The sequence below is a fragment of the Burkholderia sp. BCC1996 genome, from assembly GCF_905339955.1.
Taxonomy (GTDB): domain Bacteria; phylum Pseudomonadota; class Gammaproteobacteria; order Burkholderiales; family Burkholderiaceae; genus Burkholderia.
In genome coordinates this window covers 1-56,483 of sequence record NZ_CAJPHM010000018.1, presented here as the reverse complement: position 1 = coordinate 56,483, position 56,483 = coordinate 1, and the positions used below count along the sequence as shown (strand labels likewise).

The window sequence follows — 56,483 nt, the reverse complement described above, 5'->3', positions numbered from 1 at the left end:
CGCCCGCGCTCGCGGCTGCGGCGGCGCCGAGCTGCATCGCGTGATCGAGCGCAGCGGCGGCTACCTGCTCGTCGTCAAGTGGGACAGCGTCGACGATCACATGGTGCATTTCCGGCAGTCGGACGACTTCCAGGCGTGGCGGCAGCTGGCGGGCCCGTTCTTCAAGAGCCCGCCGCAGGTCGTGCATACGGAAGTTGCGGTGAAGTAAGCGCCACCATCAAAACGGGTCGGGCAAACGCCCGACCCGTGTCACCCGCGCGCTGCCGCAACCCGGGCCTGCACGCGCCGCTCCAGCCGCCGCTCCGTTCAGAACCGGTGACGCAACCCGATCCGCAATGAAACCTGCCTGTCGGTCGCGGACGGTGTCAATCCGGTGATCTGCGCAACCGCCGGCTGTCCGAGCGAATCCGTCCCGCTCGCCTTCTCGAACACGGCCACCGTATAAACGTCCGTGCGCTTCGACAGGAAATAATCGACACCCGCGCTGAACAGGTGGTAGTTCGCGCCGCCCTTGCCGCCGGCACCGCCGTTCCTCGTATAGTCGTAGGCGACACCGGCCAGCAGCGACGGCGTGAACTGATATTTCGCGTTGATCTCGACGTTGTTGAACGCCGCGGTGCCCGCGTAGCGCAGCGCATTCGGCCCCGACGCAGAGCCCAGCCCCGCGAAGCGCGTATTCGAATACGCGAGATTGACGCTGAGTGCGGCCAGCGTCACACCGGCGCCCACGCCGGCGATTTGGAGCCGGTTCGCGGACGCATAGCCGGCGAACACGGGATTGCTCTCCGGCGCGGTCGCGCTGCCTGCGCTGCCGAGGTTGTTGCTCGTCGCCGGGCCGGCATTCGGATTCGCGCCGAAGAACGACGTGTTCGGGTTCCGGACGTTCAGGTAGCCCGCACCGATCGAAAACGGCCCCGCCGCATACGACGCGCCGGCGCCCCAGATCCAGTTGGTCGAGAACGATCCGGCCGTGCCGCCGAGATTCATCAACGCTTCGACCGTCAGCCCGCGATAGCTTGCGCTGCGAAACTTGATCGAATTGTTGATGCGCCGCGTGTTCAATGCATTGTCGAGGTCGCCCGGATGCGAGGTCATGTAGCCGCCCCACTGCGGCGCAGCGAGAAACGGCCCGTAAAAGTCGACGACGGGATCGTACTGGCGCCCGAGCGTGACCGTGCCGACCGGATGGCTCAAGCCGACATACGCCTGCCGGCCGAACATCGCGCCGCCCTGGTTCAGCACGCCGTTGTTGCTGTAGAAACCGCTCTCCAGCACGAACAGCGCCTTGAGACCGCCGCCAAGATCCTCGCTGCCCTTGAGCCCCCAGCGGCTCCCCTGCAGGCCGGCCGACCCGCCTTCGATCATCGCGATCTGACGGCTGCCGACCGGGCCAGCCGCCGTCCGCGCCGTCTGCACGTTGCTGGTGTAATTGATGCCGCTGTCTACGATCCCGTACAGCGTCACGCTGCTTTGCGCCAGTGCGATCGCCGGCACTGAATTCAGTACAACCAAGCAAACTGAAAACTTCTTCATCAATCGATCTCCTTCATTTGTTATATGCCCCGGCTCGCCGCCGGAATGCGCGTCATCGTTTCAATGGGTCTGGTTCACCACATCCGACGGTGTGTCGGTGGCCGGTTCTTCGCGAACCCGAATGAAGAACGTCATCAGGAACGACACGACGAGCAGCGCCGCGAGAAACAGCAGCCCCGGCGTCGTCCTCTGCCCCGCGCCCTTGACGAAGCCGATCATGAACGGCCCGACGAAACCGCCGAGGTTGCCGATCGAGTTGATCACCGCGATCGACACGGCCGCCGTAGAGCGGCTGAGAAACAGCGTCGGCAGCGCCCAGAACGGCGACTTGAACGCATAGAGCCCTGCGAGGCTCACGCAGATCATCGCGATCGACACGTACGGGTTCGTCGACAGCCCCGCGCCGAGCAGCGCCGCGGCGGCCACCGCAAGCGGGATCGCCGAATGCAGGCGCCGCTCGCGGCGCCGGTCCGAGCGGCGCGACCACATCACCATCGCGATCGTCGCGACCACGTACGGCACCGTCGCGATGAGTCCGATCTCGGTATGCGTGAGCGTCGACGCGAAACCCTTGATGATCTGCGGCATCCAGTAGCCGACGCCGAGGCTGCCGCACTGGTACACGAAGTAGATGAACGACAGGTACAGCACCTTCGGGTTCGTCATCGTCTTCAGCGAGCTCAGGTGCTGCGCAAGCGGCCGCGCCTTGCGGTCGTTGTCGAGCTCGTTCAGCAGCCACGCGCGCTCGGCCGGCGTGAGCCACTTCGCGTCGCCGGGGCGGTCGGTCAGGTACAGGAAGCACAGGACGCCGCCGATCAGCGCGGGCGCGCCTTCGAGCACCAGCATCCAGCGCCAGCCGCTCCACTGGAACCAGTGGACGTGATCCATGATCCACGTCGACAGCGGCGCGCCGATGATGTACGACACCGGAATCGCGGCCGTGAACAGCGCGACGGTTGTCGCGAGCTCCTTCGCGCGGAACCAGTAGGTCAGGTACACGATGATGCCGGGGAAGAAGCCCGCTTCGGCCACGCCGAGCAGGAACCGCAGCACGTAGAGCTGCGTCGCGTCCTGCACGAACGCGGAGACCACCGACACGACGCCCCACGTCACGAGGATCCGCGCGATCCACACGCGGGCGCCGAACTTGTTGAGCATCACGTTGCTGGGCACTTCGAACAGGAAGTAGCCGATGAAGAAGATGCCCGACGCGAAGCCGAACGCCTCGCTCGACAGCGCGAGTTCCTTGTTCATCTGCAATGCCGCGTAGCCGATGTTCGCGCGGTCGAGATACGACACGATGTAGAGGACGAACACGAACGGGATGATGCGCCGCGCGATCTTGCGCACCAGCGCGCGTTCGTCGATAGGGGTGTGTTGATTCATGAATGTGCGCCGGCGGACCTGCCGCCGGCTGTCTCCTGATGGGGCGGGAAGGATTACGCGCGATGTGCCGAGAACACCATGCAGACCGGGCTGCCCGACGCGACCGAAAAGCCGGTCGGCTTGAGGCGCCCCGTCGCGGCATCGATCGCGAACGCGACGATGCTGTCGCTGTCCTCGTTCAGCGCGTACATGAAGCGGCCGTCCGGCGTGCCCGTCATGAAGCGCGGCGTGCGGCCGCCAGCCGGCTCGGCCGCGACGAACGCGAGATGGCCGCTGGCCGGATCGATGCGGAACACGGCGATGCTGTCGTCGCCGCGATTCGACGCATAGACGAAACGCCCCGCCGGATCGACTTCGATTTCCGATGCGCGGCTGTTGCCGGTGTACGTATCGGGCAGCGACGACACGATCTGCACCGGCGTCAGCGCGCCGTTCGACGACGTGTATCGATAGGTCGTGACGGTCGAGTCGAGTTCGTTGACGACATACGCGAGCGCGCCGTTCGGATGGAACGCGACGTGCCGCGGGCCGGCCGTCTCGCGCGTGACGACGAACGCCGGCTCGGCCGGCGTGAGCCGCCCGTCCCGGAAGCGGAACGTGAACACGCGGTCGAGGCCCTTGTCCGGCACGATCACGAATTGCCCGCTCGGGTCGAACGGATTGAAGTGCGGCTTCGCCTGCTTCTGCTCGACGCGGTGCGGGCCGATCGGGCCGTCGAGCGCGACAAGCTGCGTGACTGCCTGCAGCGTGCCGTCCGCAGCGATCGGCAGCACCGCGACGCTCGCGCCGATGTGATTCGACACGACCACGTAGCGGCCGGTCGGGTCGATCGCGAGATGCACGGGGTTCTTGCCCTGCGTGCTCTGCCGGTTCAGGAACGTGAGCTTGCCGGTGGCCCGGTCGACCCTGAATGCGCTGATGTCGCTGAGGTCGCCGTGCACGGTGTACAGGTGTTCGCCGTTCGCGCTCAGCGCGAGGAACGACGGATTCACCAGATCCTTCACGAGCTGCACGAACTCGAGCGCGCCCGTCCCGGCGTCGACGTGATAGACGCTGATCCCGTCGCCGCGGGCGTTTCGTTCGCGCGTGGTGCGCGATCCGACGTAAGCAAACATGGGTGTTCTTCCTTTCAAAGCCTGCAGTGATTCGTCTGCAAAAACCGGCCGGGCGGCCGCGCCGAGGATCGCGAGCGCGCCGAGCGCCGCCGTGTGCCCGATCACGCGGCGGCGCAGCGGATCCGGTCCTGTTCCATCCGGGTCGTGGCCCGTTTTCGTCACGGTCGTCTCCTTGATGTTGGTATGTCGGGTTAGCACTAGATTGCATTTTTACTTGTTAAAGTGCAAAAATACAGTCATGGAAAACACCAACTCCCCCTCGCAAGCCGGGTTGACGGTCGATGGCGCGACGTACCGCTTCGTCGATCTCCCCGGCCAGTTCGGCGCCGCGCTGCGCGCCTTGCCCGTGGTGCTGCGCCTGCTGCTCGAAAACGTGATCCGCAACACCGACGGCGACGAGCGGCGGCAAGCGGTCGACGCGATCGTCGGCTGGACGCGCCGCGCCACGAGCGAAGCCGAAATCGCGTTCCAGCCGAACCGCGTGCTGATGCACGACACGACCAGCACGCCCGCGCTCGTCGATATCGCCGGCATGCGCGACGCGCTCGCCGAAGCGGGCGCGGACCCGGCGTCGCTGAACCCGGTCCTGCCCGTCGATTCGTCGGTCGACCATTCGCTGGCCGTCGAATACTTCGCGCGGCCGGACGCGGCGCCCGAGAACCTGAAGCTCGAACTGCGCCGCAACGCCGAGCGCTACCGATTCCTGCGCTGGGCGTCGAAGTCGCTGACGGGCGTGCGCATTCATCCGCCCGGCACGGGGATCATGCATACGATCAACCTCGAGCAGCTGGCGACGGTGGTCACGACGCTCGAGCGCGACGGCGAGCGCTGGGCCGTGCCCGACACGCTGATCGGCACCGACAGCCACACGCCGATGATCAACGGCATCGGCGTGCTCGGCTGGGGCGTCGGCGGCCTGGAGGCGCAGACGGTGATGTTCGGGATGCCGGTGATGCAGCGCATTCCCGACGTGATCGGCGTGCGGCTGACCGGCGCGTTGCGCGCGGGCGTGCTCGCGACCGATCTCGCGCTGACCGTCACGCAGCGGCTGCGCGCGATCGGCGTGTCGGGGGAATTCGTCGAGTTCTTCGGGCCGGGCGTGGCGACGCTGCGTGCCGGCGAGCGCGCGGTCGTCGCGAACATGGCGCCCGAATACGGCGCGACGACCGGCTTCTTCCCGGTCGACGGCAACACGCTCGACTACCTGCGCGCGACCGGTCGCAGCGCAGCGGCGGTCCGGCTCGTCGAAGCGTTCACGCGGCACGCGGGCCTGTGGTTCGACCCGGCGGCCGAGCCGCGCTACACGCGCACGATCGACATCGATCTCGCGACGATCGGCATGCACATTGCCGGGCCGCGCCGCCCGCAGGATCTGCTCGATCATGCGCAGACGGCCGCCGCGCTCGCGCCGCTCGGGTTCCAACCGGCGCATCCGCATCCGACGATGCCGAAGCATCCGGTCGCGATCGCCGCGATCACGAGCTGCACGAACACGTCCGATCCCGCGCTGCTGATCGCGGCCGGCCTCGTCGCGCGCAACGCGCGTGCGCTCGGGCTGAAGGTACCCGCCTGGGTGAAGACGTCGCTCGGCCCCGGCTCGCCGGCGGCGGCCGCGTATCTCGAACGGGCCGGACTGGTCGACGACCTGTCGGCGGTCGGCTTCGACATCGTCGGGTACGGCTGCACGACCTGCATCGGCAACTCGGGGCCGCTGACCGCGCCGATCCGCGCGGCGCTCGCCGACGCGGCGATCCGGCCGGTCGCGATGCTGTCCGGGAACCGCAATTTCCCGGGGCGCATCCACCCGGATCTCGACCTCGGCTTCATCATGTCGCCGCCGCTCGTGATCGCGTTCGCACTGGCCGGCGATGCGGAGATCGACGTGAGCCGCGATCCGCTGCAGCACACGGCCGACGGCCGCCCCGTGTATCTGCATGATCTGTGGCCCACGCGCGAAGCGGTCGACGAACTGACCGCCGCGGCCGCCGATCCGCACGACTATCCGCGCGCGTTCGCGCATGCGAGCGCAAATCCGGCCTGGCACGACCTCGACGCGCCCGACGGCGCGCGATTCCCGTGGGATCCGGCGTCGACCGCGCTGCGCCGGCCGCCGTTCGCGGCGGCGTCGCAGGGCAGCCAGCTCGGCTCGTACCGCGCGTATCCGCTGCTCGTGCTCGGCGACGACGTGACGACCGATCACATCTCGCCCGCGAGCGCGATTCCGAAGGACAGCTTCGTCGCCGATTTCCTGGTCTCGCGCGGCGACGATCGCGACGACCTGAACGTGTTCGCGTCACGGCGCGGCAACTGGGAAGTGATGGTGCGCGCCGCTTTCTATAACCGCACGCTCGTGAACCGGCTGCGCGACGGCATGCCGGTAGCGCATACGCTGCACGTGCCGAGCGGCGCCGTGCTGCCGATCTTCGAGGCGGCCGCGCGCTACGCACGGGACGGCGATCCGGTCGTGCTCGTCGCGGGCGAGCGCTACGGCACCGGTTCGTCGCGCGACTGGGCCGCGAAGGGCCAGCGGCTGCTCGGCATCCGCGCGGTGCTGGCGGCCAGCTTCGAGCGCATCCACCGTTCGAACCTGATCGGGATGGGCATCCTGCCGCTGCGCTTCGCCGCGGGCACGCATCCCGACACGCTCGCCCTCCGGCCAGGTGATAAGCTCGAGGTCGACGCGCCGGCCGATGCCCTGACGCCGCGCTGCGCGGTGCCCGTGCGGATCGTGCGTGCCGACGGGCGCGTCGAGCCCGTCGCCGCGACGGCCGCGGTCGAGACCCGTCTCGAATGCGAGCTGCTGCGCTCGGGCGGCGTGATCCCGCTGATATTGCAGAAGAACCTCGCGCCGCCGGCGGCTTGACACCGAAGCCGCCGGCGGCGCCCCGAATGCTCAATCCCATGATCGACCGCTCCATTGCGACCCAGATTGTCGAACTGATCAAGACGGAAGGACTCGACGCAGGCACGCACCTGCCCGCGCAGATGCTCGCCGATCGCCTGCGCGTGTCCCGTTCGCCCGTCAACGAGGCGCTCGCGCTGCTGCACGAAAAAGGCATCCTGACACGCGAGCGCAATCGCGGGTTCTTCGTCGCGAAGCCGGTGATCGAGCCGCTGTCGGACGTCGTCGACGAACTTGGGCTCGCCGAAGCGGACGTGGTGACGAGCGTGTATTTCCGGATCGCGGACGATCGCCTGAAGGGCGAACTGCCCGATGAATTTTCCGAACAGCTGATCCGCACGCGCTACGGGCTGACGAATGCGCAGCTCACTGCCGTGCTCGGCCGCATCGCGCAGGAAGGCTGGGCCGAGCGCAAGCCCGGCTACGGCTGGCAGTTCTCGCCGATGCTGACGACGCCGGACAGCCTGCTGAAATCGTACCGGCTACGCCTCGCGCTCGAACCGGCCGCGCTGCTGGAGCCCGGCTATCGGCTCGAACCGAAGGTGCTGGAGCGGTGTCGCGACGTCGAAAGGCATCTGCTCGCCGGCGGCATCGAGACCGACACCGCCGATCAGATGCACGAGCGCGGCGTGCGGTTCCACGAATCGCTCGTCGAAGCGTCGGGCAACAGCTTCTTCATCGACACGATCCGGCGCGTGAATCGCGTGCGCCGGCTGCTGTCGTATCGCTCGATGCAGGATCGCGAACGTTACGTCGAACATGCGAAGCAGCATCTGCACGTGCTCGAACTGCTCGAGCGCGAGCGCAACGAAGAAGCGTCGGAAGCATTGCGTCAACACCTGTTGCATACGCTCGATGCGCTGTCGCGCATCAGCGCCATTCTCAAACCCTGAGCGCCGGTGCAGCCGGCGCATCCGATTCCTCGCGAGCCCTTTCATGACCATCGACCCTTCCGTCCTCTCCGCGTTCACGCCGACCGGCAAGCTGCGCGCGTCGATCAATCTCGGCAACCCGATCCTCGCGAACCGCGACCCGGCGACGGGCGAGCCGTTCGGCGTGTCGATCGACCTCGCGCGCGCGTTCGCCGAGCGGCTGTCGGCCGAGCTCGAACTCGTCGTGTTCGATACGGCCGCCAAGTCGGTGCAGGCGCTGACCGAGGAGCGCGCCGATTTCGGCTTCTTCGCGGTCGATCCGCTGCGCGGCGAAACGGTCGCGTTCACCGAGCCCTATGTGCTGATCGAAGGCTTCTATCTCGTGCGCGACGCTTCGCCGATCCGCGGCAACGCGGACGTCGACCAGCCGCACAACCGCGTTGCGGTCGGCAAGGGCAGCGCGTACGACCTGTTCCTCACGCGTGAGCTGAAGGCCGCGCAGATCGTGCGTGCGCCGACGTCGCAGGCCGTCGTGCCGACTTTCGTCGAGCAGCAGCTCGAAGTCGCGGCCGGCGTGAAGCAGCAGCTTGAAGCCGATGCGGCGAAGACGCCGGGCCTGCGCCTGCTCGGCGAGCGCTTCATGGTGATCCGCCAGGCGATGGGCGTGCCGAAGAGCCGCGGCGAAGCGGCCGCGGCGGTGCTCGGCGAATTCGTCGAGGCAATGAAGGCGTCGGGCTTCGTTGCGGAGTCGCTGCGGCGGCATGGCATCGTCGGGGCGTCGGTCGCACCGCTGGCGTGATTCGCACACCCGTCAAGTGTTTCCGACGACGCCGTCGCGTCAGGTCCGCGCGGCCTGTCGACCACCCGGCGCCAGCTGGCACTCGACACTTCGCTCGCGTGGCTGAAAGTCGTCATCGGCAGGATTCGGCGCGGCACGGCGTTTTGCGAACGGCTGCCGGTGCGGATGTTCATGATGCGGCGCGATGTCCCCCTGCTGTTGCGCCGGCGGGCGATCGCGGTGCTGCCGTCGCGGGGTGCGCGGGCGACGGGGAGGCCGCGGCGCCCGATCCGGCGGGCGGCTCCGGCGCGGAAGCGGAAACAGGCGCCGGATTCGGCGGCGACGAGGCGGGTTGGCTCGTGTGGGCACTCCCCGCCGAGCCTGACGCCGCTGATCCCGAAGCTGCTGATCCCGAAGCTGCTGATCCCGAACCCGCCGACCCCGAACCCGCTGACCCCGAACCCGTCGATCCCGAACCCGTCGATCCCGAACCCGTCGATCCCGAACCCGTCGACGCCGAGCCCGCTGACCCCGAACCCGCCGATCCCGAACCCACCGATCCCGAACCCGCTGACCCCGAACCCGCCGATCCCGAACGCGCCGCCCCCGAACCCGCCGCTCCCGAACCCGCCGCTCCCGAACCCGCCGCCCCCGAACCCGCGGGACCAACAGCCGGCGGCGCGCGCAGCCCACCGTCCAGCGCGGTCCTACGAGCGGCCATGTCGGCCTGTTCGGCACTGCGCTGGGCGGCGCGATCGGCAGACAAGCGCGCCGCTTCGGCATCCGGATTGATCGTGTTGACGCGGATGCGTTCGACGTCGCCCACACCCGCCAGCCGGTTCAACGGCACGTAATCCGTCCGAAACACCAATTCGACGCCGCTGCTCAGGTTGAGGTCGGCGTGCGAACTCTCGGTCGTCTGGGTCCGGTCGGTCGACACGTAGCCGATCGTGCTCTGCACATTGGCCTCCGCACCCCAGGGCCCGAAGCGCGCGCCCCCGCTCACGCCCACCGTGTTGCGCGTGTCGAACTGCGAGCCGCGGTCGTTGGCGGCGACGCTGCTCGCGTCGATATGGAAATTCATCGCGGCGTTGAGCCGCCCGCTCTCGATGACGATGCGCTGCAAACCCATCTGCACCATCGTCGCGAGCAACTGCTGGCGGTTGCGGGCCAGCACCTGCTGGGCGAGCGGCACCAGGCGCTCGGGATCGGCGGCCGTCACCGCGTCGCCCGGCCCCAATCCCAGCGCGGTGCGCAGCGCCGCTTCCGCCGGCGGGGTCGCGCCCGCGCGCAACGCCAGCCGGGTCGACGCATCGCGCTCGGCCTGCAGTTCCTGCTGGCGCTGGCGGCGCTCGTCCGGCGGCAGGCCCGCCAGTTCGTCGGCGTCGTCGGCGGCCTCGTCGTCGCCGGTGACCTCGTAGGCGGTGGGGAAATGCTCGGCCAGCCACTGCCGCGCGCCGGCGATACCGACGTTGCTGTCCGCGAAGCCTTCGGTGGTCTGCGCGACATTGCGGATCAGGTCGACGAACGCGGTCAGCTGCTGCTGGTTCGAATCGTTCATCGCCTTGAAGACGCCCGTGATCAGCTCGGTCACGAAGCGCGGGAACGACACCGCGTTGAGCACGGCCCGGGTGGTGCCGGCCATCCGGTCGATGGCGGTGCCCGAATACGCCGAGCCCGCGTCCTGCGCGACGGCCAGTGCGGTGCCGGGACGCGCCGCGAGCTCGTCATGATCGACCGCGAGCGAGCCGATCCGTGCCAGTCCGGACGCGAGATCGCGGCGCATGGCCGGATCGAGTGCGCCGAAGCCCTGCTGCGCCGACAGCAGTTCACGGAGACGGTGGCGAACGTCGGGCCGCGGCACCGCCGAACGCGCAAGGTGGGCGGTTGCCGTCATTTCGGCGGCTCCGCCGCGCATCGCGCGTCCCGCGTCCGGCGACACGTGACACGCGGCCGGACGGGCAACGGCACGTCCGCCGCCGTCGGCACCCGGGTTCTGCCGCCCGTCTCGCGACGGCCTGAGCGACGCGGTTCCATGTCAGCTTCCGAGCGCCGCCCACGGGTTCGACGGCGCGGCCGGGCGCGCGGCCGGCGGCACGGCGCGGCCGTCGTCCGGGACGGAAGACACCGGGCCGTCGGGTTTCTCGCCGAGGCTGAGCGTCGCCTCGAGCCAGTCGGCGGCGGAGGCGATCACCGGATTGTCGGTGCGCAGCAGCGGCGACGCGCCGTCCAGCGCATCCGCGACGTCCGCCAGCCATGCGATCACGGTCATCCCGGCTTTGCCGCGCCGGACATAGGCGGCAGGCTGGGCCGGCGGCTGCCGCGAAAGCCGGCCGATGCCGGCCACCACGCCCCAGATGTCGCGCGCGGCGAAGCCGTGACGCAGGTCGGCATGGCCGAGGATCGCGAACGCGTCCCGGAGCATGCCGACGATCTCGCCGGCCATGAATGCGGTCACGCCGGTACAGGCGGCGCCAAGATTCTGCGCGAGCGCGCGCGCGGCGTTGCGGACTCGCGCCTGGCGCCCGGGATCCCCGCCCGGGTCGGCACCGGGCGTCTCGTCGAGCTTGTAGAGCGCCTCGCAAAGCACGAGCATGCATTCCTCGAACTGGACGTTGCGCTCGGCATCCGCGGCGGCCGGGCCGTACGCGGTGCCGAACAACCGCGCATAGAACGCCGCGCGCTCGCCGGCCGCGAGCTTCTCGGCGCGGTGACGCCACCAGTTGGCGACCAGCGGCTCCGCGCCGCCGAGATCGACGCCGACGGCGCCGCTCGCCGACAGGCCGGCGAGCGCCTCGACGGCGGGGATCACGCCCGCGGGCTCGAGGTCGGCCGCCAGATAGAGCGACGCGAGCGCCCGCAGCTGCGCCTTGTCGACGCGCGCGGCAACGGGATCGGGAATCGCGATGTCGCCGAGCTCGTCGAGCGCGAACGCGAGGCCGTGCGCGGTCGCGCGCTCGACGAGCCGCTCCCCCGACCGGATGGCCGCCGCGAGCCCGGCATCCGCCGGCGGGACGATGAGCATGCGCGCCATGATTCAGTGCTGCCCGGCCGGCACGCCGGCGGCGGGGGCCGGCTTGTTGGGGTTATACGGCGTCGAGTTGCCCTGGATCACCGACATCATCTCGGGCGTCGCCATCTTGTCGAGCGGCAGGTAGTCGCTCTTGAAGTTGACGCGGACCTCGCCCGACAGCTTCGCCTTCACCTCGGCCTTCGATTCGCTCGTGTCGTCGAGCGCCGACCCGACCGTGGCCACGTGTTCCTGCTGCCCCTCGAACGCGGCGTCGGCCGAATACGGCGTGTACCAGCTGCCGTAATGGGCGTTGAGCGACTCCTTGTATTTCTGGCTCTCGCGGTCGTGCATCGACGCGGTGTAGGTGCGTTTCGCCGTGTCGCTGGCGCGCATGTCGAACACCACCTTGGCGTTGATCGACCCGTCGGTGACGACGATGCGGTTGATGCCGAGCATGACCATCGACGACAGCAGCTGCTGGCGCTGCTTCGCCATCTGCAGGCGCGCGGCGGTGACGAGGCGCAGTTCCGACTTGTCGTCGGACAGGTCGGTCACGGGCGGCTCGAGGTTGTAGTTCCGGCTGATCTCGGCAAGCCGCTGCTGCGCGTTGTCGCCCTGCGCGACCAGCCGCGTCGGGGCCGCCGCCGCGGCCGCGCCGGCGCTGTCCGCGTCGAACGCGTCGGCGCCGTCCTGCGCCTGCACCGACAGCACGTCGGGGAACGAATCGGCGAGATAGTCGCGGCCGGCGCCCTCGCTGATGTTGTCGCTCATGAACTGGGCGGTGGTCTTGGCGACATTGGCGATCAGCTCGCCATACGCGCGCATCTGCTCGATCGAGCTTTCGACGATCGCCTGGAACACGTTCTTGATCAGGCCTCCTACGAATTTCGGGAAATCGACCTTCTGCACCATCTGGCCGAACTGCTCGACGCCCTGCTTCACCGCGCCGGCCTGGAAGTCCTTGCCGGCGAAGCCGGGATCCTGCGCGAGCTGGCGCTTGGTCGCGGTGACGGGATCGTCGGCCAGCGCCGCGGCGGCCGGCGCCGGACGCGGCTGCGCGAGCGGGTGCGCGAGGCCGGTGGGCGGCAGTTCGCCGTTCGCCTCGCGCTCGGCGATCTCGGCGTGCACGCCGTTCGGGTCGGCCAGGTAGGCGAGCACCCGCACCGTATCGGCGGCGATGCGGCGGCGCTCGTCGTCGGGCAGGTCGAGGAATGACGGAATCGCGGTCAGCAGGCGGCGCACCTCGGGCCGCGTCGCGTCGAACGCGGCGGCGCTCGTGGGCGGCCGCACCGGGTGGAGCGCGTCGGGGGGAGCGGGCAGGCGCATGGCTCAGTTTCCCCTGGCCGCAGCCGGTGCCGGCGCCGCGGCCGGCGCCGCCGCCGGGGCTGGAGCCGCAGCGGGGGCGGACGCGGCCGGCGGCGTTTTCGGGCTGGGCAGCACGTTCGGATCGGCGGGCGTCGCGTTGCCGGTGATGGTGGCGATCATCTGCGGCGTCGCCATCTTGTCGAGCGGCAGGTAGTCGCTCTTGAAATTGACGTCGACCGCGCCGGACAGCTGGATCTTGGTCTGCATCGCGGCGTTGCTGGTTTCCGACGCGGCCGTCGACGCGGTGATGATCGGCTTGTTCTCGTATTCGTAGTCGCCCTTCGCGTAGTAGTCGGCGCTGTACTGGCGGCCGTTGTCCTTGTCGTTGCTGGAGTCGTACTTGCCGCCGCGATCGTAGGTGCCCTTGCCGGCGTAGGTCGACTGGACGTTGCCGTCCTTGTCGCGGGCGAGGTCGACCGCGGTGGCGCTGCGTTGCTTTGAAAGCGTGTCCTGCGCGCGCACGTCGTAGATGATCTTCGCGGAGATCTTGCCGTCGGTGACGACGATGCGGTTGATGCCCATCAGCACGATCGACGCCAGCATCTGCTGGCGCTGCTTGGCGAGCTGCATCTTGAAGCGGTTGACGATCGCCAGCTCGGAGGCCTCGTCCGACAGGTCGAAGGTATCGCCGTCGCCCATCTGCAGGCGCGCGCGCACGGTCTTCGACGCTTCGTCCGGGTCGACCCCGTCGCGCACCTCCACGCGCGGGCTCGGCGTGTCGCCGCTGTCGTCCATGCCGATCTCGAACAGGTCGGGAAACTGGCCGACCATATGATCGCGCGCCTGGTTCTCGGTCACGTGTTCGTCGGCGAACTGGCCGAGCGATTTCGCCACCTGCGCGATCATTTCCTGATACGCCTTCATCTGCTCGATCGAGCTGTGCGTGATCGACTGGAACACGCCGCTGATCAGGCTCGCGACGAAGGTCGGGAACTTGACCTGGTTCAGCAGCTCGCCCGCGACCGCCGCGCCCTCGTGCGCGGCCGCCGCGGTGAACCTGGACTTGCCGATGCTGTCGACGGCCTGGTTGTGCGTCGAGAAATCCGCCTCGTGCGCGGCATGATCCGTGTTGTCGTCGAGCGCGCGCGCCGGCGCGGTGCCCACCCCGCCCGGAATCTCGTGGCCGGCGAACCCTTCGGGCCGCGCGAGGTAATCGGCGATCAACGCGGTGTTGCGCGCGATGTCGCGGCGATCGGCGTCGGGCATCGCGTTGAACGCCTGCGACCGGGTCAACATCTGCGCGACGCCGTGGCGCACTTCGTCGGCGGGCACCGGCGGCGTGTGCCGCGGAGCGGCCGCCGCGGCGCGCGGCGGCGGCGGCGCGATCGGCGTGGAACGGGCAGCTTGCGGGAACATGGCGACCTCGCGGGAAACGCGTGACGAAGCGATTCGGATTCAGTTGGCCTGGGCGGGCGCGTCCGCCGGCAGTTCGAACTCGATGGGGCGCAGGTAGAGACTCACCCGTGCCGGGCAGGCCGCGTCCGTGCGCAGGCTGATGATCGAGAAGCGGCCCGGCCAGTGCGCGTCCTCCGGCGTGAACGCGCCCATCCAGCGCTCGAGCGCCTGCAATCCGCGCGGACGCTCGGCGAGCCCCATCGTCAGCAGGCTGAGGAACGCGGGCGGCACGTCGGGGATCGCCGACAGCAGCACGTAGAGCTCGAAATCCGGCCCGTCCGGGCCGAGCCCGAACGCGAGCAGCGCGCCGTGCGGCGGCAGGTCGAAGCGCCCGCCGAGCACCAGCCCCAGGAGCTGCATGATGCCGGGAAGCCGATGGCCGATGCCGAGCGCATCCATGACCGGCTGCAGATCGGCGAGCCGCAGCGCCTGCGTGCACGCGAACGTGAGCCGCTGGCCGCCGAGATCGCGCTGGGCCGCCATCGTGGTGAAGAGCGGCTTGAGCCCCGGCACCATCTGCAGCGCGGCCTGGACGATGCCGGCCAGGTCGCGGGGCAGGTTCTCGATCGTGCCGGCATCGCCGGGCAGCTCGTAGTACACCTTGGACGCATAGAGCCCGTCGCGGTCATAGCTGGAACCGAAGAACGCGCCGTAGTCGAGGTTGCCGCCCGGCCGCGCGAAGCCCCGGAACGGCTCGCTCGCCTGGTCGAACCAGTGCAGCGCCTCGCGGCCGATGAAATCGCGGATCAGCTTGCGCATTTCGCGGGTCGACTCGTCGCGCCGGTCGATCGCCGACGCCTCCGGCGGCAACGGCTCGATCGTGAACCGCAGCTTGCCCGGCTGGCTTTCCGAGAAGCTGGGCTCGAACGGCACCGCCATCGGCATCAGCGCGTTGTCGCGGAACCGCAGATCGTCGGCGCCGTCGCCGAAGGTGCGCAGGAACAGGTCGCGCGACGGCGCGAATGGATCGGCGGTGCCGAGGCTTCGCGCGGCGCTTTTCAGGCGGCGTTCGACCCGGGCGACGACCGGTTCGCGGATTGAGGTCAGGGGCATGGCTCGGCTCCGGCAGGGTTCGAAAATGGCGCGGCACACGCGACGCCGCTTCAGTGCGGACGGTTCGAGTAATAGCTCGCGCCGTTGTGCGTGCCGACACCGTAGCCCGCCTTCACCGGCACGCCCGCGCCGAGGCCGATGCCGGCGCCGATGTCGCCGACGCCATCCAGCATCTCGCGCGCCATCGCCGGGATCGGCACCGGCTTCGAGGTCATCTGCGGCGCCTCGCGCGGCTGCGAGAACTGCTCGATCTGCGTATCGGTGGTCGCGGTATCGGCCAGCCACAGCTCGCATGCGTTGACCAGGTCGTAGTCGGTCGGGTCGACGGTCGACTTGTGGTTCGACGACACGTCGGGATTGGCGATCTGGTCGATGCTGAGCAGCGGGCCGGTCGCCTTGTTGACGCGATCGACGTTGTTGGCCAGCCACGCGGTGATGATCGTGCCGCAGGTCGCGAGCGTGCGATAGCGCGAGCTGGTGCGCGCGCCGCCCAGGTCGTAGGTCGCGACCTGGTCGATCACCTGCCACATGTCCTTCGCGCCGTAGCAGCCGCGGATCTCGGGGTCCTGCAGCAGGTCGATCATGAACTTGACCTGCGACTGGATCTCGCGCGCCGCGTAATGCGCCATGCCGTAGCCGTGCAGCGACAGGTTGCCGGCGAGATCGCGGGCGGCCTTGCGCACCTGCTGGTGGTTGATCGGGTTCGGCACGCTCGCGCGCAGCAGCGAGTCGACCTCGGTCTGTCGCACGAACGACGACACCGACGACACGAAACGGATCCACAGGTCGTTGAACTCGCGATTGCCGGCCGTGTTCGGATCGCCGCCCGGCACGCCGAGCGTGATGGCCGCGAAGTTCTTGCGCTCCTGCTCGGAGATGCGGTTCGGCGTTTCGCGCCAGTAGCGATAGAGCAGCTTGCCGGCATTGCCCGGGCCGATCGGCAGCGTGCCGTGCTGGAACTGCTCGACGATGCGGTCGACCACCTGGAACACCTTGAGTTCGTCGAACATCGCGGCGACGATCATCGGGCCCATCACGCGCACGTTGTCGGCGACGATGTTCGCGTCTTCCAGATCCTCGAGGTTCGGCAGGTCGATGCCGAGATCGGCGATCGCGTCCTCGCCGCCGATGTTCTGGACGGTGTTCAGCTCCTCGTTGATGCGGCGGCGCAGTTGCGGCTCGTCGGCCTGGATCTTGCGGGCCTGCAGGCCGCGCATCACGCGCGCGAATTCGGTGGTGACCACGCCCGGCTGCTCGCCGCCGCGGCCGTCGGGATCGCCCTCGATGCACAGCAGCGCCAGCACCCGCTGCGCGAGCCCACCGTACGAATTGGCCTCGCCCACCGCCGCGAAGAACTGGCGGGTAAAGGCGTTCATCAGCACGTTGTCGCCGTCCGGCACGGTCTTGCCGCCGTCGACCTTCACGGGCGGCGGCGTGGCCCCGTCCACTGCGAGGATGCCCAGCACCAGCGCGACGAGCGTGATCGACACGGCCTCCGGGTCCGAGCCGTTCGCGCCATTGGCGCCATTGGCACCGTTGGCGCCGCTCACGTCGCCCGCGTCGAACACCAGCTGGCCGTTGACTTCGGAGAGCAACGGCGGATTCACCAGCGACTTGCTGGCGAGCAGTTCGCGGGTGGCGACGAACAGCGGATCGCACACCTGCGGCACGCCGTCGGACGGCTTCGTGTCGTAGACGACCGCGAGGATGGCCTTGCACAGCGCGAGCTGCTCCCGCTCGGCGGCGACCGGCGGCCGCTTCAGCGACTCGAGCCGGTTGACGATATCGACCAGCCCGTCGCGTGCCCGGGTCTCGAGGTCGACGAGGTCGAGGAAGCGGACTTGATTGTTGACATGAAACATTTAACTTCTCCTTGAAATCCGGTCGGTTCGGGGGAGTGAGCGGGATCCCGTGCGCCAGTCAGCCGTCGTCGGCACGGCCGTCCTTGCCCGTGCAACCGTCGTCGCCCGCCGCTTCGTACGCGTCGATGCGGCCGGACAGCGCCTGCAGCGCCGCCGCCGCGTCGAGAATGCCGGCGCCGCAGCCGTCGGCCGCGCCGGGCGCGAACGGGCGCGCGGTGGCGACGACCAGGTCGCGTACCGTCGCGCAGTCGAGCGGATAGGCGCGGCGCTGCGCGTACGCGACGAGCAGCGCCGCGGCGCCTGCGACGAACGGCGCGGCGAAACTGGTGCCGGTCGCGAGCTGATAGGCCTCGATCGCGCTCGTCAGCACCCGTTCGCCCGGCGCGCACAGCGCGACGTGCGGGCCGCGCGTCGAGAACGGGGTCGGCCGGCCGTCGTCGCCGACGGCGCCGACCGCGATCACCTGCGGATAGGCGGCGGGCCAGTAGCGGGTCACGGCGCCGTTGTTGCCGCTCGCGGCCACGAGAATGCAGCCGCGCGCGGCGGCATACGCGACCGTGTCGGCGTGCGGTTTCGGGCGGTTCGCGGCGATCGTCGCGTCGTCGGTGCCGAAGCTCATGTTGATCACCTTCGCACCGAGGTCGACCGCGAGCTTGAGCGCGCGATCGAGGTCGGCGATCGCGCCGAGCCCGATCGCATGCGCCTTGCCCGGCAGGCGGGCGGCCGCCAGCGCGCGCATCGGCAGGATGCGGCAGTCGCCGCCGAGCCCGCGCGGCATCGCCACGCCTTCGGCGGCGATGATGCCCGCGCAGCCCATGCCGTGACCGACGAAGCGGTCCTCGGGAAAATCGCCGCGATGGCCATGACCGCTCAGCAGCTGCACGCCGGGCGACAAGTCGCCGGGCTCGAGACGCACCGTATCGGCGCCCGCGCGGAAGGCATGCGCGAATTCGGGATGCTGGCGCGCGATGCCGCTGTCGATCAGACCGACCGTGACGCCGCTGTCGCCCGGCTCGATCGCGTGTGCGTCGGCCATGCGCACCAGCGCGCGCGCATCCTGCGCAACCCGCGCGGCCGGCGGCACGGGCGCCAAGCGGCCGGGCGCGTCCATCGGGACCGTCGCCACGTAGTTGGGCGTCACGCTTTCCACGGTCGCGAGCTGGGCGAGCGAGTCGCACAGCGCACCGATCGGCGTGCCGGCCGGCACGCGCAGCAGCAGCGTGCGGGCCATGCCGGTCGTCTGTTCGATCGCGTCGTAGCCGAGGTGCGCGTGCCCGGGCACCCAGCGCCCGGCCACCGCGCTGAACGGGCGCACCGCGAGAAAGCGGCCGGCGAACGCAACCAGGATGCGGTCGACCGGGCCGCCGTCGATGCATTGCGCGGCGGCCAGCGCGCCGCGCGTCACGTCGCGGATCGACGGCACGTGCTCGGGCGCTTCGCCGAGCGCCAGCTTGACGAGCAGGCTGGTCGGCAGGCTGAACTGACGCTCGCCGGGCGATGCCCACGGCGTGCCGAGTGCATGGATCGTCATGGCCGCGCCTCCTCCTGGCCGGGCACGGCGGCCAGGGTCATGGGCCTGGCCGCGGGCGCCGACGGCGGCGCGAATGCGCTCAGGTCGAACGCCAGCGCGGCGGCATGGCGGCTCGTCGGCGAGACGGCGAGTTCGCCGGCCCACTGGTCGCGGCCGGGCGCGAGCAGCAGCTCGTCGTCCGCCGATTGCAGCACCGCGACCGGGCGATTGCCGATCCGCACCAGCGGCGCGTGCGTGCCGTTGACGAGATTGCGCCCGATCACGCGCAGCAGCGGCGCCGCATCGGGCTGCGCGTCGGTGGCGGGCGCCACCGGTTCGATCCGCTCGACGCTCGGCGCGGACGCCCGGTCGAGCGCCCGGCGCAGCCGGTCCACGGACAGGTTGGTGACGCGGCCGATCGCATGCACCATGTCGCGCTGCTCGGCCTGCCGAAATTGCCGGACCGTGCGCACGCCGGCCCATTCCAGACGCTTGCGGTCTTCGGCCGAGAGCTCGTCGCCCAGCGCGTCGAGCGGCTGGTCCTTGCTGTCCTCGGACAGCGCGATCGCGTTCTCCTCGATCGCCGGCCGCGTGATGGTCGTGAAGACGAGATGGAAGGTGCTGCTGTCGGTGTCGCCCGGGCCGGCGGGACGAATCCACACCTCGCTTTCGACGAATTCGACATGGGCACGCAGATCGAGGTTGACGTCCTTGATCGCGAAGGTCAGCGGCAGGTTGAGGTTGCGCGCCTTGATCGCCATCGCCGCCTGCGCGTTGTCGAGCTGGCTCTGCACGGCCTGGATGAAATCCTCGAGGCGCAGGCTGGCGTTGCTGTTCATCGCACCGCTCCGTCGATCGGCACGGCTTCGAGGACGATCGCGAGCCGCGCCGGCTCCGCATCGAAGGCCGTGCGGGTCAGGAACTGCGGCAGGTCGCCGACCAGCTCGATGCCGTCGGCGCCCCATGCAATGCGCAGGTCGAGCGGCAGTTCCATCGCCATCGAGCGCACCCGCAGCCCTTGCGCCGCGCCCGCGGCCAGCTGTCCGGCAACGTCGGCGAACGCGCCCAGCGTCTCGCCCAGCGGCCGCGGCGCGATCATGTGGGTTCTCCTCGTGTGGATGCGGGTGCCGCCGGTGCCGCCGGTGCCGACGAAGCCGACGGGGCCGATGCGGCCGATGGGGCCGACGGAGCCGCCGGGGCGGCGGACGCTGCCGGCACCGCCGGCACGGCGGCGGGCGCCTGCGTCGCGGCGGGAACGGGCGCCGCCACCGGCGCCGCGGGCTGGGCGGCCGTCGCCGCCGGCGGCGCGATCCGCGCCGCCGGCCGGCTGTGCCGCTCCAGCAGATTGCGCGACGCCTCGTCGACGAAACGGTCGAGCGGCAGCGTCTCCGATGCGAAATTGATGCTCACCTTCCCGGTCAGCGTCGCCTTGAGATCGGTGTCGGTTTGCGCATTGACCGCAACGGTCGAGACCGTGGTGACGACATCGCCCGACGTTCCCCGTCCGCCCCAGGTCGTCTGCCCCGACGACGGGTCGTTCGACGTCGCATACTGCACGGCGGCGCGGTCGCGCGCCTTGGCCTGGAAATTGAGGCTCGCCGCGATCGTCCCGTCCTTGACCACGACCCGCTGCATGCCCAGCAGCACCATCGTCGACAGCGTCGACAACCGGTGCTGCGCGACGCGCTCGCGGGCGCGGGGCAGCACCACCGATTCGAGCGTCTGGGTATCGAACGCGCCGTCGGCCGCGCCGAAATCGGCGAGCCACGCGGGCGCGGGAGCCGCGTCGTCGTCGCCGGGCCGGACGACCGGCGCGAGGCGGTAATCGCCGCCGTCCTGCGTCAGCGTCACGTCGTGCGGATACTGCTCGACCAGCCACGCGCGCGCCTGCCCGTCGGTCACGTTCTCCTGCGTGAACTGGTCCAGCGGCTTGGCCACCGCGCCGACCAGGTCGGCGAAACTCTCCACCTGCTTGATCGAGCTGTCGACGATCGCGTCGTAGGTGCCATGCACGAGGCTCGCGACGAAGGTCGGAAAGTCGATCGCATCGGCCAGCGCCGCCGCACGCCGGCCGATGGCGTCCGTCGCCTTCTCCTTCGGAGGCGCCGACCCGCCCGGGGCCGCGGGCGCCGCGCCGCCGGCCGGCATTGCTTGCGGCAATGCGCTGTCCTGCCTGCCCGGGTCGCCCGATCCGGACCCGTCGACGATCTCGCGGCCGAACGCGTCGCGAGCAAGGGCCACCGCGGGCGTGAGCGCGCCGCGGGGTGGCGGAGGGGGAATGTGGCGGGCCATCGCGCGTGTCCCTCGGGGTCAGGCGGGTTGCAGTTCGCGCGGCGCCGGCTGCGTGCCGCTGGCCGGAAGCGGCGGCGCGCCGTCGGCGCCGTGCACGATCTGGAAGCGGCCGTCGCCGTTCAGCGTCACCTCCGTCACGCCAACCTGGTCCTCCTCGCCGGCATGCCGGAACGTGGTGGCGATGCGCAGCTTGACGCTCGCCCGTTCGGCGGTGCCGGAACCGTGGCCGATATCCGCGCGCACGAACGCGCTCCAGCCGTCGAGCATCTGGCCGTGGTCCGCGGCAATCGTCACGTCGCCGACCGCGCCGCCCTGCCACGCCCAGTCGATCGACACCGGCGCCGACGTGCGGCCGCTCGGCCCGTCGATATACGGCCAGTCGTCGAGGGTGATGCGCTGGCCGGCCATGCGCGGCTGCCCGGCGCCGCCCGCCAGCGCGTTGGCGGGCTGGACCAGCCCGGCGAGCTGCGCGAGATCGTAGCTGCGCCCGTCGCGGCTCTCGGTGCGCCGGGTCAGGCTCACGCCGAAGCCGAACTCGCCGCCCGCTGCCGGCGGCTCGACGCCGAGCGCGTAGCCCGCGCCCGCCGCGCTGCCGCGATTGATCGTGTGGCCGAACGTGCCGCCCGAATGCATCAGCTGGATCACGCCGATTCCAGCCGCCGCCTCGTATTCCGACACGAAATCCTCGTAGGTCATGATGTAGCGGCTGCCGGTCGAGTGGGTCGGCGGCACGGTCCGCGCGCCGGGATGGCCCGGCGTGCCGACCACGCGGTCCAGCGGATCGGTGATCCGCACGAAATACGCGTCGCCGCTGCGATACATGCCCGTCACCACCACCGCATGGAAGAAGTTGACCGGCGCGCGCACGACTTCGGCAACCCAGATCGGCCCGTTCGCTTCCAGCAGCCGCCGAAAGCCTTCGGGCGCGAAGCACGCATTGGGTTCGACCGTGAGCGTCGACACCCCGGCGAACCCCGCCACCTCGGCCGGCGCCAGGCCATCGCGCATCTGGCGCTCGAGGCTGATGCAGCGCGCGAGCAGCGTCGGGTCGACGCTCTGGTTGTCGCGCCAGCCGATCACCATCGACGCGGCCGTCGCCCAGCAGCCCATGTCGGTGGGCTGCGGGGTCAGTTGCACCTCGTCCCAGTTCACCGACCAGTCGTCGGCGCCCAGCGCGCGCGCGGCGCCCGCGGCGACCGACAGCGCCTGGCTCGTGCCGAAGAAGCCGCGGCTCGGGATTGGCGCCTTCAGATGGCCGACATACGCGAGCGTTCCGGGGGCCATCGTGCCGGTCGACAGGCTGGCGAGATCGCCCGGCGGCACCCAGTGCGGCGGCACGCTGACGATCGGCCTGCCCGCGTCCTGGAACGACTGGGCGACCAGCTGCGAGCAGAAGAAGTTGTCGGTGTCGGCGCCTTCGCCGAGCTCGATGCGGCCGACGAAGCGGCGGCAGCGCTCCGCCGCGTCGCCCGACAGCAGGTCGCACGCGTGGCGGTCGATCAGGTAGCTGCCGCAGCGGACCAGCCCGACGTAGTTGAAACCGCGATCGAGGTAGCGCGCGGCGGCATCGGCAACCTGCTGCCGCTGCGTATCGGTCAGGCCCGGCACCCGGAACGCGACCGCGAGGCGCGCGTCGGCCAGCGCGTCCGCGAGCGGGCGCAACTGGACCCCGCCGGGAATCGCCTCGATCACCTGCCCGCCCTGGCCGACGTAGAGCATCGCGTGGCTGACCTCCGCACCCGAGCCGGCACGAATGACGCCGGAGCCGGGATTGCCGGTGGTGCTGAGAATGATGTCGCCGATCTCCAGCGCGTCGGTGCCGATCGACAGGCCGCCGACGCCGGGATCGAGCGGAATGTCGTCGCCGAAGCCGCGCGCGGCGAGCCCCAGCGCCTGGCCGGCCGCCTGCGGCTGGCAGGTTCGGCTGGTGACCAGCCGCATGAAGTAGTCCCAGTCCCAGTTGCCATCGGGGCACGCGGTATGGCCGGTCGAGGTGTCGGCCTCGCGATGGCCCATGATCGTCGTGCGGTTGATCGGCAGCTGATACTTGTCGCACAGCGACGCGACCAGCGCCGCCGAGGTTTCGTACTGGAGCTGGGTCGGCGCCAGCGCATCGAAATGCTGGACGGTGCCGTTGCGACGCGGGTAGTCGGCGCCGCCGCGCTTCACCGCGATGTGTTCGATGCCGATGCTGCGCTGGTTCGAGCCCTTGCAGTGCCACGCCGTGTCGGCCTCGGAGACGAACTGGACGACTTCGCCCTCCTGCCCGACCAGGTAATGCGAACTCACCTTCGACGACGCATTGGTGAAGGTATTCACCACCTGCTGGACGGTGGGGACGTCGGCGATGTGGATGATGATGCGGTCGATCGTCTTGCTGCCGCGCCCCTCGTCGAAATTCGGGCTGGCGGCCGTGCGCGTGACGAGACTGTTCTCGCGCGCGCCCAGCGCCAGCGCGCTGGCCGTCGCGGACGGCTCGGCGGCCGCATCGTCGTCGCTGTACGGCGGCGTATCGATGCCGTAGGCCTCCGGGTCGGCGCTCAGGCCGCGCGACCACGCGAGCGACGACGACGAGGTGGCGATCGTGCCCGCCGCGGCGCGCGAGACGCCGACGAAGACGCTCACCGGGCTGCCGACGCTGACGCCGGCCGACAGCGTGACGCCGACGAATTCGCCGCGGGCGTTGAACAGCGCCGAGATGCCGCCGGCCGGGGCTTCGCCGACCATCACGCCGACCGTCGTGCCGGTGCCCGAGAAATCGTCGATATGGCCGCGCAGCAGGCTGATCTGGCCGGTGAGGCTCGCCGACACGATGTAGCCGAAGTCGAGTTCGCCCGACACGAAGACGCCGATGTCGTCGCCATTGGCGTCGAAGATGAGGCCGACCGCGCCCGCGCCCCCGGATTCCAGCCCGGCGCCCGCACCCGCGCCGATCGAGACCGACAGGCCGTTGCGCATCGCGACCGGCAGCAGCAGCATCAGCGACGCGGTGGCCGGATTCGCGCTCAGAATCGCGCGCAGCGCGGCCCGCTCGACGGTCGAGAGCTTGCGCGGCCGCGGCCAGGTGAAGCCGCGGCGTTCGCCCGCGAGGCGGAACCCGGCATCGTCGCTCATCCCCTGCGACACGGGTGCCGGTGCGATGGCGGGTGCTGATGCGATGGTGGGTGCCGGTGCGACGGCGGGTGCCGGTCGCGCGGCCGGCGCCGGCGCCGGCGCGGCGGGCGTCGCGGCGCCCGGCGTTGCGGCATTGAGCGGCGGAAGCGGGCCGAAGCCGTCGTCGTAATGGACGTCGTGGTGCGGCGCAACGGGCTCGACGGCCGGCTGCGCCGCGGTGGGAGCGGCGCCCGGTGCGCTCGGCGCCGGCACGGCGGTCGCGCCCGGCCGCGTGGCGTCGCCCGCCCAGTTCAGCAGCGGACTCCTGACGGCGGCAGCGCCGCGCGTCGGGAACACGCGAACCCGGCGCAATCCCCGGTCGCTGAGCCCCGACAGCGACACGTACGGACTGTCGGCATTCGGCAGGACGTCGACCGTCCACGCATCGGCAGCGGGCGACGCCGCGGTGGCGAGGCCGAACCACAGCCGGCTCGCGCCCGCGAAGCGCGCCAGCACGGCAGGCGGCACCATGAACACCGCTTCGCCACGCGGGATCGCCAGCAGGCCGTCCTCGCGGCTGGTATAGAACGTCGACGACGTGCGCCCGTCCTTGCGCGTGAACAGCGCGGGATCGGTGGCGATCACCAGTTCCGCGACGCACGGCGCGTGGCCGACGCGAATCGTGAAGCCCAGCATCGGGAAACGGTCGGTCAGGACCATGCGGTTGGGATGGAGTTGCGCTGCCATGTCGTGTCCTCAGCTCTGGTTTTGATCGGGCTCGTCGTGACGGCCGCCGAGCATCGGCTTGCTGCGCGCATCGATCGCGCGCCGTTCGAATTCCTGCGGGGGAAGCATCGCCAGATCCGGTTCCGGGTCGCCGATGTCGGGGATTTCGTGGTGTGTCGCTTCGAACTGGGCGATCGCGCGCGCCAGCAGTTGCGCGAGCAGCTTCGCATGCACCGGGCTGATCGCGACGCGGCTCATCAACTGGACGTTGCCGGACTGCGGCTCGACCTGCCCGGCATCGATCAGGAACTCGAACGCGTTGTGCCCGACCTCGAAATAGTTCGCATAACTGGCGAGCAGCGGCCGTGGCTGGCCGGCCGGCTGGGCCGGCTCCGGCGGGGCGTCCTGGCTTGGCTCGATGACGTGCACGACGGCCTCCTTGCATGGCGACGGGCGGTCTGTCCGTTCTGCTTCGCAAGGAGCGGGCCAACGCGGGTGCGCCGGCGCAAGCACATGATTTGCCGTGGAATTTCCCGGCCGGTGCGGGATTCGGGAACGCTGCCGGGCTGTACCATGTGACAGCCCGGCTGTCACACCGATGCAGTGTTGCCGGCGTCCAGGTTGTATTTGGCCAGCTTGCGGTACAGCGTCATGCGCGACCAGTTCATCTGGCGCGCTGCTTCCATCTTGTTCCAGTTGGTCTGGCGCAGGACCGAGACGAGCCGCTCGCGCTCATGCTCGCCGGCGGAAAAGTCCTGCAGGAACAGCCGGCGAAACGCCGGCGGCAGGTCGCCCAGCCCGAACGGGCGCCCTTCGGGCGCATCGATGAACAACGCCTCGACCAGATTGCGCAACTCACGCACGTTGCCCGGCCACCGGTAATGCCGCATGCACTCGAGCAGGGCGGGATCGGGCCGCCCCACCCGCATCGCCCGCTGCAGGTTGTGTTCGGCGACGAAGTGATCGACGATCGGCGCGATGTCCTCCGGCCGTTCGCGCAGCGGCGGTATCTCGATGCGCGCGACGTTCAGGCGATAGAACAGGTCGGCACGGAAACGGCGTTCCGCGACCAGGTCCTCCAGGCGTTCGTTGCTCGCCGCCACGATCCGGACATCGACCGGGCGCCGGCGCAGCGAGCCGACCGGCATCACCGTGCGGTCCTCGAGCAGGCGCAGCAGCTTCGCCTGGACGGCGAGCGGCATCTCGCTGACTTCGTCGAGGAACAGCGTGCCGCCGTCGGCCTCGACGAAGCGGCCGGGAAACGCGTGCTGGGCGCTGGTGAACGCGCCGCGCTCGTGGCCGAACATCTCGGATTCGAACAGGCTGTCGGGCACGGCCGCGCAGTTGACGGCGATGAACGGCTTGTCGGTCCGGGTGCTGAGGCGATGGACGGCGCTGGCGACGCGCTCCTTGCCGGTGCCGGTTTCGCCGGTCACGAGCACCGTCGTATCGGTGCGCGCGACCTTCGCCAGATAGCGGCGCAGGTCGGTCATCGCCGGGCTCGAGCCGTGCAGCCCGAGTGACGTCGCGTGAATGCCTCCGGTCGTGCTCATGCGCGCGCCGCCCGGCTAGCGAACCGTTGACGGATGATGCGCAGCCCCGATGTTCATCGCCACTTCCCCCCCGCTGGATGTTGAGGAACAAGACAACCATCCTCGATGGCGATTGTTGGCACGCGTTTAATTAGTACTGTGATGCGTGTTGAATGGAGAGCCGCGTGTCACGGCGCCGGCCGATAACCAGTGTAGTTTCAATATGGAGATTCGTACAACCTGCCGACTACGCAATAACAAATATGTCATTTCACGCATTTTCATCAATTCATCCGCAATCGGGATGACGAACGGAAAGCCCGTCGCGGAATTCGGAGAATGCGTGTCGTTCACGAAGCGGGATCGGTGACTTCGCCAGTCGCGTACGTCGGTTGCGGTGAGGATGTGGCGCACGTGTCTGATGCGCGCGGAGACGGCGAGCCGCGTCGGGTTTCCGTGCCGCTCGATCGGCATGAACTGCCCGAGCGTCGAAACTCGAACCCGCAGCCTGCCGCCTCGCTGACGCATTCGCGCACGCTGCCATCGTCAATCGCGCAGATAGCCGTCGGTCGCCGAGTCCCGCATCCGGAACGACGCGAGCGCGGCAATCGCCCCCAGTGCACTCACGTACCAAAAGAATGCGGATTCGATACCGGCTGCCTTCAACGAAAGCGCCGCATACTCCGCCGACCCGCCGAATGCCGCATTGGCAATCGCGTAAGGCAACCCGACACCGAGCGTCCGCACTTCCGCCGGAAACATCTCGGCTTTCACGAGACCGCTGATCGAGGTGTACAGGCTCACGACCGCCAGCGCGGCGAGAATCAGGACGAAAGCCCACAGTGGATCGTGGACGGACTTCAGCGCCACCATCACCGGAACCGTGCCGACCGTTGCACCGACGCCGAACATCAGCATCGACGCCCGGCGCCCGATCCGGTCGGACAGCGCGCCGAACGCCGGCTGCATCACCATGAACACGACGAGCGCGGCGGTCATGATTGCACTCGCGGTCTTCGCCTGCATTCCGACGGTGTTGACGAGGTACTTCTGCATGTAAGTCGTAAACGTGTAGAACACCAGCGAGCCACCGGCAGTGAAACCCAGTACCGTTACCACGGCCCGGCCGTGCCCGCGCAGTCCTTTCAGCGTGCCCGCATCGGCCCGGTTGCGCGCATGCGCGGTCGTGGTCTCGTCGAGCGAACGACGCAACCTCATCGCGACAACCGCGCCGAGTGCACCCAGCGCAAACGGAATGCGCCAACCCCATGCGATCAGCTGATCGTGCGAAAGCCACTGCTGAAGCGCGACTACCACGACCAGGGCGAGCACCTGCCCGCCGATCACGGTCACGTACTGGAACGACGCGAAAAAGCCGCGCCGTCCCGGCTCGGCGATCTCGCTCATGTAGGTCGCGCTGGTGCCATATTCCCCGCCGACCGATAGCCCCTGCATGCAACGCGCGGCGAGCAGCAGCGCCGGAGCGAGCGCGCCGACTTGCGCGTACGTCGGCAGCACGGCGATCGCCAGCGACCCGCCGCACATCATCAGCACCGACAGGACCATCGCCCGCTTGCGGCCATGGCGATCGCCGATGCGCCCGAACAGCCAGCCGCCGACCGGGCGCATCAGAAAGCCGGTCGCGAACACGCCGGCCACATTGAGCAGCTGCGTCGTCCTGTCACCGGCAGGAAAGAACGCATGCGCAAAGTACAACGAGCAGAACGAATAGACGAAGAAATCGAACCACTCGACCAGGTTGCCCGACGAAGCGCCGACGATCGCCCGAATGCGTCGCCGGGAATCCGCCGGCGCGCCGACCGCGTTCGGCCGCAGGGTATTGGTTTCCATTGCTTGGTGTCTCCAGATCCATGTTGTCCCGCGGTCCGGTCTGATGCCGCGTCGGGAGGATTTGCGTACCGCTGCTAGCGCATCACGAACGGATTCCCCGTCGGCGCGCCCGTATTGATCCACACGCACTTCGTCTGCAGGTATTCGTCGATCGCGCCGATGCCGTTCTCACGTCCGAGCCCCGAATCCTTGTAACCGCCGAACGGCGACATGAAGCTCACCGCGCGATACGTGTTCACCCACACGGTGCCCGACTCGATGCGCTCGGCCATCCGGAACGCGCGGCCGATGTCGCGCGTCCACACGCCCGCGCCGAGCCCGAAGCGCACGTCGTTCGCGAGCGCGACGGCCTCCTCTTCCGTATCGAAGCGGATCACCGACAGCACCGGCCCGAATACCTCTTCCTGCGCGATGCGCATGTCGTTGCGCACGCCGGTGAAGATCGTCGGCTCGACGAACCAGCCGTTGCCGCATTCGACACGCGCCGCCGCGTGGCCGCCGAGCGCAAGCTGCGCACCTTCGTTGCGTGCAATGTCGATGTAGCTCAGCACCTTGTCGTATTGCGCCCGCGTCGTGACGGGGCCGACCTGCGTGCCCGCATCCATCGGGTCGCCCATCCGCGCGGTGCGTGCGAGCGCGACCACGCGTTCGACGACCTCGTCGTGGACTCGCGCTTGCACGAGCAGCCGCGAGCCCGCGATGCAGGTCTGGCCGGTCGCGGCGAAGATGCCCGATACCGCGCCGTTCACCGCATCGTCGAGATTCGCGTCGTCGAACACGATGTTTGGCGACTTGCCGCCGAGTTCGAGGCTCACGTGCTTGAAGTCGCGCGCGGCCTGCTCGTTGATGCGGCGCCCGGTCGAATCGGCGCCGGTGAACGTCACCTTGCGCACCAGCGGATGCGCGACCAGCGCACTGCCGACTTCGTTGCCGAAGCCGGTCACGACGTTGACCACGCCGCGCGGAAAGCCGACCTCGTGCAGCAACTCGACGAACTCGAGCGTCGACGCCGACGTGAACTCGGACGGCTTGATCACCGCCGTACAGCCGGCCGCGAGCGCGGGCGCGAGCTTCCACGCGAGCAGCATCAGCGGCGAATTCCACGGCGTGATGATCGCGACCACGCCGAGCGGCTCGCGTCGCGTGAAATTGAAGTAGCCAGGCTTGTCGAGCGGGATCACGTCGCCCTGGATCTTGTCCGCGAGGCCGCCGTAATAGCGATACCACTGCGGCAGATACGTGAGCTGACCGCGCATCTCCGCGTACAGCTTGCCGTTGTCGCGCACCTCGATCGCGGCGAGGCGCTCGGCGTGCTCGGCGATGCGGTCGGCGAGCCGGCACAGCAGCTGGCCGCGCGCGGTCGCGGACATCTCGCGCCATGCGCCGGCGACGAACGCACGATGCGCGGCGCGCACTGCGACATCCGCATCAGCCTCGTTGCCGCGCGCCAGCTCGGCCCACGGCTGGCCGGTAAACGGATTGTCGGTGTTGAACCATTGACGGCTGTCGGGCTCGCGCCGTTCGCCGTCGATCAAGTGAAGGTAGCGTTGCATGTCCGGCTCGCTGAAATCGGTGTGAATCGCCCGGACCGCTACCGGATGCACGCATTCGGCAGCGGTCCCGGCACGGCGGTCGCCGCCATTCGACGGGAACGACGAGATTGCGTCGAACGACGGCGTGTCAAGCGCACTCAGAACGGCGCGTAACCGAGTGCTTCGCGGAAGCGGTTCTTCACGTACACGCCGTCGCGCGGCGGCAGCGCGCGCGGCGGCTCGTCCGCGCGGATGTGAACCTGGGCAAACACCGGCCCGCTGCGCGCATTCACGCGCTCGACGATCTGCGTGTAGTCGCGCGCGTCGCGTACCGCGAACGAATCGGCGAGCCCGAAGCCCTTCGCGACCGCAACGAGATCGGTGCCGAGGCTCGAATGGCTCTGCTGCATGCCGGTTTCGCCGTAATGACCGTTATCGAGCACGACGATCGTCAGGTTGTTAGGCTGCTTCGCGCCGATCGTCCCGAGCGCGCCGATCCCCATCAGCTGTTCGCCGTCGCCGGTCACGACGATGACCGGCTTCTCCGGCTGCGCGAGCGCGAGGCCGAGACCGAGCGCCGCCGCGCCGCCCATCGCGCCCCACAGATAGAAATTGCCGACGCGATCGCCCGCCGCGAACACGTCATACGAGGCCGAACCGAGGCCGCTGACGACGAGCGCGTCCGGCGCGCCGGCCAGCAGGTTCCGGACGAACGCACGGCGCTCGATGGTCTGGTTTTGTTGCTCGCTCATTATTTCCGCTCCCACTTCTTGCGACCGATCAGGCTCTGCGACAGCAGCACGGCAACCTGCTCGCCGGCTTCGAAGGCGGCGTCGAACCCCGCACTGACGATTTCCTCGACGTCCTCCGGGCGGTCCGCGCGCAGCACCGTGATGCCCATCAGTTCGAGCGCGGCCTGCGTCGTCTTGCCCATCGGACCCTGCCACGGATTGAATTCCGCGTATTCGCCGCGCATCGTCACCAGCGTGAAGAACGGAAAATTGCAACTGCGTAACAGCGAGAACATGTTCACGCAATTGCCAACGCCGCTGCTCTGCATCAGCAGCACCGCGCGCTGGCCGCCGAGCCATGCACCGCTCGTCAGCGCCACGCCTTCCTCCTCGGTGGTCAGCGCGATGGCTGCGATTTCATCGTCCGCGATCGCGCTGCGGATCACCTGCGTATGTCCGGCGTCCGGCACGTAGGCGATCTGCTTCACGCCGCCGGCCTTCAGAACGGAAAAGATGGACGTCTGCCATGCCGGCTGATGTCCCGTTGCGGTACTCATCGGTTGCGCTCCTTCACGAAGTTGTTTCAGGAATCATAAAATGCGATTACTCTCACGCAGAAATAGAGTTTCCTGATACACGGATCACGATTCGGCATGGACATCAAGCAATTGCGCGCGCTGCTGGCCGTCGCGGAAACCGGCAGCGTCACGCGGGCAGCCGACGTGCTGCACATCGTGCAGCCCGCCGTGTCACGCCAGTTGAAGCTGCTGGAGGAGGACGTCGGGATCGCGCTGTTCGAGCGCGGTCGATACGGGATGGAACTGACGGAATCCGGCGAGATCCTGGTCGAGCATGCGCGGCGCGCGCTGCTCGAGCTCGACCGCGCGCGGGCGGAAATCCAGCCGTCGGACGCGCGGATCTCCGGCATCGTGACGATCGGCCTGCTGCCGAGCACGGCCGACCTGCTGGCCAGCCCGCTGCTGACCGCCGTGAAGGCGCGACATCCGTCGGTCAACCTGCGGGTGTCGGTCGGCTACGCCGGCCATTTGCGCGACTGGCTCGAAGCCGGGGAAATCGACGCGACGCTGCTGTACAACCCGAAAGCCACGCCGACCATCCAGGTGCAGCCGCTGCTCGGCGAGAGCCTGTGCGTCGTCGGGCCGCGCTCGTCGGACCTTGCGCCCGACCGGCCGCTCGCGCTCGCGGACATCGCCGCATGGCCGATGATCCTGCCGAGCGCGCCGCACGGCATCCGCAACATGCTGGAGCAGGCGCGCCCCGGCGCCGGCGCGACGCTCGACGTCGTTGCGGAAACGAATGCGATGAGCGTGCAGAAGAGTCTCGTCGCGCGCGGGCACGGCTTCACGATTCTGCCCAGCATCGCGGTCACGGAAGATATCGCGCGGGATGCGCTGCGCGCGGCGCCGCTGTCCGATCCGGGGCTGCAGCGCACGATCGTGCTGGCGTTGCCGAATACACGCCGGATCGCGGCGGCCGTGCGGGCGGTTACCGCGCTGCTCGTCGACGAGATGCGCGCCGCGGTCGAACGCGGCGACTGGCCGTCCGCACACTGGCTCGCTGACTGAACCCGCGAAGGTCGCCCGTCACGACGGTGCGGATTCGCCCTCGCGCAGCGTGATGCCCGTCCACGCGCCGCTTGCGGCCAGTTCGCCGATCAGCTCGACGATCGTCTGCCGCACGGCAAGCGCGGCGGAATTGACGGGAGACGTGTTCGACCAGCACAGGCTCGCGGGCCGGCGGATCTCCGGCTCGACGATCCGGCGCATCTTCGGCCGGCTGGACGGCTCGCGCGACGCCAGCGCGGACGCCGGCAGGATCGTGCACGCGAGGCCCGACTGCGCGAGCGAGATCATGGTCGGCAGCGAATCGATATCCGCGATGATGTTGAGCGGCACCTCCTCGCGCGCGAACGTGCGTTCGAGCAGCAGGCGCAGCCCGTTCTGCACGCCCGGCGCGACGAGCGGCACGCCGGCGAGCGACGCGAGCGGGCAGGTTCGCGCGCGCGACGGCACCGCGCCGCCCGGCTCGCCGAGCAGATACAGCACCTCGTCGAACAGCGGCATCGCGGTGATGCCGGTCGTGTTGGATTCGCGGAACAGGATCGCGAGGTCGAGCCGCCCGTTCGCCAGCAGCTCGTTGATGAAGCCGCTCATGCTCTCGATGTACTGCAGCCGGATGCCCGGATAACGCGCCCTCACGCGCTCGAACAGCGGCACCGCGAGGATCGACGTCATCGTGGTCGGGAAACCCACCGCGACCGTGCCCGACTCGCTGCCCGCGCCTTCCCGCACTTCCTGGCGCAGCTGCTCCATCTGCCGGAGCACGAGCCGCGCATGGCGGTACAGCGCCTGCCCGGCCGCGGTCGGCTTCACGCCCTGCGGGCTGCGCACCAGCAGCGTGACGCCGATGTCGCCCTCGAGCTTCGCGATCTGCTGGCTCAGCGACGGCTGCGCGACGAACAGCTTTTCGGCCGCCTTCCCGAGGCTCCCGTATTCCACGATGCTGACGAAGTAACGGAGCTGGCGGATGTCCATGGCGGTTCGTTCGATGCGAAAGCCATAGGATACCCCTATGACCGGCACATCCAAACGGTATTTCCGCCGCGCCTGCGCTTCACCTAAAGTCACTTCATGCCAAGTCAGAACAGCCGGCCCGCCCGGCGATGGAGGTGACAGTGAATGCTCCCCGGTCGCATGCCAGCGACGATGTCCAACAGGTCGCGACCGACCTGATCAGCGCCGAACGTGCGGTCGCCTTCGCGGCCACGCTCGACCATCCGGTCGTTCCCGCCGTGGGCGACGCGTTGCTGCCCGCCTGGCACTGGCTGTATTTCTGGTCGATCGCGCAGCAGGCCGAGCTCGGCCCGGACGGCCATCCGCGCAAGGGCGGCTTCCTGCCGGATCTCGGGCTGCCGCGGCGCATGTGGGCCGGCGGCCGGCTGACGTTCGAACGCCCGCTGACGATCGGCGCGATCGCGACGCGCACGTCGCGCATCCTGTCCGTCGAACGCAAGGAAGGCCGCACCGGCACGCTCGGCTTCGTGACCGTCGAGCACGTGATCGAATCCGCGGGTGAAGTCGCGATCCGCGAGGAACACGACATCGTCTATCGCGGCGCGGCCGCGCCCGGCGCCGCCACGCCCCCGCCGAAGGCCGCGCCCGACGCCGCGCAATGGCAGCGCGACATCACGCCGGACGAAGTCATGCTGTTCCGCTATTCCGCGCTGACCTTCAACGGCCATCGCATTCACTACGACCGAACCTACGTGCGCGACGTCGAAGGCTATCCGGACCTCGTCGTGCACGGCCCGCTGATCTCGACGCTGCTGCTCGACCTCGTGACGCGCTCGCTGCCCGGCGCGACGATCGTCGAATACGCATATCGCGCAGTACGGCCGACCTTCCTCGGCAACACCTTCAGCGTGTGCGGCCGCCTCGCCGACGACGGCAAGACCATCGAGCTCTGGGCAAAAGATCACGACGGCTGGCTGACCATGTCCGCAACCGCGACCCTCGCATAGGGCCCATTCCAAGCATTCCCCGATACGAAACATGAATCCTACCGACGCGTACCAAGACATTCGCGAAGCCGTTCGCGACCTGTGCGGCGAGTTTCCCGCCGAGTATTTCCGCAAGATCGACGAGGAACGCGGTTATCCCGAAGCGTTCGTCGACGCGCTGACGAAAGCCGGCTGGCTCGCCGCGCTGATTCCGCAGGAATACGGCGGCTCGGGCCTCGGCCTGACCGAGGCATCGGTGATCATGGAGGAGATCAATCGCGCGGGCGGCAACTCCGGCGCGTGTCACGGCCAGATGTACAACATGGGCACGCTGCTGCGCCATGGCTCGGCCGAGCAGAAACAACGCTATCTGCCGAAGATCGCGAGTGGCGAGCTGCGCCTGCAGTCGATGGGCGTGACCGAACCGACCACCGGCACCGACACAACGAAGATCAAGACGACGGCGGTACGCAAGGGCGATCGCTACGTGATCAACGGCCAGAAGGTGTGGATCTCGCGCGTGCAGCACTCCGACCTGATGATCCTGCTCGCGCGCACCACGCCGCTGTCGGACGTGCAGAAGAAGTCGGAAGGAATGTCGATCTTCATCGTCGACCTGCATCACGCGATCGGCAACGGGATGACGGTGCGCCCGATCCCGAACATGGTGAACCACGAGACCAACGAGCTGTTCTTCGACAACCTCGAGATTCCCGCCGAGAACCTGATCGGCGAGGAAGGTCGCGGCTTCAAGTACATCCTCGACGGACTGAATGCCGAGCGCACGCTGATCGCGGCCGAATGCATCGGCGACGGCTACTGGTTCGTCGACAAGGTGTCGCAGTACGTGAAGGATCGTGTCGTGTTCGGCCGCCCGATCGGCCAGAACCAGGGCGTGCAGTTTCCGATCGCCCGCTCGTTCGTCAACGTCGAGGCCGCGAGCCTGATGCGCTTCGAGGCCGCGCGCCGGTTCGACGCGCACGAGCCGTGCGGCGCGCAGGCGAACATGGCGAAGCTGCTCGCGGCCGATGCATCGTGGGAAGCCGCGAACGCGTGCCTGCAGTTCCACGGCGGCTTCGGCTTCGCATGCGAATACGACGTCGAACGCAAGTTCCGCGAAACGCGCCTGTACCAGGTCGCGCCGATCTCGACGAACCTGATCCTGTCGTACGTCGCCGAGCACATCCTCGGCCTGCCGCGTTCGTTCTGACGGGAGTGACGAGCATGCGCCCACTGGAAGGCATCAAGGTCGTCACGTTCGAGCATGCGATCGCCGCACCGTTCTGCACGCGCCAGCTCGCCGATCTCGGCGCGCGCGTGATCAAGGTCGAGCGGCCGGGCGTCGGCGATTTCGCGCGCGGCTACGACGAACGCGTGTCGGGGCTCGCGTCGCACTTCGTGTGGACCAACCGCTCGAAGGAAAGCCTCACGCTCGACGTCAAGCAGCCCGCGGCGCTCGACGTCGTGCACAAGCTGCTCGCGGATGCCGACGTGTTCGTGCAGAACCTCGCGCCCGGCGCGACCCAGCGGCTGGGGCTCGATTACGACACGCTGCGCGAGCGCTATCCGCGGCTGATCGTCTGCGACATTTCCGGCTACGGTCTCGACGGTCCGTTCCGCGACAAGAAGGCGTACGACCTGCTGATTCAAAGTGAATCCGGATTCCTGAGCATTACCGGATCGAACGGCGAGCCGGCCAAGGCCGGCTGCTCGATCGCCGATATCGCCGCCGGCATGTATGCGTATACGAACATCCTCGCCGCACTGATCGAGCGCGGGCGCACCGGGCGCGGCCGGCACATCGACGTATCGATGCTCGAAAGCATGGTCGAGTGGATGAGCTATCCGCTCTACTACGCGATCGACGGCCAGTCGCCGCCGCGGCAGGCCGGCGCGTCGCACGCGACGATCTTTCCGTACGGCCCGTTCAGGGCCGGCGACGGCAACACCGTGATGCTGGGCCTGCAGAACGAGCGCGAATGGAAGCGCTTTTGCGAGACCGTGATCGGCATGCCCGAGCTGGCGGCCGACGAGCGCTTCGGGTCGAACAGCCGCCGCGTCGCGAATCGCGACGCACTCGCGGCCATCATCGTCGATGCATTCTCGACGCTGACGTCCGCCGACGTGATCAACCGGCTCGAGCAGGCCGGCATCGCGAACGCGCGGATGAACGACATGCACGGCGTCTGGACGCATGCGCAACTCGCCGCGCGGCATCGCTGGACGCGGGTCGACACGCCCGCCGGCGAGATTCCTGCCCTGCTGCCGCCCGGCCTCGCGCCGGACGACGATCCGCGCATGGACCCGGTGCCGGCGCTCGGCCAGCATACCGATGCCGTGCTGCGCGAGCTCGGCTATGCCGATGAACAGATTCACACGTTGCACGCATCCGGTGCCGTCTGACCGGGCCTTGCCGCGCTGATCGAAGCGCGCCCCCCACCTACGTTTCGAAGCGTCTCCGCGTCCGGCCACGGACGCGAGAGCGCCACATGACTGGAGACATCATGGCGAACACCGTCAATGCCGCCGGCCGGCTCGACCGGCTGCCGATTTCAAGGTTTCACTGGAAGATACTCGGCCTGATCGCCGGTGGCGCGTTCCTCGACGCGTTCGACATCTATCTCGCCAACGGCTCGGTCGCGGCGATGGTCAAGGAGGGATTCACCGACCTGCGGCATGGCGCGATGTTCGTGTCGTCGACGTTCGTCGGGATGATGATCGGGGCGTTCGTCGCGGGTTATGTCGGCGATCGGCTCGGGCGGCGCTATTCGTATCAGCTCAATCTGGCCGTGTTCGGGCTGGCTTCGATCGCCGCGTGTTTCGCGCCCGATATCGCGTGGCTGATCGTGCTGCGTTTCATCATGGGAATCGGGCTGGGCGCGGAACTGGTCGTCGCGGCCGGGACGCTCGCCGAGTTCGTGCCGCCCGAGACGCGCGGCAAGTGGGTGTCGCTGCTCGCGATCATCACCAACAGCGGGCTCTTCGCGGCGCTCGCCGCGGGGTACTGGATCATTCCTTATCTCGGCTGGCGGTACATGTTCGCGCTGGCGGGCGTCGGCGCGCTGGTCGTCTGGTTCATGCGCAAACGGATGCCGGAGTCGCCGCGCTGGCTCGAATCGGTCGGGCGGCTCGACGAGGCCGAGGCGACGCTTGCCGCGATCGAGCAGGAGGTCGGCCGGCAGGTCGGCACGCTGCCGCCCGTGCGGCGCACCGTCGACCTGCATGTCGGCAAGGTGCCGCTCGGCGTGCTGTTTTCGAAGGGGATGCGGGGCCGGACGATCGTCGCGGCGTTGACCGCGATCGGTGTGAACGTCGGGCTCTACGGCTTCATTGCGTGGCTGCCGACGTTCTTCGTCACGGAGGGATTGTCCGTCGTCAAGTCGCTCGGGTTCGTGTTCCTGATGTCGATCGGCTCGCCGGTCGGCGGGTTGATCGGGTATCTGATCGCGGATCGGATCGGGCGGGCCAAGGGCATCGTGATCGCGTCGATTCTCAGCATCGCGCTCGGCTGGCTGTATGTGTCGCTGCGCGATACCACCGCGATCATCGTGGTCGGCTTCTGTCTCGTCAGCGCGATCTACACGATCACGACGCTCGGGCTGTTCGGCTACATTCCCGAACTGTTCCCGACCGAAGTGCGGCTGCGCGGCACCGGTGTCGCGGGAATGTGCGGACGGATGTCGTCGATCGGCACGCCTGCGCTGGCCCTGGCGCTTTACCAGGCGTTCGGCGTATCGGGCGTGATCGCGATGGTCAGCGCGACGCTCGGCGTGCTGTGTGTCGCGATCGGGCTGCTGCGCGTCGAAACCGGAGGGCAGGCGCTGGAGGAAGCCGCGCCGGGGACGCACGACGCGGAAGACGCCGCGGTCCACTCCGGCGTCAGGCAAGCCTGATTGCCGGCGGGCCTGCGGCGGCGAATATTCGGCGCTCGCTGCCGGGCGGCGAGCGCCGAGCGGCGAGCGGCGAGCGGCGAGCGGCGAGCGGCGAGCGGCGAGCGGCGGTGCGACGGCCCGGACAAACAAGGGTTCCGCGCGGATTTCCTCTGATGTCCGCGTTCGCCCCCTTCTTCAAGCGCACCCGCATGTTGAACGACTGCACCGCCGCGCCAATCGCGCGTCAGACAGGAAGGTTCAAGCTCGACGTGGCGCGTGAAGGTCCGCCCCGTCCATGTGCCTGTGACGCATATACGCGCACATACCCGCACATACGCGCACGTAGCGCGCCGCCGATGCTGACATAAAATAGAAGCTATTCCTGACTGAAAAAAGGGGGCCGACATGAGGCGCCTCTATTTCCTCGTACCCGACACGCAGATGGCCAAGGCGATCGTGGATGACTTGCTGCGCGCTCGTATCATCTGGCGCCATATCCATGTCCTCGCGGATCACAGTGTCACGCTCGAAGAGTTGCCCGAAGCGTCCTTGCTGCAAAGTAGCGATGTCGTGCACGCGCTCGAGCGCGGCGTCGCGCTCGGCGGCGCAACGGGCGCGCTCATCGGCCTCGTCGCGCTCGTCTACCCGCCTGCCGAGCTCGTGATCGCGGGCGGCGCCGTCGTCGCATTGACGGTGGCGGGTGCGGGCTTCGGGGCGTGGACGGCCGGGATGATCGGCATCGCCGAGCCGAACGCGCGACTCGAGCGATTTCGGGAGGCGATCAAGGAAGGCCAGATTCTGATCATGGCCGACGTGCCGGCATTGCGAGAGCAGGAAATCGAGCAGATGATCGCCCAGCATTTTCCGAAGGCGGATCTGGAGGGTGGCGAGCCTACGTCACCGGTTTTTCCCTGACACGCGGAAACCGGCATGCACGGCGCGTGGGGCCGCACCCGCATCAAGCGGGTCGGCAGCAGCAAGGGTGAAATCGGCATTCTTCCATTCATAAGATTTGTCGGTGTACTTAATTTACCCCGACACGCCGGCACGAGGACGATTCCGTGACGGCCCCTGCCCTTTTGGCGTTGCATCCGGTGAGATGCCCGTGACCGCGCAACGTCACGGCCTCCGTTCCCGTGTCGCACCGCCGACGCCCGCCGCACGCCGATCCTGAACAGAACACCGTACTGCCATGCGACGCGCAGGGTTTTTGCACCTTGCGTTGCCCCCCATATCTGCCATTCTGAATCGAATAGCCGACGTATTTTCGACGCGCGAACCGTCAGCAAGGAGGTCGTATGGAACTGCACATTCAATCGCACCATTGGCAACGGCGCATGCCGGACTGGCTCGCCGCGGCCGTGGCCGGGCTTGCCGGGGGCGCCCTGGTGATCGTGCTCGAATTCTTCTGGTCGACCATGGTGCTCGATGAAAGTCCGTGGCAGCCGACCCACAAGATCGCGGCGATGGTGATGGGCCGTGGCGCGCTCGAACAGATGTCGGTGTTCAGCTTCAGCATCGTGGGAATGGCACTGCTGTTGCACTACGTGCTCGGCGCCATCATGGGGATGATCCTCGCCGCGATCATGGCGCCGTTCCGCTTCGATTCGAGCGTCGGCATGGAGGCCGTCATCGGGCTGGCTTTCGGGATCGTCGCGTACGTATGGAACTTCTACGTGATGACTGCCGTGTTCCCGTGGTTCATCTCGGAGCGGGGATCCGGACCGTTGCTGGCCAACCTGCTGTTCGGCGTGGTCACCGCCGTCGTCTACGGCATGCTCGAACGGCGCAAGCAGAACGCGATGCACTAACGTACCGTTGCTTCGCGCCGCGCGGGACGGCTGCCTCGACAAGCCATGCCGGAGGCGGCCGTTTTGCATGTTGTCGCGGCAGGTGACGCCGTCCGTGGTGCGACGCGGGTATGGGGTGCTTCCCTCCTTCCTCTTGCGCTGCCTTGCACGATGCAAGGCAGCAGACTACCTTTTTCTTTAGAGCCGCCGACGCCGCCTGGCGAATCGGTCCTGGTGGATTGCCGGCAAACAATCGTACGAAATTCGGCAAGGCGGCACGACGATGCCCGGAGCGCCGGTTGGGGGCTCCGGCGAGTGACGCGCGGCGAGGCGGCCCATGGTGCTTGCGATTGCCCTGATCGTGATCATCGCGTTGGCGGTGGGGTTTCACTTTGCCAGTCCCTGGTGGATCACGCCGATCGCGTCGAACTGGGTGCGCATGGACGACATGCTGACGATCACGCTCGTCATCACCGGCGCGTTCTTCATCGCCATCAACCTGTTCATCGCGATCGCGCTGATGCGCTACCGCCACCGCGGCGGGCATCGCGCGGCCTACGAGCCGCACAACAGGCGGCTCGAATGGTGGCTGATCGGCCTGACCGCCGTCGGCGTGGCGGCGCTGCTGGCACCCGGTCTGTTCGTCTATGCGGACTACATCCGGCCGCCGCGCAACGTGCTGCAGATGGAGGTGCTCGGCCGGCAATGGCAATGGCGCTTCCGCTTCGCCGGCCCCGGCGGCAAGCTGGGCACGACGGATGTGCGCTATATCGGCAGCGACAATCCGTTCGGCCTGAACCCCGCCGACCCCAACGGCCGCGACAACTACCTGATCGAGACGCCCGAGGTCCATCTGCCGCTGAACCGGCCGATCCAGGTCCTGACACGGTCGCTAGACGTGCTGCACGACTTCTATGTCCCGCCGTTTCGTGCGCGCATGAACATGGTGCCCGGCATGGTGACGACCTTCTGGTTCACGCCGACCAGGGCAGGCCGTTACGACATCCTGTGCGCGCAGCTCTGCGGGATCGGGCACGCCAGCATGCGCGGCGTGGTGGTCGTGGAAGACGAAGCCTCGTTCTCGCGCTGGCTCGCGCAGCAGACCACCTTCGCGCAGCGGCAGCAGGCCAAGGTGCAGGCCGCGGCGGCAACGCCAGGCGGCAGTGCCCAGGCGCTTGCCGACCAGGGCAAGGCGCTCGCCGCGGCCAAGGGCTGTCTCGCCTGCCATACCGTGGACGGCAGCCCGCGCGTGGGTCCGACCTGGAAGGGCCTGTACGGCAAGACCGAAACGATGGCCGACGGCAGCACCGCGAAGGTGGACGACGCCTATCTGCGCGCCTTCATCCGCGATCCGGCGGCCCGCGTCGTGAAGGGCTATTCGCCCATCATGCCGCATTTCGACCTGAGCGATCAGGAGCTGACCGCGCTGGTGACCTACATCGAATCGCAAGGCGGCCCGGCTGCCGGCAGCACGGCCAACCGCCAGCCCTAGCGGAGCAGACGCAATGCCCTACGCGCACCTCGACCACACCCCGAAAAGCTTCTGGACCCGCTACGTCTGGAGCCAGGACCACAAGGTCATCGCCGTGCAGTATGCGCTGACGGCCATCGCCATCGGCCTGGTCGGCCTTGTCCTGTCGGACCTGATGCGGTTGCAGCTCGGCTTTCCCGGCAAGTTCAGCTTCATCGACGCCAACCACTATTACCAGTTCGTCACCATGCACGGGATGATCATGGTGATCTACCTGCTGACCGCGCTGTTCCTGGGCGGCTTCGGCAACTACCTGATCCCGCTGATGCTGGGCGCGCGCGACATGGTGTTCCCGTTCCTCAACATGCTGAGCTACTGGGTCTACCTGCTGGCCGTGCTGGTGCTGGTGGCGAGCTTCTTCGTGCCGGGCGGGCCGACCGGCGCGGGCTGGACGCTGTATCCGCCCCAGGCCATCCTGCCCGGCACGCCGGGCGTCGAATGGGGCATCGTGCTGATGCTCGTGTCGCTGGCGATCTTCATCGTCGCGGCAACCATGGGCGGCCTGAACTACGTCACCACCACACTGCAGGCGCGCACGCGCGGCATGACGCTGATGCGCATGCCGCTCACGGTGTGGGGGATCTTCATCGCGACCATCATGGCGCTGCTGGCGTTTCCGGCGCTGTTCGTGTCGGCCGTGATGATGCTGCTCGACCGGACGCTCGGCACCAGTTTCTTCATACCGGCCGTGGTGTCGATGGGGCAGTCGCTCAAGCACGCCGGCGGCAGCCCGCTGCTGTTCCAGCACCTGTTCTGGTTCTTCGGGCATCCGGAGGTCTACATCGTCGCACTGCCGGCCTTCGGCATCGCGTCGGACCTCATCAGCACCCACGCGCGCAAGAGCATCTTCGGCTACCGGATGATGGTGTGGGCCATCGTCGTCATCGGCGCACTGAGCTTCGTGGTCTGGGCGCACCACATGTTCGTCGCCGGCATGGATCCGTACTTCGGTTTCTTCTTTGCCACCACCACGCTCATCATCGCCATCCCGACCGCCCTCAAGGTCTACAACTGGGTGCTGACGCTGTGGCGCGGCGATATCCACCTGACCGTGCCGATGCTGTTTGCCATCGGCTTCATCAGCACCTTCGTGCTGGGCGGGCTGACCGGGCTCTACCTCGGCAACGTGAGCGTGGACATTCCGCTGTCGAACACGTACTTCGTGGTCGCGCACTTTCATATGGTGATGGCCGTGTCGCCGATCCTGGTGGTGTTCGGCGGCCTCTACCACTGGTATCCGAAGGTGACGGGCCGCATGCTCGACGACAGGCTCGGGCGCGCGCACTTCTGGATCACCTTCCTCGGCACGTACGCGATCTACTTCCCGATGCACTATCTCGGCATCCTCGGCATGCCGCGGCGGTATTACGCGTACGAGGGCTACAGCTTCATTCCGCATTCGGCGCAGACGCTCAACACGTTCATCACCGTCGCCGCGCTGATCGTGGGGGTCGGACAGTTGCTGTTCCTGTACAACCTGGCGTGGAGCCTCGTGCGCGGCAAGCGTGCCGACGGCAACCCGTGGCGGGCCACCACGCTCGAATGGCAGACGCCGCAAACGCCGCCGGTGCACGGCAACTGGGGCGCCGCGCTGCCGGTCGTCTACCGTTGGGCGTACGAATACAGCCCGCCGGGACAAGCGGAAGACTTCGTCCCGCAAAACCAGCCGCCTGCAACCGCGCCGGAGCCGGAACCGGCCCGCCCGACGGTTCAACCCGGCGAGGCACGCAAATGACCACGTTGCCGCGCCCCTTCGTTCCCGACACGCCGCCGCCCGTCCTGCCGAATGCGAGCCGCGTCGGCCTGATCGTGTTCATGGCCGTGGCGACGGCCTTGTTTTCATTGCTGCTGCTCGCCTACGGCATGCGCATGCGCGAGCCCGACTGGCAGCCGATCCCGCATCCGGCGTTGCTGTGGTGGAACACCGGCGCGCTCGCGCTGGCCAGCGTCGCCATGCAGCGTGCCCGGCAGCTGACCGGGCATCGCGTGGCGTGGCTGGTGGCCGGCGGCGTGCTGGCCGCCGTGTTCGTGATCGGGCAACTGATCGCCTGGCGCATGCTGTCGGCGGCCGGGCAAACCGTCGTCGCCAATCCTTCCAACAGCTTCCTCTACCTGCTCACCGGCCTGCACGGACTGCACGTGCTGGGCGGGCTGGCGGCCTGGGCCGTGACGATCGCGCAGCGCCGGCGTGCGGATCCGTTCCGCGCTCAGCGCGCCATTTCGCTGTGCGCGCTCTACTGGCATTTCCTGCTGGCGGTCTGGCTCGTGCTGCTGGCGGCAATGTGGTGGCTCACCCCCGCGGTTGTCGCCGCCATCTGCGGACCGCTGTATGGAGCCGCGCCATGACCTCGCCCCCGCTCCCGCCCGAATCCGCCACCACCCCGCCCGCCGACGCCGGGCCCGACGGCTGGCGCGGCATCGTCACGGACTGGTCGGCCGACCGCGAAGCCTTCAAGGTGCCGTGGGGCAAGGCGATGATGTGGATCTTCCTGCTGTCGGACACCTTCGTGTTCAGCAGCTTCCTGATCGGCTACATGTCGGTGCGCATGTCGACCACGGCGCCGTGGCCCGACCCGTCCAAGGTGTTCGGGCTCACCGTGGCCGGCGTCGAGGTGCCCTTGCTGCTGATCGCGATCATGACGTTCACGCTGATCACCAGCAGCGGCACCATGGCGATGGCCGTGAATTTCGGCTATCGGCGCAATGCCCGGCGCGCCGCCGCGTTGTTGCTGGCGACCGCGCTGCTCGGCGTGACCTTCGTGTCGATGCAGGCCTTCGAATGGACCAAGCTGATCGTCCATGAAGGCATCCGCCCGTGGGGCAACCCGCTGGGCGCCACGCAGTTCGGCGCATGCTTCTTCATGATCACGGGGTTCCACGGTTTTCACGTGACCTGCGGCGTGATCTACCTGCTGCTGATCGCACGCAAGATCCTGCAGCCGGGGTTCACCGAGCACGGCAACTTCCAGATCGTCGAGATCGCCGGCCTGTACTGGCACTTCGTCGACCTGGTGTGGGTGTTCATCTTCGCGCTGTTCTATTTGTGGTGAGGCAGGCCATGGACCACACCGATCCCGCCGATCGACCCGACGCCGCGCACGGCCAGCAGCACCCGATCGGCATCTACCTGAAAATCTGGGGCCTGCTGTTCGTCCTGAGCACGTTGTCGTACCTGGTCGACTACCTCAAGGTGCAAGGCGTGGTGCGCTGGGTGCTGATCGTCGTGCTCATGATCGCCAAGGCCGGACTGATCGTGTCGATCTTCATGCACATGATGTGGGAGCGGCTGGCGCTGGTGTACGCGATCCTGATACCGCCGCTGTGCCTGCTGGTGCTCATGGTGCTGATGGCGGCCGAAGCGCATCACACGTTCGGCATGCGGGCGCTCTTCTTTCATTGATCGCGTCGCCGGTTCGTTCTTCCGGCGACGAACGCTTCGGATCACGTACGATCCGGCTCGGCTCGAGGAGGGGGATGGGGACAACGCGCGCCTGGCGCGTGCCCGCATGCAGCCGAACGTTTGGAATTGGACGCTGGCCAGCACGCAGACATGTGTGACGAGAGGATGCGCACTGCCGCGAGCAGCGCGCATCCCCCCGGAGGGCGGCGATCAGTAGGCCGCCACCTTTTCGGTATTGCGTCGTTCCACGGACGTCCTGGATTTCGCCACTGCCGTGATGAACAACATGGTCGCGATGCCACCGGCGATCAGTGCCGGGTAAGCGGCCAGGATCTGGACCAGGGAATACTTCCAGCTCAACGGGCGCCCGACGCCAAGCATTGCCGCATAGAACCACGAGACGGCGGAAATCACGCCCGCGAAAATGGCAACCATGCGCCGTTCGAACGAAAGCTTCAGCAAGGATCCCGCTTTCCGCAATGCCGGCAGGACCGCGGAGTGCAGCGCGATACCGTTGAAGGTCAGCAACGCGACGATGCCGATCTTGGCCTGCAGCTTGGGATTGCCGAGATACCGGAGACCCTGGGTCCGCATGTCGAACGCAATGATCGCGATGCCGGTGATCCAGAGAATCGTCAGCGCCAACGTGACGGTGCGCTGCAGGCTGGCCAGATGAACCTGGGCAGGATCGGTTGGCGCGTCGGTATCCAGCAGTTGCCTGACCATCGCAATGTCGCTGGTCAGCACGAGACCAATCGCGACACAGCAGGCAATGAGATGAACATAGACGATTCCCATTCGTACGAATTCCATTTTCTGTCCTTTATCGGCGCGGTGCGCAAAGTTAAGTTGTACCGTCGTGAATCTGGGCGAATTCCGTCGATACACATTTAGGATTGCGACGCAAACATCAAAATTCGATCATGGATTCCGCTATCAAGCTGGCTCCAGTTCGGCATGACATGAACAACGTGGTGAGCCCATTCCGGTGCGTCTGGTCGCAACGGGCTGAATGCAGTCGAACCGACACCCATCGCGAGTTCGACCACTTGATCAAGCCCGCACGGCGTGCAGACTTGTAGTGTCGGATGGCTGGCCATCCGGATATCCGGCATGCGTGACTTGCAGATTGAAAGGTCGCCCGACTGCCGGATGCTGCTGGGCGACGGGCAAAATTTAAAACAGCGAGCCCTGACGAATCAACCCGAGTTGTTACGAAATGCAAAGGACGTAACGAGCGCTGAATGCGCCGAGAGAAGGGTCGGACCGGGCGCAATTTCTGCTGATACGGAGTATGCGGAATTGTTCTGACCTGGATTCAGGCACTGATTGACGGGTCACGTCTTTTTACATTTGAGCGGTAAATAGTAAAGGGGTCGCAGTTCGCAGTGCATATTGCGAAACTTTCATATGTTGAATGGGTAAATTCTCGGTCATTCCGGATATTGTCGAGCATTGATTTTCTCAGACGAAACGCCAACGGCATCGGGCGTTGACGCGCCGATCAGTGCCTGAAAATCTGCGCAGTTTGCCGAGAGATCTCCCGTCTCTTCCTTCGCATTACGCCGTCTGGCGGGGCTGAGCGTCAAACCGGCAGTGACGGCGGAGACACCGACCGGATCGACATGACCAAAATCGGATGGTCCGAATTTTTTAGGGTATGGTTCCGCAATAAATCGAAGCAGATCGCGCGATCGGCCGAAAGAATATTTTTGACGACTGGCAGGAGGTAAAAATCGCGGACGTCAAAAATCAAAAATACCCTGATTACCCGAAATCAAAACCATGCCTTGCAAATAACTTTCGATCAAGGCCGAGAAATCCCGCCGGATCGAGATTCGTCGTCGATGGCGGCTGATGAAGTCGAGCCTCATTCGCAAAGCGCCGCTCATGCGTCGGTTTGAGCGTTCACCAAACGCCGCTGCAACGTGCTCGTGCGCGTCGAGCGCGGTCGCCCCTCGGATTGCCTTCTCCCGGCAGTCCCCGTCGAATCCGGGAATAACCGTCGTGTGCTCACGGTATTGCAGGAAACACGAACCGGGTGACCCCTATGGACATCATCGACACGGCCCATGCAACGGATACCAAACAGGAATCGCCCGCGGTGCGCGCACCGCACCGTGAATCGAAAGTCCGGATGCAATCCGTGCTGCGTGGTTTCCAGCTCGGATCGGGCGTGGTGCTGCTGACCTATCTCTTTCTGCACCTGATCAATCACGCACTCGGAATCTGGTCACTCGAACTCGCCGGACGCGGTCTCGTGCTGGCGTTGCGGCTCTGGCGCAGCGCACCGGGGACGTTCGTGCTGTACGGTGCGGCGTCGCTTCATTTTGCGCTGGCGTTGCACACGATATACGGGCGCCGCCACTGGACCCTGCCGCCCGCCGAATGGCTCCGACTCTGGGCAGGCCTCAGCCTGCCGCTGCTGCTGATCCGCCACGCGGTGACAACCCGGCTCGCGTCCTCGCTCTACGGCTTCGAGCCGGACTACGAGCGCGTCGTCACCGTGCTGCTCACCAGCGGCACGCAGGGCCTGCAACTGGCCCTGCTCGCGCCCGGCTGGATACACGGATGTCTCGGACTGTGGTTCCGGTTGCGCCACCAGCCGTGGGCGTGCCGCGTCAAACCCGCGCTGCTGGCATTCGTCGCCCTGTTGCCGTTGCTCTCCGCAGGCGGCTTTGTTCATATGATGCGCGTCGTCGAGGCGAAGGGCTCGCTGTATCTGCCCCCCGATCCGAAACTGGTTTCACACCAGCTCGCCCTTGACGCGTGGCGTCACTATCTCGTCACCCTCTACGTGTGCCTGATCATCGGCGCGTTGATCGCGGGCCTGTTGCGCAACCGCCTTGAACGTCGACGATTGCAGAACGCGTGACGAAGACCGGGAAGATCCGGCCGAGCGGCGGCGGCCGGCACGCGTCATCCCCGTCGATCAGGGTTGACGTTTGCCGCGACCACCGGCGGGTTTCCCGGCCGGCTTGCGTGAACCCGCAGCCGCCTTGCCGGCGGGTTTGCCGCGAGGCTTTTGCACGCTGAACGGACTGCCGCTCAACACGCTTGCCGCCTTACCCGCGGCGCCGGCACGCTGCCCCTCGGCCTTGCGCTTGCCGTCCCCACCTTGCGGCTTCGGCTTCTTGCCGGCCGCCGGCATGGCACCCGCCCCACCTTGCGGCACCTTGGGCTTCTTCGGCTTTTTGGGCTTCTTGATGATCTGCCCCGTCGCGCTGGTTTCCGGCACGCGGTGTTCGGCTTCGAAACCCGGCTCCTCTTCACGGCGCAGCGTCTGCCGGATCAGCGCTTCGATCGCGGCCAGCTGCGGCGCTTCATCGGCGCACACCAGCGACACCGCCACGCCGCTGGCGCCCGCGCGGCCGGTACGGCCGATACGGTGCACATAGTCTTGCGCGACGATCGGCAGATCCACGTTGATCACCAGCGGCAGGTCGTCGATATCCAGCCCGCGCGCCGCCACATCGGTCGCGACCAGCATCTGCACTTCGCGCGTCTTGAAGCGCTCCAGCGCACGCAGGCGCGCGGGCTGCGGCTTGTCGCCGTGGATGGTGTCGACCGCATAGCCCGCTTCATCGAGCATCGCCGCCAGGTAGTCCACGCCGTTGCGGGTCTTGACGAACACCAGCGCGTGGTCCCAGTTGTTCTCGGCCACCAGGTGCATGAAGAGGTCGGGCTTGTTGCGCTTGTCCACCGGCACCACCCACTGCTTGATCTTGCTGGCCGTGACGTTGGGCGGGCTGACGCTGATATCGACCGGGCTGTGCAGAATGGTCGCCGCCATCGCGCGAATATCGTCGGTAAACGTGGCGGAGAACAGCAGCGTCTGGCGCCGGGCGGGCAACGCAGCAAAGACGGCGTTGAGTTCGCGCGCAAAACCCAGATCGAGCATCCGGTCGGCTTCGTCCAGCACCAGCGCCTGCACCTGATCGAACTGCACCGCGTTCTGCCGGTTGAGGTCCAGCAGACGGCCCGGCGTGGCAACGAGCACATCCACGCCCTTGCGCAGCTTCATCATCTGCGGGTTGATGCTCACACCGCCGTAGGCGGCCAGGAACCGCAGGTCGAGGCCCTTGCCATACGCGACGAAGCTCTGCAGCACCTGTTCGGCCAGCTCACGCGTGGGCACCAGCACCAGGACACGCGCACGGTTGCTGGACACCGCCGGCCCGTGTTGCACCAGCCGCTGCAGCAGCGGCAACGCGAAACCCGCCGTCTTGCCGGTGCCGGTCTGCGCCGCGGCCATGACGTCCTTGCCGCCGAGCACCGCGGGAATCGCCTTGGCCTGCACCGGCGTCGGTGTCTGGTAATTGAGGTCCTGCAGATTACGCAGCAAGGGATCGATCAGGCCAAGCGAGGCAAAAGACATGGACGTGTTCCGGGCTAAAACCGCAATTCTAGCCGTTACCGCCGCCGCGACCGCATCGCGCGGGCCGAACGCCGCGCCGCGCGATGCGGCGTCACCGGTCCTGTTTCGACGCGCCGCGCGTGAAAGGCTGCGGCCGCCTGCCCGCCGCCTGGCGATCGATCATCCAGCCGGGATAGCCGGCAGGCACCGCACTGACGGCATCAAGATGCGCGAGTTCGTCCCCGGTCAGCGCGACCTCGGCCGCGCCGAGATTGTCTTCGAGCTGTTCGACCCGTTTGGCGCCGATGATGACGCTCGTGACATGCGGCTTGGCGAGCAACCACGCGAGCGCGATCCGCGCGACCGAGACGCCTCGCGCGTCGGCGATGGCGCGCATCGCGGCAACGCACGGCCACGCCCGCTCGAGATCGACCGGCGGAAAATCGAAATGGCTGCGCCGCGACCCTGCTTCGGCCGGCGCCCCGGGGCCGAACTTCCCCGAAAGCAGTCCCCCGGCGAGCGGCGACCAGACGAGCAGGCTCATCTGCTCGTCGATCGCGAGCGGCACCAGTTCGTGCTCGACGTCCCGTCCGGCGATCGAATAGTAGGCCTGCAGCGTCTCGAAGCGCGTCGCATGGAGCGCCTGGCTGAGCCCGAGCGCCTTGCCGATCTTTCCGGCGCGCCAGTTCGAGACGCCGACATGGCGAACCAGCCCCTGCCGCGTCAGATCGTCGAGCGCCCGCAGCGTCTCTTCGATCGGCGTGACGGGGTCGTTCGCGTGTATCTGGTAGAGGTCGATGTGGTCGACCTGGAGCCGTTCCAGGCTTCGCTGCACGGAATCCATGATGTGGCCGCGCGACGCCCCCTGATCGTTGGGCTTCGGGCCCATCACGCCCGCCGTCTTCGTCGCCAGCACGATCTCGCCGCGCGGCACGCCGAGGTCCCGGAGCGCCTGTCCGACGAGGCGTTCCGACTGACCGAACGAGTAGATGTCGGCGGTATCGATGAAGTTGATGCCCTCGGCCAGGGCGCGGGAAACCAGCCGGGTCGCGTCGTCCTGGCCGACCGCGCCGATCGACGCCCACATGCCGGCATCGGCATTGCCGCCCAGCGTCATCGTGCCGAGACACAGCTCGGAGACATACAGGCCGGTGCGGCCCAGTTGCTTGTATTTCATGGCCGTTTCCTCATGGTCGGCTGGAAAGCGTGCGGTGGCGTCCGGTCAGGCGCCCCGCACGCCGGGATGTCAGCTGATTCGCGCGTGCCCTGCCCGAAACTGTCCGGCGATCGTTGCGACGCGTGCGCCATAGCGGCGTGCCGTCTCGAGATCCCCCGGCGACATCTCGTCGGGCGACGCGTCGGCCGGCGTCTGCGCCATCGGCGCGAGATAGGAGCCCATGCGATTCAGGTCGTCGCGCATCGACGCCTTCAGGTTCGCCGGCTTGATGTCCATGCTCACCCAGACACCGCCGTGCTGCCCGGCGAGCAGCACGAAGTATTCGAGCGTATTGAGCTTGTCGCCGTTGACGCTCGCGCTATTGGTGAAGCCGCCGAAGATCTTGTTGCGCCACCGGCCGTCGAACCAGGCCTTCGACGATGCGTCGGCGAACTTCTTGAACTGCCAGCTGGGGCCGCCCATGTAGGTCGGCGAGCCGAACAGGATGGCGTCGGCGCCCGCGAGCGTGTCCCACGCGTCCGGTGCGATGTTTCCGTCGGCGTCGATTGCGACGAGGACGGCGCCCGCGCCCTCGGCGACAGCCGTTGCCATACGCTGGGTATGCCCATAGCCGGAGTGGTAGACGACGGCCGTCTTAACCGGTGCGATGTGTTGTGTCATGGTTGCGCCCTTTCGTTCAGGTGGTCGTCGGGAGACGACATCGGAAAACACTCTACTGAGTCGCAATTGAGTTATAAATGACGGCCGATTGAACGTTCTGTTACTCGCCGAGTGAACAATGCAAAACCTCGATGCGCTGTTGATCTTTGCCCGTGTCGCCGAAATGACGAGCTTCACGCGGGCGGCCGAAAGCCTGGGCATCCAGAAAGGACGTGTCTCGATGGTGATCCGTCGACTCGAGCGCGACGTGGGCGTTGCGCTGTTGCATCGGACGACGCGGAGCGTGCAGCTGACCGAGGACGGACGCGCGTTCTATTCGCGCGCACGGGACCTGCTGGCCGAAGTCCAGGAATTGCAATCGATGTTCTCCGGCAACGGCTCGCGACTGCGGGGAAGATTGCGCGTCGACATGCCGACCGAGCTGGCCCGCAGCGTCGTGGTTCCCGCACTCCCGCAACTGATGGCCGCGCATCCGGAGCTGGAACTGGAGCTGTCGAGCACCGATCGGCGTGTCGATCTCGTCCAGGAAGGCTTCGATTGCGTGATCCGTCTGGGCCCGATCGTGGACGAGACGCTGATCGCGCGACCGCTGGGCCGGCTGCGCATGATCAATGCGGCGAGCCCCGGCTACCTGGCGCGATACGGCGTACCGCATACGCTCGACGATCTGCTCGGCCAAGGACACCGGATGGTCCACTACACGCTGACACTCGGCGCGCGTCATCCGGGATGGGAGTACCCGAACGGCACCGGCTATGCGTCGCTGCCGTTGCCGAGCGCGATGCAGGTCAACAGCGTGCAGACCTATCACGCTGCCGGGCTGGCCGGCATCGGCTTGATCCAGGCCGGATATTCAGGGGTCGCGACTCACATCGAAAGCGGCGCGCTGGTGGAGGTGCTGCCCGATCTGCGCCCGGAGCCGCTGGCCGCGTGGCTCGTCGTGGCCCATCGGCGCAATCTGTCGCCGCGCGTTCGGGCGTTCATGGACTGGATCGAGCGGGTGCTGGAGCCTTATTTCGACTGAGGGCGGCGCGGCGGATCGGCTCGGGGGGCATGGCCCGCGGCCGGGAAACCGATGAGGCTGCTCATGCGATTTGGCCGGGCCGCCGACATGGTTCGACTGCAAGCTGCGCCGTAACCGGCGACCTCGCGTCGTGACGCCGCAGCTAATCCTTCGGCGCGGGCGGCAGGGGAATCCAGTGCGTGTACGCCGACTGCAGCAGCGCGACGTCGTCGAATCGAGCGACGACCGCAAATCCTCGTGAATCCCACGCCAACACATTAGACGCCGAGTCCGCATCTTGACGCGTCGGGCAGTGCTGATCCGCCGGAATCCAGTTCTGGCCCTGACGTGCCCCCTGCCATCCATCCCAGGCGGCCGCCGCGCGTGTTCCCGTGACATAGCCGCCTTGGTCCCGAACGCGATAGGCCAGGTCGGCGCGATATTCCACCGGCGCGTCGCGGAACCACCATTGTTCAAAAAGCTCTCTCTCGGTGCTCACCGACTTCTCCAGTGACGCAGCTTCAGCTTGAATCCGCGGCCGCGAATTCGACTACGCCCACCACCGTGCAATTCGCGTTCCTGCGGCATCGCAGGCTGACTTCGTCGCCCATCATGCCGAATCGGACTGCCCTCGGCACGGCGCGAACGCCGCCTGCCATGCTGTCGGCATATCGCGATGGGCTGCAACGATGCTGTCCGGCACGGGGCATCGTCGTCATGGATAGCGCCATGAGTCGAAGACCGCTGGCTGGCATGCCCATGAATCGGCTGGAAACGGGGTGTTGATAGGCGAATCTGCCCGACCCTCGGCGAGCATGCTTGAGACCGCGACGACCATACCGAACACGGCACCGAACTTCAGCTTTCCCGTTCGTCGGAACGTGCGAGACTCGCCCGCATCTTGACGTCAGAGGGTCGTCAACAATCGCAACTGGTGCTCGGTTTCCGTTCCCTTGACCAGCGCATAGCATCGCGTCTCCCGTCGCTCGATCACTGAAAGGCCTTCAGTATCGGAGAAGGTGTTCCATGCGACGCCTTCGATACTTGCCCATTCTCCGTGAGTTCGTGCAAACGCACGCAACAGCGGACTGGCTTCACGGCGAAGCACGACACGGTCCGCATTCAGCACACAGGTCGACCAGCCACCGCGCAGGATCAGGTAATAGGGTATCGAACGGTGATCAATGCTCATGAGCAGAGTTGGCCGGCTTCGATGCGCGCGACGATGCGATTGCGTACGCGACGCAATGGGCGCAGGGATGGCTGGCCGCTCAATTTGGCTGAAGGCAAAAAGGCGGTGGCGCAGCTGTGGCTCGAGCGTCGGGCATCGTGGCTGCGTTACCGCCTGGGATGCTTCATTTCCTCGGCTTCCATCGCGGCGAGCCGCTCTTCACTTGCGGATACGGGTTCCATGGCTTCGTCGATCGAAGTCAATGCATATTCGCAGGCCAGCTTCACTTCTTCAACGGTAGTCTCTGGCTGCTCGTCGTCGCCAGGCGGCGGGGAAAGCATGTCTGCGAGCATCATGGCCAACTCGGGGGTGTCCCATGGTTCGCCCTTTTGTGCCTTCTTCTTTATATAGTGCCGGATTTCCGCATCTTGCTCAGGCGAGAGCGGAAGGTGTCGAAACGTGTTGCCTGGGTTAGCGTCAATCATGTGTTGCTCCGAAATTCGAATGCGACTCCCGTGGGCTGCTCCCTGCCATGCGCGTGCACCCGGAACAAGACGAGAACGAAGGAGCAGCTTCCTATTTTCGGCAGCGCGAATCCTGAATGCGTTCGAGGCGGACCAAAAGCTCGTCCACCTGCAGGGCGAGGACCTTGCTTCGCTCGGATTGTGTGCGGAGCTTGTCGAGCTTGACTCTCCAGTACGCGGGATCGTTCACGGACGATCGGTTGATGAAGGCGTGTTGCGCTTGCTCGAGCAGCCCGACCGATCGTCTGATATGGGCCAACTCGCGTTCCGCGTCGCAGTACCAGCTCATGCTTGCCGCCTTCTGATCATGATTTTCATCCTGGTTGCTGCACGGCGCGACGCGCGTACCGATCATTCTTCCTGCCGCTGCGCGCCTGCCGGCATGCTGCCTGCGTCGTCCGGCCGCCGTACCGCATGCCGGGGATCGGGATGGCGACGTAAGTCCCCCTCGGCCGGCACGCTGCTCCCGCCGTTCCTCTAGTACATCTTGCGGGGCGGCAACATGCGCTTCGCCCGCAAGCGCTGCCGGGCAACGGCACTCGCCTTTTTCCGCTTGCGCTCCGTCGTGGGCTTTTCGTAGCTGGTGCGACTGCGCAACTCGCGAATCAGCCCGGTCTTCTCGATACCGCGCCGGAAGCGCCGCAGCGCGACATCGATGGGTTCGTTGATCTTCAGTGTGATGGTTGTCATGTAATGCCTGTTGGAAAACGTTCGACTAAAACTAGCCGAGTCGTGTCATGACGGTGCTCGCTATCGCGTCGGATTCGAACTCCGAATACCCGGCTCCGATCGAAAATGCGCGCACCGCCGCGAACATCTGCAGCTCTTGTTGATGGCACCGCGCAGAATGGGTCATTCCAGCGGGCAGGACAGCATCGCTCCGAGTGAGCTTGCACCGCTGGACCAGATCGAGAAGCTCGTCGACGATCATTTCGCCCTCCAAATTGATGGCAAGTCACGTTGCCATGCGAGTCGTGTCAGAGGGCGTCCGAAAAGAAGCCCAGCTTTTCGCGATCGTCGTCAATGACGCGCTCGGCATAGCGCAGCGACGCACGCCGTGCGTCACCGGCCGTGTCGAACGGGCCGTCGCCGACGAGCCTGAAAGTCTGGCTCTGCGTCAGCGTGTCGGTGGTGCCGCGAAGACAAATCTTGACCGCTGCGTCGAAGCCGGCCTCGTAGTTGTGCGGCAAGCCATCCAGCGCAGGCACGTGCGGGTAAATCAGTGGATAGATCTCGAATCCACGGTAGATATGCATGCTCATCATGAACTCCTGACGATCGCTTCTCGGCGACTCGCAAGGACGAGCGTAGGCAGCCAGCATCGCCTGATGCATGGCGCGACGGGTCGTGGTGAAAGGGACAAACGTTGCGCGCGAGGCAATGCGCGACGCAACACGGTGGCAGGTGGAGGGCGAGCGGTCGAACAGCAAACGGAGGCTCGAACGAAACCATCATACGCGCATCGTCGATCGGGTGTCCATTTTATTTCGACCGCGACGAGGCAGATGACGAAGTGCGTTGTCGCGCCGTGATCGCGGCTCACCCCATGCCGTCGTGCCCTCGTTCATCGAAACGCTTTCGACGTGGCGAGTCGACCAGATGAAGACCACGCCGATCACTGTCGTCGACGAGCATCTTCCCGGCGACCAAACTTTTGCATCTCCACCATCTTCCGTCAGTCGACCGAATACAGAAGCAACTTCGCCTAATGCAAGCCGCCGAGGCATGCACGCACCCGTTCATTGATCCGACGATAGCGGACAGCCGTGGCCACCCCGACTCACGCCGCCGATCATTCGCCGGCGGCGGCGTTCGATCCGGCGTTGACGGCTGCAGCCAGCGCGGCGATCCGCTCGGCGCGCAACAGCACCGGCCGATCGACCATCTTCCCGTCGAGCGTCACCACGCCGCCATTCGAATCGCGCATCGCATCGAGCACGCGCCGCGCCCAGCGCGCTTCGTCGTCGCTCGGTCGAAAGCATCGGTGCACGAAGCCGATCTGCTTCGGATGGATGCACAGCTTCGCGCCGAATCCCAGCTGCTTGCCGTTGAATGCATCGCGCGCGATACGCTCGCCGTCATCGATATCCGGCGTCACGCCGTCGACCGGCGATTCGATCCCGGCCACCCGCGAGATCAGCGCGAGTTGCGAGCGGAAGTGATTGAGCGAAACGCCATCGTCCGACATGCCCATGTCCGCGATGAAATCGAGCGTGCCGAACATCAACCGCTCGACGTACGGCGCTTTCGCGACATCGAGCGCGTTCCACATGCCGTGTGCGCTTTCGATCAACGGATAGACCGGCACACGCCGGCGCGCGAGCGCAACGGCAGCGCACACGTCGTCGGCACGCTCGGCCTTCGGCAGCACGATACCGGCCACACCCTTCAACGCGCCGAGCGCGGCATCGGCCTCGAACCATCGCGTGTTCCGCGCGTTGATCCGCACGAGCACCGGATGCTCGGGCGAAACCCACGCCGCTATCGCATCGCGCGCCGCCACTTTCGCCTCCGGCTCGACGGCATCCTCGAGGTCGATGATGATCGCATCGGCGCCGCTTGCGAGCGCCTTGTCGAAGCGCTCCGGCTTGCTCCCCGGCACGAACAAATACGACTGGGCCGGCGCCTCGCGGCCACCGCCGGCGCGCATCGCGGCATCAGACGGCATCGACCACCTCCGGAACCCGTTCGAACAGATCGCCGACGAGGCCGTAGTCGGCCACGCTGAAGATCGGCGCCTCCGGATCCTTGTTGATCGCGACGATCACCTTCGAATCCTTCATGCCGGCCAGATGCTGGATCGCACCCGAGATGCCGACCGCGATGTACAGCTGCGGCGCGACGATCTTGCCGGTCTGGCCGACTTGATAGTCGTTCGGCACGTAGCCGGCATCGACTGCCGCGCGCGATGCGCCGAGCGCGGCGCTCAGCTTGTCG

Annotated in this window: 53 protein-coding genes (1 of these 53 running past the window's edge); 19 read left to right on the top strand and 34 right to left on the bottom strand. The window is 67.4% G+C overall.

The features are described from left to right. Positions 1-208 carry the 3' portion of an antibiotic biosynthesis monooxygenase family protein gene (locus tag U4Z64_RS24760; protein ID WP_044844322.1) on the top strand. Its footprint begins 86 nt before the window's first position, so only the last 208 of its 294 coding nucleotides appear in the window; its start codon lies off the left edge, out of view; it ends in the stop codon at positions 206-208. Between the two features lie 98 nt (positions 209-306). On the opposite strand, the gene U4Z64_RS24755 is transcribed toward U4Z64_RS24760, so the two are convergent. From U4Z64_RS24755 to U4Z64_RS24745, 3 genes are read right to left on the bottom strand one after another with little or no spacing between them, the layout of a single operon-like run. Next, on the bottom strand, positions 307-1,533 hold the full coding sequence (locus U4Z64_RS24755) for a porin (protein WP_321821362.1): 1,227 nt from the start codon (positions 1,531-1,533) through the stop codon (positions 307-309). 60 nt (positions 1,534-1,593) lie between these two features. Then, entirely contained in the window at positions 1,594-2,919 is a 1,326-nt protein-coding gene (locus tag U4Z64_RS24750; RefSeq protein WP_321821361.1) for an MFS transporter, read from the bottom strand. A gap of 53 nt (positions 2,920-2,972) precedes the next feature. After that, entirely contained in the window at positions 2,973-4,034 is a 1,062-nt protein-coding gene (locus tag U4Z64_RS24745) for a lactonase family protein (protein ID WP_321821360.1), read from the bottom strand. A gap of 238 nt (positions 4,035-4,272) precedes the next feature. On the opposite strand from U4Z64_RS24745, the gene acnA reads away from it, so the two are divergent. The 3 genes from acnA to U4Z64_RS24730 are packed head-to-tail and all read left to right on the top strand — an operon-like array spanning position 4,273 to position 8,607. Further along, on the top strand, positions 4,273-6,897 hold the full coding sequence (acnA, locus tag U4Z64_RS24740) for an aconitate hydratase AcnA (RefSeq protein ID WP_321821359.1): 2,625 nt from the start codon (positions 4,273-4,275) through the stop codon (positions 6,895-6,897). Between the two features lie 38 nt (positions 6,898-6,935). Further along, positions 6,936-7,829, top strand: coding sequence for a GntR family transcriptional regulator (locus U4Z64_RS24735; RefSeq protein WP_321821421.1), 894 nt, complete (start codon positions 6,936-6,938; stop codon positions 7,827-7,829). Positions 7,830-7,872: 43 nt separating this feature from the next. Beyond that, positions 7,873-8,607 carry an ABC transporter substrate-binding protein gene (locus U4Z64_RS24730; protein ID WP_321821358.1) on the top strand — a complete coding sequence of 245 codons (735 nt, stop codon included), beginning with the start codon at positions 7,873-7,875 and terminating at the stop codon, positions 8,605-8,607. 169 nt (positions 8,608-8,776) lie between these two features. On the opposite strand, the gene U4Z64_RS24725 is transcribed toward U4Z64_RS24730, so the two are convergent. From U4Z64_RS24725 to U4Z64_RS24645, 17 genes are all read right to left on the bottom strand, one after another. Further along, positions 8,777-10,483: a hypothetical protein gene (locus tag U4Z64_RS24725; protein ID WP_321821357.1), complete on the bottom strand. Its 1,707-nt coding sequence runs from the start codon at positions 10,481-10,483 to the stop codon at positions 8,777-8,779. Positions 10,484-10,624: 141 nt separating this feature from the next. Then, entirely contained in the window at positions 10,625-11,620 is a 996-nt protein-coding gene (locus tag U4Z64_RS24720) for a hypothetical protein (RefSeq protein WP_321821356.1), read from the bottom strand. A gap of 3 nt (positions 11,621-11,623) precedes the next feature. Then, positions 11,624-12,925, bottom strand: a complete 1,302-nt coding sequence (locus U4Z64_RS24715) for a hypothetical protein (protein ID WP_321801921.1) — start codon at positions 12,923-12,925, stop codon at positions 11,624-11,626. A gap of 3 nt (positions 12,926-12,928) precedes the next feature. After that, on the bottom strand, positions 12,929-14,320 hold the full coding sequence (locus tag U4Z64_RS24710) for a hypothetical protein (RefSeq protein ID WP_321821355.1): 1,392 nt from the start codon (positions 14,318-14,320) through the stop codon (positions 12,929-12,931). Positions 14,321-14,359: 39 nt separating this feature from the next. Further along, positions 14,360-15,412, bottom strand: coding sequence for a hypothetical protein (locus tag U4Z64_RS24705; RefSeq protein WP_321821354.1), 1,053 nt, complete (start codon positions 15,410-15,412; stop codon positions 14,360-14,362). Positions 15,413-15,462: 50 nt separating this feature from the next. Further along, complete coding sequence (locus U4Z64_RS24700; protein ID WP_124519907.1) at positions 15,463-17,274, bottom strand: hypothetical protein; 1,812 nt, start codon at positions 17,272-17,274, stop codon at positions 15,463-15,465. A gap of 58 nt (positions 17,275-17,332) precedes the next feature. Continuing rightward, entirely contained in the window at positions 17,333-18,805 is a 1,473-nt protein-coding gene (locus U4Z64_RS24695; RefSeq protein ID WP_321821353.1) for a S8 family peptidase, read from the bottom strand. Continuing rightward, positions 18,802-19,623, bottom strand: a complete 822-nt coding sequence (locus U4Z64_RS24690; protein WP_321821352.1) for a hypothetical protein — start codon at positions 19,621-19,623, stop codon at positions 18,802-18,804. Before U4Z64_RS24690 ends, U4Z64_RS24695 begins: the two co-directional genes overlap by 4 nt. Beyond that, the gene (locus tag U4Z64_RS24685) at positions 19,620-19,883 is read right to left on the bottom strand and encodes a hypothetical protein (protein ID WP_124646133.1); all 264 of its coding nucleotides are present in this window, start codon (positions 19,881-19,883) and stop codon (positions 19,620-19,622) included. The genes U4Z64_RS24690 and U4Z64_RS24685 overlap by 4 nt, the downstream gene beginning before the upstream one ends. Next, positions 19,880-21,076, bottom strand: a complete 1,197-nt coding sequence (locus U4Z64_RS24680) for a hypothetical protein (RefSeq protein WP_321821351.1) — start codon at positions 21,074-21,076, stop codon at positions 19,880-19,882. The genes U4Z64_RS24685 and U4Z64_RS24680 overlap by 4 nt, the downstream gene beginning before the upstream one ends. 18 nt (positions 21,077-21,094) lie before the next feature. Continuing rightward, a complete protein-coding gene (locus U4Z64_RS24675) occupies positions 21,095-24,916 on the bottom strand; it encodes an N-acetylmuramoyl-L-alanine amidase (RefSeq protein WP_321821350.1) in 3,822 nt (1,273 codons plus the stop codon). A 9-nt stretch (positions 24,917-24,925) separates the two neighbouring features. Further along, positions 24,926-25,324, bottom strand: coding sequence for a DUF3467 domain-containing protein (locus tag U4Z64_RS24670; RefSeq protein ID WP_321821349.1), 399 nt, complete (start codon positions 25,322-25,324; stop codon positions 24,926-24,928). A 161-nt stretch (positions 25,325-25,485) separates the two neighbouring features. Then, positions 25,486-26,448, bottom strand: a complete 963-nt coding sequence (locus U4Z64_RS24665; RefSeq protein ID WP_321821348.1) for a sigma-54 dependent transcriptional regulator — start codon at positions 26,446-26,448, stop codon at positions 25,486-25,488. Between the two features lie 525 nt (positions 26,449-26,973). Continuing rightward, the gene (locus tag U4Z64_RS24660) at positions 26,974-28,278 is read right to left on the bottom strand and encodes an MFS family transporter (RefSeq protein ID WP_044846915.1); all 1,305 of its coding nucleotides are present in this window, start codon (positions 28,276-28,278) and stop codon (positions 26,974-26,976) included. Between the two features lie 74 nt (positions 28,279-28,352). Further along, positions 28,353-29,831, bottom strand: a complete 1,479-nt coding sequence (locus U4Z64_RS24655; RefSeq protein ID WP_321821347.1) for an aldehyde dehydrogenase — start codon at positions 29,829-29,831, stop codon at positions 28,353-28,355. Between the two features lie 137 nt (positions 29,832-29,968). Next, a complete protein-coding gene (locus U4Z64_RS24650) occupies positions 29,969-30,562 on the bottom strand; it encodes a thiamine pyrophosphate-dependent enzyme (RefSeq protein WP_044846917.1) in 594 nt (197 codons plus the stop codon). Continuing rightward, entirely contained in the window at positions 30,562-31,098 is a 537-nt protein-coding gene (locus U4Z64_RS24645; protein WP_321821346.1) for a thiamine pyrophosphate-binding protein, read from the bottom strand. Before U4Z64_RS24645 ends, U4Z64_RS24650 begins: the two co-directional genes overlap by 1 nt. Positions 31,099-31,194: 96 nt before the next feature. Between U4Z64_RS24645 and U4Z64_RS24640 the strand changes: the two genes are divergently transcribed. Beyond that, positions 31,195-32,127 (top strand): LysR substrate-binding domain-containing protein, encoded by a 933-nt coding sequence (locus tag U4Z64_RS24640; RefSeq protein ID WP_321821345.1) that lies wholly within the window; start codon positions 31,195-31,197, stop codon positions 32,125-32,127. Positions 32,128-32,145: 18 nt separating this feature from the next. Here the strand turns inward: U4Z64_RS24640 and U4Z64_RS24635 are convergent, their stop codons facing one another. After that, a complete protein-coding gene (locus U4Z64_RS24635; RefSeq protein ID WP_321821344.1) occupies positions 32,146-33,096 on the bottom strand; it encodes a LysR substrate-binding domain-containing protein in 951 nt (316 codons plus the stop codon). 128 nt (positions 33,097-33,224) lie between these two features. Between U4Z64_RS24635 and U4Z64_RS24630 the strand changes: the two genes are divergently transcribed. The 11 genes from U4Z64_RS24630 (at position 33,225) to U4Z64_RS24580 (ending at position 44,654) form a co-directional block, all read left to right on the top strand. After that, complete coding sequence (locus U4Z64_RS24630) at positions 33,225-34,082, top strand: MaoC family dehydratase N-terminal domain-containing protein (protein WP_415750592.1); 858 nt, start codon at positions 33,225-33,227, stop codon at positions 34,080-34,082. Between the two features lie 31 nt (positions 34,083-34,113). Then, positions 34,114-35,271: an acyl-CoA dehydrogenase family protein gene (locus U4Z64_RS24625; protein ID WP_321821342.1), complete on the top strand. Its 1,158-nt coding sequence runs from the start codon at positions 34,114-34,116 to the stop codon at positions 35,269-35,271. A gap of 14 nt (positions 35,272-35,285) precedes the next feature. Further along, a complete protein-coding gene (locus U4Z64_RS24620; RefSeq protein WP_321821341.1) occupies positions 35,286-36,464 on the top strand; it encodes a CaiB/BaiF CoA-transferase family protein in 1,179 nt (392 codons plus the stop codon). Between the two features lie 101 nt (positions 36,465-36,565). Next, the gene (locus tag U4Z64_RS24615) at positions 36,566-37,954 is read left to right on the top strand and encodes an MFS transporter (RefSeq protein ID WP_321821420.1); all 1,389 of its coding nucleotides are present in this window, start codon (positions 36,566-36,568) and stop codon (positions 37,952-37,954) included. 384 nt (positions 37,955-38,338) lie between these two features. Further along, positions 38,339-38,848, top strand: a complete 510-nt coding sequence (locus tag U4Z64_RS24610; protein WP_044846925.1) for a hypothetical protein — start codon at positions 38,339-38,341, stop codon at positions 38,846-38,848. Between the two features lie 383 nt (positions 38,849-39,231). Continuing rightward, the gene (locus tag U4Z64_RS24605) at positions 39,232-39,744 is read left to right on the top strand and encodes a hypothetical protein (RefSeq protein ID WP_044846926.1); all 513 of its coding nucleotides are present in this window, start codon (positions 39,232-39,234) and stop codon (positions 39,742-39,744) included. A gap of 316 nt (positions 39,745-40,060) precedes the next feature. After that, the gene (locus U4Z64_RS24600; RefSeq protein ID WP_321821340.1) at positions 40,061-41,215 is read left to right on the top strand and encodes a c-type cytochrome; all 1,155 of its coding nucleotides are present in this window, start codon (positions 40,061-40,063) and stop codon (positions 41,213-41,215) included. Between the two features lie 13 nt (positions 41,216-41,228). After that, on the top strand, positions 41,229-42,989 hold the full coding sequence (gene ctaD, locus U4Z64_RS24595; protein WP_321812662.1) for a cytochrome c oxidase subunit I: 1,761 nt from the start codon (positions 41,229-41,231) through the stop codon (positions 42,987-42,989). Continuing rightward, a complete protein-coding gene (locus U4Z64_RS24590) occupies positions 42,986-43,600 on the top strand; it encodes a cytochrome c oxidase subunit 3 (RefSeq protein WP_124646118.1) in 615 nt (204 codons plus the stop codon). The genes ctaD and U4Z64_RS24590 overlap by 4 nt, the downstream gene beginning before the upstream one ends. Then, positions 43,597-44,304: a heme-copper oxidase subunit III family protein gene (locus U4Z64_RS24585; RefSeq protein ID WP_044846930.1), complete on the top strand. Its 708-nt coding sequence runs from the start codon at positions 43,597-43,599 to the stop codon at positions 44,302-44,304. The genes U4Z64_RS24590 and U4Z64_RS24585 overlap by 4 nt, the downstream gene beginning before the upstream one ends. Before the next feature lie 8 nt (positions 44,305-44,312). Further along, positions 44,313-44,654, top strand: coding sequence for a cytochrome C oxidase subunit IV family protein (locus U4Z64_RS24580; RefSeq protein ID WP_321821339.1), 342 nt, complete (start codon positions 44,313-44,315; stop codon positions 44,652-44,654). Between the two features lie 210 nt (positions 44,655-44,864). On the opposite strand, the gene U4Z64_RS24575 is transcribed toward U4Z64_RS24580, so the two are convergent. Next, entirely contained in the window at positions 44,865-45,467 is a 603-nt protein-coding gene (locus U4Z64_RS24575; RefSeq protein WP_124487363.1) for a hypothetical protein, read from the bottom strand. A gap of 300 nt (positions 45,468-45,767) precedes the next feature. Between U4Z64_RS24575 and U4Z64_RS24570 the strand changes: the two genes are divergently transcribed. Together U4Z64_RS24570 and U4Z64_RS24565 are read left to right on the top strand one after the other, a co-directional pair. After that, positions 45,768-45,965 carry a hypothetical protein gene (locus U4Z64_RS24570; RefSeq protein WP_257774202.1) on the top strand — a complete coding sequence of 66 codons (198 nt, stop codon included), beginning with the start codon at positions 45,768-45,770 and terminating at the stop codon, positions 45,963-45,965. 826 nt (positions 45,966-46,791) lie between these two features. Next, positions 46,792-47,529: a hypothetical protein gene (locus U4Z64_RS24565; RefSeq protein ID WP_044846989.1), complete on the top strand. Its 738-nt coding sequence runs from the start codon at positions 46,792-46,794 to the stop codon at positions 47,527-47,529. A gap of 57 nt (positions 47,530-47,586) precedes the next feature. Here the strand turns inward: U4Z64_RS24565 and U4Z64_RS24560 are convergent, their stop codons facing one another. The 3 genes from U4Z64_RS24560 to U4Z64_RS24550 all read right to left on the bottom strand — a co-directional run bounded on the left by U4Z64_RS24560 (position 47,587) and on the right by U4Z64_RS24550 (position 50,848). Continuing rightward, entirely contained in the window at positions 47,587-49,032 is a 1,446-nt protein-coding gene (locus U4Z64_RS24560) for a DEAD/DEAH box helicase (protein ID WP_185640857.1), read from the bottom strand. Positions 49,033-49,123: 91 nt separating this feature from the next. After that, positions 49,124-50,188, bottom strand: a complete 1,065-nt coding sequence (locus U4Z64_RS24555; protein ID WP_321821338.1) for an aldo/keto reductase — start codon at positions 50,186-50,188, stop codon at positions 49,124-49,126. A gap of 69 nt (positions 50,189-50,257) precedes the next feature. After that, positions 50,258-50,848, bottom strand: coding sequence for a flavodoxin family protein (locus U4Z64_RS24550; RefSeq protein WP_044846935.1), 591 nt, complete (start codon positions 50,846-50,848; stop codon positions 50,258-50,260). Positions 50,849-50,966: 118 nt separating this feature from the next. Between U4Z64_RS24550 and U4Z64_RS24545 the strand changes: the two genes are divergently transcribed. Then, positions 50,967-51,872: a LysR family transcriptional regulator gene (locus U4Z64_RS24545; RefSeq protein ID WP_321821337.1), complete on the top strand. Its 906-nt coding sequence runs from the start codon at positions 50,967-50,969 to the stop codon at positions 51,870-51,872. Between the two features lie 142 nt (positions 51,873-52,014). On the opposite strand, the gene U4Z64_RS24540 is transcribed toward U4Z64_RS24545, so the two are convergent. The 9 genes from U4Z64_RS24540 to U4Z64_RS24500 form a co-directional block, all read right to left on the bottom strand. After that, complete coding sequence (locus U4Z64_RS24540; RefSeq protein WP_082088641.1) at positions 52,015-52,350, bottom strand: hypothetical protein; 336 nt, start codon at positions 52,348-52,350, stop codon at positions 52,015-52,017. 408 nt (positions 52,351-52,758) lie between these two features. After that, the gene (locus U4Z64_RS24535; RefSeq protein ID WP_257774195.1) at positions 52,759-53,043 is read right to left on the bottom strand and encodes a hypothetical protein; all 285 of its coding nucleotides are present in this window, start codon (positions 53,041-53,043) and stop codon (positions 52,759-52,761) included. Between the two features lie 146 nt (positions 53,044-53,189). Continuing rightward, positions 53,190-53,507 (bottom strand): hypothetical protein, encoded by a 318-nt coding sequence (locus U4Z64_RS24530; RefSeq protein ID WP_044846938.1) that lies wholly within the window; start codon positions 53,505-53,507, stop codon positions 53,190-53,192. Positions 53,508-53,598: 91 nt separating this feature from the next. Beyond that, on the bottom strand, positions 53,599-53,901 hold the full coding sequence (locus tag U4Z64_RS24525; protein ID WP_321821336.1) for a hypothetical protein: 303 nt from the start codon (positions 53,899-53,901) through the stop codon (positions 53,599-53,601). A 122-nt stretch (positions 53,902-54,023) separates the two neighbouring features. Then, positions 54,024-54,236, bottom strand: a complete 213-nt coding sequence (gene rpsU / locus U4Z64_RS24520; protein ID WP_124487370.1) for a 30S ribosomal protein S21 — start codon at positions 54,234-54,236, stop codon at positions 54,024-54,026. 31 nt (positions 54,237-54,267) lie between these two features. After that, positions 54,268-54,477: a hypothetical protein gene (locus U4Z64_RS24515; RefSeq protein WP_044846941.1), complete on the bottom strand. Its 210-nt coding sequence runs from the start codon at positions 54,475-54,477 to the stop codon at positions 54,268-54,270. A 46-nt stretch (positions 54,478-54,523) separates the two neighbouring features. Next, on the bottom strand, positions 54,524-54,808 hold the full coding sequence (locus U4Z64_RS24510; RefSeq protein ID WP_124646199.1) for a hypothetical protein: 285 nt from the start codon (positions 54,806-54,808) through the stop codon (positions 54,524-54,526). 530 nt (positions 54,809-55,338) lie between these two features. After that, positions 55,339-56,214, bottom strand: a complete 876-nt coding sequence (locus U4Z64_RS24505; protein ID WP_321821335.1) for a CoA ester lyase — start codon at positions 56,212-56,214, stop codon at positions 55,339-55,341. Next, positions 56,204-56,483: FAD-binding protein (locus tag U4Z64_RS24500; RefSeq protein ID WP_321821334.1), on the bottom strand; the 280-nt coding region annotated here is incomplete at its 5' end. The genes U4Z64_RS24500 and U4Z64_RS24505, both read right to left, overlap by 11 nt.

Coding starts and splice junctions, on each gene's coding strand:
- U4Z64_RS24755 (WP_321821362.1), bottom strand. CDS start 1,533: ATGAAGAAGTTTTCAGTTTGCTTGGTTGTACTGAATTCAGTGCCGGCG.
- U4Z64_RS24750 (WP_321821361.1), bottom strand. CDS start 2,919: ATGAATCAACACACCCCTATCGACGAACGCGCGCTGGTGCGCAAGATC.
- U4Z64_RS24745 (WP_321821360.1), bottom strand. CDS start 4,034: ATGTTTGCTTACGTCGGATCGCGCACCACGCGCGAACGAAACGCCCGC.
- acnA (WP_321821359.1), top strand. CDS start 4,273: ATGGAAAACACCAACTCCCCCTCGCAAGCCGGGTTGACGGTCGATGGC.
- U4Z64_RS24735 (WP_321821421.1), top strand. CDS start 6,936: ATGATCGACCGCTCCATTGCGACCCAGATTGTCGAACTGATCAAGACG.
- U4Z64_RS24730 (WP_321821358.1), top strand. CDS start 7,873: ATGACCATCGACCCTTCCGTCCTCTCCGCGTTCACGCCGACCGGCAAG.
- U4Z64_RS24725 (WP_321821357.1), bottom strand. CDS start 10,483: ATGACGGCAACCGCCCACCTTGCGCGTTCGGCGGTGCCGCGGCCCGAC.
- U4Z64_RS24720 (WP_321821356.1), bottom strand. CDS start 11,620: ATGGCGCGCATGCTCATCGTCCCGCCGGCGGATGCCGGGCTCGCGGCG.
- U4Z64_RS24715 (WP_321801921.1), bottom strand. CDS start 12,925: ATGCGCCTGCCCGCTCCCCCCGACGCGCTCCACCCGGTGCGGCCGCCC.
- U4Z64_RS24710 (WP_321821355.1), bottom strand. CDS start 14,320: ATGTTCCCGCAAGCTGCCCGTTCCACGCCGATCGCGCCGCCGCCGCCG.
- U4Z64_RS24705 (WP_321821354.1), bottom strand. CDS start 15,412: ATGCCCCTGACCTCAATCCGCGAACCGGTCGTCGCCCGGGTCGAACGC.
- U4Z64_RS24700 (WP_124519907.1), bottom strand. CDS start 17,274: ATGTTTCATGTCAACAATCAAGTCCGCTTCCTCGACCTCGTCGACCTC.
- U4Z64_RS24695 (WP_321821353.1), bottom strand. CDS start 18,805: ATGACGATCCATGCACTCGGCACGCCGTGGGCATCGCCCGGCGAGCGT.
- U4Z64_RS24690 (WP_321821352.1), bottom strand. CDS start 19,623: ATGAACAGCAACGCCAGCCTGCGCCTCGAGGATTTCATCCAGGCCGTG.
- U4Z64_RS24685 (WP_124646133.1), bottom strand. CDS start 19,883: ATGATCGCGCCGCGGCCGCTGGGCGAGACGCTGGGCGCGTTCGCCGAC.
- U4Z64_RS24680 (WP_321821351.1), bottom strand. CDS start 21,076: ATGGCCCGCCACATTCCCCCTCCGCCACCCCGCGGCGCGCTCACGCCC.
- U4Z64_RS24675 (WP_321821350.1), bottom strand. CDS start 24,916: ATGGCAGCGCAACTCCATCCCAACCGCATGGTCCTGACCGACCGTTTC.
- U4Z64_RS24665 (WP_321821348.1), bottom strand. CDS start 26,448: ATGAGCACGACCGGAGGCATTCACGCGACGTCACTCGGGCTGCACGGC.
- U4Z64_RS24660 (WP_044846915.1), bottom strand. CDS start 28,278: ATGGAAACCAATACCCTGCGGCCGAACGCGGTCGGCGCGCCGGCGGAT.
- U4Z64_RS24655 (WP_321821347.1), bottom strand. CDS start 29,831: ATGCAACGCTACCTTCACTTGATCGACGGCGAACGGCGCGAGCCCGAC.
- U4Z64_RS24650 (WP_044846917.1), bottom strand. CDS start 30,562: ATGAGCGAGCAACAAAACCAGACCATCGAGCGCCGTGCGTTCGTCCGG.
- U4Z64_RS24645 (WP_321821346.1), bottom strand. CDS start 31,098: ATGAGTACCGCAACGGGACATCAGCCGGCATGGCAGACGTCCATCTTT.
- U4Z64_RS24640 (WP_321821345.1), top strand. CDS start 31,195: ATGGACATCAAGCAATTGCGCGCGCTGCTGGCCGTCGCGGAAACCGGC.
- U4Z64_RS24635 (WP_321821344.1), bottom strand. CDS start 33,096: ATGGACATCCGCCAGCTCCGTTACTTCGTCAGCATCGTGGAATACGGG.
- U4Z64_RS24630 (WP_415750592.1), top strand. CDS start 33,225: ATGGAGGTGACAGTGAATGCTCCCCGGTCGCATGCCAGCGACGATGTC.
- U4Z64_RS24625 (WP_321821342.1), top strand. CDS start 34,114: ATGAATCCTACCGACGCGTACCAAGACATTCGCGAAGCCGTTCGCGAC.
- U4Z64_RS24620 (WP_321821341.1), top strand. CDS start 35,286: ATGCGCCCACTGGAAGGCATCAAGGTCGTCACGTTCGAGCATGCGATC.
- U4Z64_RS24615 (WP_321821420.1), top strand. CDS start 36,566: ATGGCGAACACCGTCAATGCCGCCGGCCGGCTCGACCGGCTGCCGATT.
- U4Z64_RS24610 (WP_044846925.1), top strand. CDS start 38,339: ATGAGGCGCCTCTATTTCCTCGTACCCGACACGCAGATGGCCAAGGCG.
- U4Z64_RS24605 (WP_044846926.1), top strand. CDS start 39,232: ATGGAACTGCACATTCAATCGCACCATTGGCAACGGCGCATGCCGGAC.
- U4Z64_RS24600 (WP_321821340.1), top strand. CDS start 40,061: ATGGTGCTTGCGATTGCCCTGATCGTGATCATCGCGTTGGCGGTGGGG.
- ctaD (WP_321812662.1), top strand. CDS start 41,229: ATGCCCTACGCGCACCTCGACCACACCCCGAAAAGCTTCTGGACCCGC.
- U4Z64_RS24590 (WP_124646118.1), top strand. CDS start 42,986: ATGACCACGTTGCCGCGCCCCTTCGTTCCCGACACGCCGCCGCCCGTC.
- U4Z64_RS24585 (WP_044846930.1), top strand. CDS start 43,597: ATGACCTCGCCCCCGCTCCCGCCCGAATCCGCCACCACCCCGCCCGCC.
- U4Z64_RS24580 (WP_321821339.1), top strand. CDS start 44,313: ATGGACCACACCGATCCCGCCGATCGACCCGACGCCGCGCACGGCCAG.
- U4Z64_RS24575 (WP_124487363.1), bottom strand. CDS start 45,467: ATGGAATTCGTACGAATGGGAATCGTCTATGTTCATCTCATTGCCTGC.
- U4Z64_RS24570 (WP_257774202.1), top strand. CDS start 45,768: ATGCGTGACTTGCAGATTGAAAGGTCGCCCGACTGCCGGATGCTGCTG.
- U4Z64_RS24565 (WP_044846989.1), top strand. CDS start 46,792: ATGCAATCCGTGCTGCGTGGTTTCCAGCTCGGATCGGGCGTGGTGCTG.
- U4Z64_RS24560 (WP_185640857.1), bottom strand. CDS start 49,032: ATGTCTTTTGCCTCGCTTGGCCTGATCGATCCCTTGCTGCGTAATCTG.
- U4Z64_RS24555 (WP_321821338.1), bottom strand. CDS start 50,188: ATGAAATACAAGCAACTGGGCCGCACCGGCCTGTATGTCTCCGAGCTG.
- U4Z64_RS24550 (WP_044846935.1), bottom strand. CDS start 50,848: ATGACACAACACATCGCACCGGTTAAGACGGCCGTCGTCTACCACTCC.
- U4Z64_RS24545 (WP_321821337.1), top strand. CDS start 50,967: ATGCAAAACCTCGATGCGCTGTTGATCTTTGCCCGTGTCGCCGAAATG.
- U4Z64_RS24535 (WP_257774195.1), bottom strand. CDS start 53,043: ATGAGCATTGATCACCGTTCGATACCCTATTACCTGATCCTGCGCGGT.
- U4Z64_RS24530 (WP_044846938.1), bottom strand. CDS start 53,507: ATGATTGACGCTAACCCAGGCAACACGTTTCGACACCTTCCGCTCTCG.
- U4Z64_RS24525 (WP_321821336.1), bottom strand. CDS start 53,901: ATGATCGGTACGCGCGTCGCGCCGTGCAGCAACCAGGATGAAAATCAT.
- rpsU (WP_124487370.1), bottom strand. CDS start 54,236: ATGACAACCATCACACTGAAGATCAACGAACCCATCGATGTCGCGCTG.
- U4Z64_RS24515 (WP_044846941.1), bottom strand. CDS start 54,477: ATGATCGTCGACGAGCTTCTCGATCTGGTCCAGCGGTGCAAGCTCACT.
- U4Z64_RS24510 (WP_124646199.1), bottom strand. CDS start 54,808: ATGAGCATGCATATCTACCGTGGATTCGAGATCTATCCACTGATTTAC.
- U4Z64_RS24505 (WP_321821335.1), bottom strand. CDS start 56,214: ATGCCGTCTGATGCCGCGATGCGCGCCGGCGGTGGCCGCGAGGCGCCG.